The organism is Paenibacillus sp. J2L1-98 (genome assembly GCF_056269405.1).
In genome coordinates, this window is record NZ_JBWDNW010000003.1 from 288,358 (window position 1) to 346,028 (window position 57,671).

Consider the following 57,671-nt stretch of genomic DNA (forward strand, 5'->3'; position numbering starts at 1 on the left):
GAAGCCAATCGAGGTGCGTCCCGTCACTATTGACTTGGAGTGAAAGCCCGGGCTATATTCATGAAATTTCATAGAAAGCGGGAAATAGGATATAAATTGCGTTATGGTTTTCAAAAACATACATCCTTTATAGGAGAAATGTGAAAATTGGATATTTTATGAGAATGATTATCAATTACAGTTTACCAAACAGAGATTTAGAAATATAGTTGTTTTTAAGTTTTGATCTAGATTTGAAAATTTTGTCCATATGAATCGGACAATTTTGTGTATACAAATCGGAAATGCTGATCGGTAGAATAGTAAATGAAAATGATTATCATTCACAGAGGAGGTTGTGGAGCGATTAACTACATACGGTTAATAAGCAAGGCGGGGAATCGGAAAAGAAGCAGTTTGCTTCTGATATGTGCAATGTGCTTAATCGTCATGCTCACCGGTTGCGGAGCTTCGGATAACGGAAGCGATGAAGCCGATAAGGGAAAGAATGCTCAAAGCAGCGAAGCTGCCGTAAAGAGCGGCCCTTTCGCTAACATTGCGCCAGCCGATATCGTGGATACGCAAACAGGCATTTCAGATATGACCGGCTTGATCAAGGTTCTCAAGCAAGCGGTGGAAGCGGATCAGCCGGATGAGGCGAAGGAGCTTGCCTTGCAGATGGCGGGCTTGTGGAATGCGGTCAAGACCGATATTGAAACAGCGAATGCTTCAACACATCAGATGCTGCAAGACGATTTAGGCCGGCTCATACAAGCCGTTCAAGCTAGCAAATGGGACAAGGAGCTGCTCATTCAGCTCGATTACAAGCTTTACCAGAGCTTTCGCGACTTGAAGCAGGAGCTGCTGGAAAAATAAAAAAAGGGATAGGTGATTTTTAAATGTCTTCGGTCAAAGAACGGTTAATAGGCTTATTCTTAACACTCGCGCTAGTTATAACAGTTATACCTGTTACAGCAGTAACGGCAGCGGCTTCTGCGATTAACGTAACGGTAAACGGCAAGAAGGTTGCCTTCAGCGTTGCTCCGCAAAAAATTAACGGACGCACGCTTGTTCCATACAGAACGATTGCCGAGAAACTGGGCGCAAATGTGAAATATGATCAGAAAGCAAAAAAAGCTACGATTACTAAAGGCAGCCAAACTGTAGAGCTTACGCTCGGCAGCAGAACAGCAAAAATTAACGGTAAATCCACAACATTGGATACAGCTCCTGCAATTGTGAAAGGCAGCGTGCTCGTACCGCTTCGTTTTGTAGGCGAATCACTTGGCGTATGGGTAAGCTGGAATAGCAAAACGTCGACGGCAGCACTTGAAACGACAAAAACGATTAAGCATGCACTTGGCAGCACGACGCTAAAAAGCGTTCCAAAACGTGTCGTTGTTCTATTTAACGGCGGCGTGGACATTTCCGTCCTGCTAGGCGTTAAACCGGTTGGCGCAGTTGAATCGTATGTTCAACAGCCTTTCTATGAATATATCCGTCCTAGCTTAATCGGCACAAAAACGCTTGGCGACGAAACGCAGCCAAATGTTGAAGCCATCGTCGGCTTGAAGCCGGATGTTATTATTGCAACAAAAATTCGTCATGAGAAAATTTACGCTCAGCTTAAAGCGATCGCGCCAACGATTGTGACAGAGGACTTGGCTGATTGGCAGGATAATTTGAAAATTACCGCTTCGGTTTTGAACAAAGAAGAAATCGCAACGAACTTTATCGCCGATTGGAAAGTTAGAGTTGCCGATTTCAAGAGCAAGCTGTCGGCAAAGGATAAAGGCGCAGAAATTTCTATCATTCGCATTAACCCGGATGGCAGTGCCCGTGCGTACAATGCAGGCTTTGCATATCAAATTTTCAAAGAGCTGGGCTTTGCAACGCCGAAACAGCAGCTGGCGACGAAGAAAGAATACATTCCTGTCACTTCGAAGGAGCAAGCAAGCTTGCTTGACGGCGATTATATCTTCGACTTCACGACGGACTGGGACGGAGACGGCGCGGTTCTCAAGCTTCAAAAGGAATGGAATAACAGCCCGCTTTGGAAAAATCTAAATGCGGTGAAAAACAATAAGTATTACAAAGTAAATGCAGTAACCTGGAATTTGTCCGGCGGCGCGATGGCGGCGAAGCTGATGCTTGACGATTTGTATTTCTACTTTGACCTTAACTAAACATTAAGGCAACAACCCTATAGGTACGAGCACAAAAGAATGAGCCCATGCGCTCATTCTTTTGTGCGAATATAAGACCGTATAGGAAACAATAGGAGCGTTATACCGAATGAAAAATGGAATGAACAGGGTCTCAGCGAAAATAGCCGGATTAGCCGTATGCGCCGTTCTATTATTATGCTGCTTCGTTGCGAGCGTCAGATTCGGATTTACGACGGTGAGATGGAATGATTTGACCGCTGCTCTAACCGATTATGATGAAAGCTCGATGGAACAGGTCGTCGTGATGACGGCCCGGCTGCCGCGCGCATGCATGGCGGCAGCAATAGGCGCAAGCTTGGCTATGGCGGGCGCTATCATGCAAGCGGTGACTAGAAATCCGCTTGCTTCGCCCAGCGTAATGGGAATTAATGCCGGCGCAAGCGTAGGCATCGTCGCGGCATTAACGATTTTCAAGATAACGAGCATGAGTCAGCTTGTATGGATATCGTTCGCCGGAGCGGCGCTGGCTGCTGCCTCGGTTTATATACTCGGCTCGCTGGGAAGAGACGGATTAACACCTTTGAAAATAATAATGGCAGGCTCGGCGATGACCGCTCTGTTTGCATCCTTCACGCAGGGGATGCTTGTTCTTAATGAGAATGGGCTTCAGGATGTGATGTTCTGGCTGGCCGGATCGATTGCCGGAAGAGAAACGGGTACGCTTCTGGCTGTGCTGCCTTATTTGTGCGCGGGCTGGGCGGCCGCGCTTCTGCTTGCGAGACAATTAAATATTGTCAGCATGGGCGAGGAAGCTGCGAAGGGGCTTGGGCAGCGAACGATGTTGATTAAGCTTGCTGCCGGGATTATCGTTGTCGTGCTTGCGGGAGGCGCGGTGTCGGTAGCCGGTCCAATCGGCTTGATCGGCATCGTTATTCCGCATATCGCGCGCTACATAGCCGGGCTTGACTATCGCTGGCTGCTTCCTTATTGCGCGCTGCTCGGGGCAATTCTGCTTCTTTTGGCAGACGTTGCCGCAAGATTCGTTCTATTGCCTGAAGAGGTGCCTGTCGGCATCATGACAGCGGCGGTAGGTGCGCCATTCTTCATTTATATCGCGCGCAAGGAGCTGATGACAAGATGAAGCATGCATCCTATACGCCGAGAACGGACAGCCGTTTTTACGGGCTCCACCGCAAAACGCTTCGAGCCGCCTTGGTGCTTTCTACAATGGCGGTCATCGTTATTGCAGCGAATCTCGCATTGGGGGAGCAGGTCATTAAGCCGATCCATGTGTGGCAGGCATTGCTTGGCAAAGGCGATCCCGACCATATTCTGATCGTGCAATCGCTGAGGGCGCCGAGGGTCGTCGTCGCATTTCTGGTAGGCGCATCGCTTGCCGTTTCGGGCGCCATCCTGCAAGGCGTCATTCGCAATCCGCTGGCTGCTCCCGATGTGATCGGCATCTCCGGCGGCGCATCCGTTGGCGCGGTTGCATTCATCACTTTTATGCCAAGCGCCGTGAGCATTCATTATTTGCCCGTAGCTTCGATTGTCGGGGCTTTCGGAGCTGCGCTGCTTGTTTATGGGATTGCTTGGAAAAAAGGGGTGAATCCGTTTCGGCTTGTGCTGGTCGGCATCGGCATTGCGTCCCTATTGTCGGCAATGACATCCTTTATGCTCGTATTCAGCCCTGCTTATTCGGCAACCGCCTCCTATATTTGGCTGACGGGAACCGTTTACGGTTCAACCTGGAATTATGTATGGACCCTCCTGCCGTGGACTTGCGTCTTCATGATTTTCGTTTTCATTTATACGAGACAAATGAACATTCAGCTTCTGGGCGATGAGCTGGCTGCAGGCTTAGGCAGCCATGTGCAGCGGCATCGCTTTATTCTTATTCTCATTAGCGTGGGCCTTGCCGGATCGGCCGTGTCCATTGGCGGCGTCATCGGCTTCGTTGGCTTGCTTGCTCCTCATGCGGCACGCCGGATGGTGGGGCCTATCGTGAGCAGGCTTATTCCGATTTCAGCCTTGTTCGGCGGCATTATTGTGGCATTGGCGGATTTGATTGCGAGAACCGCTTTTCAACCGCTTGATATACCGGTCGGCGTATTTACATCCGGCGTCGGGGCGCCTTTCTTTATTTATTTGTTGTACCGTACAAGGAATAAAAGGTAAACGAAATAGCGGCAATAAATGACTTTTACGCTCTGAATGGCTTAAATAGGCCGTCATTCAGCGTGAAAGGTACATTTATTACCGCTATTTTTAATAAATAGGTAAGCATCTTGCTTTTTCGAAATATAAGAATTTATAAGTTTCACCCTTATACCTGCTTATATTTCATCGCGAAACGAGCTATTGCCGCCAGAGGACGGCGATAGCCGTTTACGCTTGTGCATCCGTTATGCGTGAACGAACTCGATCTCGATATGAATAACCTCAGAGCGGCTGCCGATACGCACAGGGGGCCCCCAGGTGCCGAAGCCGGACGAGACGATGGCATGCAGCCCGCCCTTTTTTAAATAACCCCAGTCGAGCTCGAACAGCCTTCTTGTAATGAGATGATTAGGCATCATTTGACCGCGGTGGGTGTGGCCGGATACGGAAATGTCAATGCCGTTCTCGGCTGCTTTCGCGATGTCGGACGGCTGATGGTCGAGCATAATGAGCGGTCGCGACTGGTCGAGCGGTGCGACGAGCTCGTGGATGGGGAGCCTGCCGTCTGCGCCGAAGCCCGCGGACGCTTTGTCCTTGCGGCCGATGACGTAGAAGCTGTCCTCCACGAGCGCAGCCTCGTCCATGAGGACGCGAATGCCGATCGCATCCATTGCGGCAATAAATTCCGGCACTTTTCTGCCGATGTATTCATGATTGCCGGTTACGGCGAATATGCCTAGCGGAGCTTTCAGCTTACCAAGCACCTTTGACATATTTTTGCGAAGAAAAGGCTCAATGTCATCGTCCAAAATGTCGCCGGGAAGCAAAATAAGATCCGGCTTGATTTGCTCCACCTTGTTCACTAAGCGTTTCAAATGCCTGTTGCCGACAATCGTGCCCAGATGAAGGTCGGATGCCATTGCAATTCGCAGCTTTTTCATTTTTCCAGCCGGCTTCGGTACTTGAACGTGATAGGTTCGTATAATCGGACTCCATGCATTCCAGCTGCCTCGGACAAGGAGTATGGCCATTAGAAGAATGGCGATGCATCCTACGGCGATGATATAAACCTGCTTCTCTGCTCCCGCCGCTTTTAAGATGAGCGAAAGGATATTGACAGGAGGCAAAATGAGCACGGCGTATTCAAGTACGGCAAACCAGTAGGAGCCGATCAGCTTCAGCGCCTCAGCTGCCGGTTTAAGCGGAGTGCGGTAGGCGAGCCGGCCGATGATATACGCATAAGCAATGATGCTGGCGAAGATCGTATACCAGCCCGCATTTTCCCAAGTTAATAGAGTAGAAAAGAACAGCCAGCCATTCCAACCGATATAGAAGGAAATACTGCTGTATACGAGTAGAATACAAAAAATAATAGCAACAAAACGCGGCTTCATTATCAACGCTCCTTGGCTCATAATCGCTTTCTCATAAGCTGAACTTACTATATCACACCGGGATTATAGCAGCAAAAAACGCAACACTAGCAGGAATAGATTGCTAACCGCCATAGATTTAATTAGGATAGAAAATATGGGGAATGGATACAAAAGAGTCAGTCAGCCAGCAATTATTTCCGATCATGCGAGGAGGACATAGAAATGGGAAATCCGGTTATGAAGAAGGAGCAGTTGGAGCAAGCGGTTCGATTTTTGAAGGAGTCGGCTAGGCCGCTTGAAAAAACGATGTATGTCTTTGAATTCGAAGGAGGCCCGGCTGAGGATGCAATCAGGGAGCTTTCAGTTTACCGTAATACGGATGGCGGATTTGGCAATGCGTTAGAGCCGGATATACGGGCTGCCGCATCTTCAACGCTTGCTACGACGGTAGCTCTTCAGAATCTGTCGTGCCTCAAAGCAGGTTCCGAATCCCCGCTTGTCCAAGGGGCGATCCGTTATTTAATAGCTGAATACAACACTTCGCAGAAATCCGGCTGGGACATTGTGCCTCCTGAGGTCGACTCGGCGCCGCGCGCTCCCTGGTGGAATTATAATGCGGGTCATAACGGCTGGGGAAATCCGGCAATTGAGATCGTTGGCTACTTTTATCGATACTCGGAGCTTGTACCCGCGAGCCTGCTGGATGAGTTAACGCAGCACGCGATTACTTATATAAATGAAACCTCTTTGCGGCAAGATTTCCATGAGCTGCTTTGCTGCTTGCGCTTTGCTGAGCTCGTGCCGCGTGCGGTACTTAGCGAGGTTAGACCGGCGCTTGACGAAATGCTGGAAAATTGCGTGACAACGAATCCAGGGGAATGGAATGGTTATTGCCTCACTCCGATACAGGCGGCTGAATACCCAAGCTCGATCTATTATAGTCAGCTCAGCGAAAGTGCGAAGCTCTATTTGGGACATTTACTGACGAAGCAGCAGGCGGATGGAGCTTGGTCGCCGCCTTGGAGCTGGGGGCAGTACGAGGACGTATGGCCGCAGGCCGAGCAGGAATGGAAGGGCGTGCTGACGCTTGAGGCGTTGCGCAGGCTGCGAGCCTATGGTATCGTTTCGTCATAGTAAATGATGCGCTTTCTTCTCTGGAAGCAAAAAAAGCATCGAAATGAATGGAGCGAACAACGTACATGAAATCGCTGGTACTGGCGGAGAAGCCGAGCGTGGCGAAGGAAATTGCCCGCGTGCTCGGCTGCGGACAGAAGCATAAAGGCTACATGGAAGGTTCTAACTATGTCGTAACCTGGGCGCTGGGTCATTTGGTGACGCTAGCCGAACCGGAGGAATACGATCCGAAATATAAGACCTGGAATTTGGAGGACCTGCCGCTGCTTCCGCCGAAAATGAACCTGAAGGTCATGAAGGAAACGTCGCAGCAATTCCGCGCGGTAGCTCAGTTATGCAAGCGGCAGGATATTAGCGAGCTTATTGTCGCTACCGATGCCGGACGGGAAGGAGAGCTTGTGGCGCGCTGGATCATGGAGCTTGTCCATTGGCGCAAGCCTTTTAAGCGGCTTTGGATTTCGTCACAGACGGATAAAGCGATTAAGGATGGCTTCAGCAGCCTAAAACCCGGTAAGGACTATAACAATTTGTATGCTTCGGCTGTATGCCGCGCAGAAGCTGACTGGCTGATCGGCTTGAATGTAACAAGAGCATTAACGACGAAATATAATGCACAGCTGGCCGCAGGCCGGGTGCAAACGCCTACGCTCGCGATGTTGATGGAGCGGGAGCAGGAAATACAATCGTTTCAATCGCAGCCTTATTGGAATGTAACAGCCGAGTTTGGATCGTTCACGGCGCTTTGGAGAGAGCAGGAAGCGCATGACGGCCGAGTGTGGAGCAAGGCGGATGCGGATACAATAGCGGCACGCCTGCAAAGAGGAACTGCTAAGGTAGACAAGCTTCGCACGGTGGAGAAATCGGAGCCTCATCCTCAAGCGTACGATCTGACCGAGCTGCAGCGGGATGCGAACAAGCGGCTTGGCTTCTCGGCTAAGCAAACGTCCAACGTTCTTCAGAAGCTGTACGAGCAGCATAAGCTGGTTACCTATCCGCGCACGGATTCAAGATATTTGTCCAGCGACATGGTGCCTACCTTGAAGGGCCGTTTGGAGAGCATCGCAGTCGGACCGTATGCACAGCTGGCACGAAAGCTGGTTCGGATGCAGCTTCCTATTACGAAAAGGATCGTCGATGACAGCAGGGTATCCGATCATCATGCTATTATTCCTACCGAGCAATTTGTTAATTTGGCGGCATTAAGCAATGATGAGCGCAAGCTGTACGATCTTATCGTAAGGCGGTTTATCGCTTTGTTTTATGGTCCTTACCGGTACGACGAGACGAGCGTCGTGCTCGCGGTAGGCAGGGACCTGCTTTATGCGAAGGGGAAAATCGAGAAGGAAAAGGGCTGGAAGGAAATCTATCAATCCGATTCGTATGCTTCAAGCCAAGATGAAGAGGAAGACGATGAGCGAGACGGCAGCGGCTCAGGGCTAGGCAAAGCCGACCGCCAGCCGGTGCAGCTTCTGCCTCCGCTCCAGCTGGGCCAGCCGTTGCCTGTCAAGCAGGAAAAAGTACGGGAGCTGCGAACGATGCCGCCTGCACGGTATACGGAAGCGACGCTGCTTACCCGGATGGAGAAGCATAGCCTGGGAACGCCTGCGACGCGTGCCGATATTATTGAAAAGCTGCTGGGCACGGACACGATTACACGCTCGCAAAACAAGCTGATGCCGACGGGCAAAGGCAAACAGCTTATCGAGCTGGTCGTTACCGAGCTCAGAAGCCCTGATTTGACTGCCAGGTGGGAGCAGGAGCTGGAGCGGATTGCGAAGGGCAAGGGCGATCCGGCAGCCTTTATGAAGAGTGTGCGCGAGCAGGCGAAGAAATGGGTATCCGAGGTCATTGCGGAGACGAAGGAATACAAGCCGCATAATCTGACGCATTCCCGCTGTCCGGAATGCGAGAAGCCTTTGCTCGAAATTAACGGCAAGCGGGGCAAGTCGCTCGTCTGCTCTGACCGCGAATGCGGCTACCGCCGTTCGGCGGAGCCGATGCTTTCCAACAAGCGCTGTCCGCAATGCCATAAGAAAATGGAAATTAAAGACGGCAAAGCAGGCAAGTATGCGCAGTGCAGGCCTTGCAATGTCATCGAAATGCTTGGCGATAAGCAGAGCGGCAAAGTGGGCCGGAAGCAAAACCAGAAGCTTATCGAGCAATACAGCGATAATACGACGATGTCAAACAGCTTGGCGGACAAGCTGAAGGCAGCGCTGGAGAAACAATCCGGCAAGTAAGGACGGGGAAACCGGCAAGCAGTGCCAGTGATGGCGGTTTGCCGTTTTTTTGCTGTGCAGAGGCGGCTGGAAAATTTTTGTTTACAAACCGACCGACGGTCTGTATAGTGAAAATAACAGAAAACCGACCGGCGGTCGGGAGTGTTGCACAGACGCGGACAGCTAAGAGAAGAGGAAGGCGAGGGAGACATCTGATGGTTGATCATACAGCTAATTTGAGCTATAAGCTATTGCTGGAAACGGCGCAGCAGCTTATTGAGGAGAAAGGCTGCCGGAATACAACCTTGCAGCAGATCATGCTAAGCACAGGTTTATCGAAAGGCGCCATTTATCATTACGTAAAGAGCAAGGAGGAGCTGTTCGGGCTCATACTGGCCTCGCAGCTGGAAGTCATTAACACATCCTTCCACCTTGCTGTGGCACAAAGCTGCAATTTGACGGGGCCGCTGCTTGCGATTGCGGAAGGACTGGTTCAGCTTCAACAGAAGGACAGCGTTGCCAATCAAATTTTGACCTATCTGCTCAGCCAGAAGGATAAACCGGGTATCCCGGATGTGCTGCAGCAATTTCACGAGCGCTCTACCGCTGTATCGCTTTATTGGATTGAGACCGGTCAGCGTGAGGGCGTCATCGATCGAACCGTAGATGCGCGCAAGGCAGCGGAGCAGTTTGTCATGCTGTCCTATGGCATGTGCATTCGCAACATCATGCTGGCCGATGCTGGATCGTCGCCGGCGCGTTCCTTCGAGAAAGAAGATTTTTATCAATTTATGCTGCTTATTTTGCAAGGAGGAGGACGTTGATTTATGGAACGTGTTTTCTTGTTTTTGCATGTGCTTGGCGCAGTTTTATTTCTCGGCAACATCGTTACGACCGCCTTTTGGAAAATTAGACAGGACCGCAGCAGCGCGCCGGAGCCGCTGCATTATATGGCGCAAAGCATTATGCGCGCCGATTATATTTTCACCATTCCTGGCATTGTGCTTCTTGTGCTGTTCGGTATATTAACCGCACTTGCTTATGGCTATTCCTTGGCTGAGCTTAACTGGCTAACGCTGTCGATTCTACTATTTGCTCTATCTGGCGTTTTGTGGAGCGCGGTGCTGCTGCCGTGCCAGCTTCATATGATAAGGCTGAGCAAGCAGGGGATACAGACTGGCGTGCTGCCGGAGGCTTACTATCGTTATTCGAAGCGTTGGAACGTATGGGGAACGGTGAATACGGTCATACCGGTCATCGTTTTATATTTAATGGTGGTGAAGCCGGGGTGAACACGGGCATGGGCAAAAAAATTCTCATTATTCAAGGTAATCCGAATCCAGGCAGCTATTGCAGCGCACTTGCAAAAGCATACTATAACGGTGCGATTCAGGGCGGTGCTGAAGCGCGTTTTATTCAGCTGCATGAGCTGAGCTTTAATCCGAATCTCGCATTTGGTTATGCGAAACGCACAGAACTGGAGAAGGATATGATTGAAGCACAGGAGGCTATTAAATGGGCAGAGCATCTTGTTTTTGTGTATCCGACTTGGTGGGGAACGCTTCCAGCGCTGCTCAAAGGCTTTTTGGACCGTGTGCTTCTGCCTGGGTTTGCATTTAAATACCGGGAGGGCTCCGTGCTTTGGGATAAGCTGCTCAAAGGGAAAACCGCTCGATTAATCGTCACGATGGATGCGCCAGTGTGGTATAACCGCTTCGTTATCGGGCAGCCGGGTCATCGCGCGATGAAGATTGCAACGCTGCAATTTTGCGGTATTAAACCGGTGCGGATTACAAATATTGGTCCGGTTAAGTCTTCCACTGATTCCCGTCGGAGCGAGTGGCTAAATCTCGTAACGAAACTAGGTAATAAAGGCTCCTAACCTCTGTCATTCATCCAAGAGACAGATAGCTCTCTGTCATATGCTATGGATGAAGCGGCAGGAAAGGGGGATCGGAATCGATGGGTGAACATTATGGAAGGCGAATTGCGAACAAATGGGTCAAGACGGCGGCTCTGCTGTCGCATCATAGCATTGCTCCGCATATTCCTCCTACCAGCAGATTTACGGCTAACCATCTAAGAAGCATGCTGGATACACATCATATGGTTGTCGTGAAGCCGGTAGTTGGTACGGGCGGTCATGGCGTCATTAAGGTTTGGCGCAGCGGCGGGGGATATGCCTATATGTATTATTCAAAGACGAAACGGTTTGCTAGTTTTGCAGAGCTGCTGGCTGCGCTTCACAAACCATGCAAAGGCCGAGCATATATGATTCAAAAAGGCATTTATTTAGCTGAAGTGAATGGCAGACCGATAGATTACCGCGTAAAATATGTCAAGACGAACTCTGGCTGGGTATACCGTTCAATGGTCGGCCGAATAGCGAGGCCCGGATTATTCGTGACGAATTTATGCCGGGGCGGAACAATGGTAACAGCAGCGCAAGGCATTAGCCGGTCATTGTCAGCATCGCTCGTATCAGCAAAGAAGGACAAGATGCGTAGGCTTACCGTATTATCAACTGCCGTGCTGGAATCGAGATTTCCCGGTATCGGACAGCTTGGGTTTGACTACGGCATCGATAAGCAGGGGAAGATTTGGATATTCGAGGTAAATACGAAGCCGCAATAAATTTGCTGGAAAGGCTGTTCCATAAGGTCAATGACCTTTTCGGAACAGCCTTTCATTTTGCTAATGAAAAAGTCCGATTCTATTGAAAGTAAGCAAAAAGGTTATATATTCCATTAATAGATTCATAGAAATCGATTAAAGTTTTTTATGGATTTGCTGAGAAATGGACCTGTGGATAACTATATCCACAATATCCCCCCTTATTTTGCTTATTGATCATTGTGTATACACATGCTGTTCACACCGTATCCACAACATCTTGTGTATAAGAGGAGCTGTTGTCCTTCTAATAGTGCCATGCTACTATGAGTAAGAATTAACCAAAGGATGGAAGAAAGGATGTGTAGTATGGAGCTACTGTCTGACGAAATGTTAGTAGACACTTATTATGCAGCGATTCATTTTGAATTGGAGCCTGATTTTATTCGAATGTTAACTGTCGAAATGAAGCGAAGACGTCTTAACCCGGAAGCCTTCAAAATTACCGCTTAAATCCTGTCGTAACTTGCAAACTTTACAACATGATTACCATTCCGTAACTGAAACCTCGGTTGTTTCGTTACAGATCGAGCAATATAAAAGATGCTTGCAGGCTGAATTATTTTGCAAATACACATTACTACTTAGGAGCGGCTCGTCTTCGATCTGCGCATAGGGAGCATAAGGACCTGTCAGATCAGATGCACGACCGCAATCAACAATTGCGCCAGCGCAAGAGGAGCAGCGTATATGCAAAGATTGAATTCCGTTACAGACAGGACAAAACATAAGGGTATCCTCCTCGGCACACCTTGCATATGTATGCGATAGGTGCATGAAATGAATGAGCCAAGGTTAGGATACCCTTTTGTTACTATTTTTAAATAATAAAATTTAAAGCTTCATGTTGCTGCTGTGTCCAGGTGACAGTTTTGCGCTTGGATCAACATATACCTTCGCATTGTTAATGGCGGTTGGCGCCTCGCCGAAGCCTACTGCAATAAGCTTAAGCTTGCCAGGATAGGTCGTAACGTCGCCTGCGGCGAAGATGCCCGGAATATTCGTCTCCATCCGGGTGTCCACGATAATAGAGCCGCCTTGAATATCGATGCCCCATTCCGCGATCGGGCCAAGAGAAGAGATGAAGCCAAAATTAACAATTACGGCATCGACATCCAATTCGGCCGTTTCTTTCGTTTTAACATTCGTTAGCGTAACTTTAGTAATGCTCTCATCACCATGGATCGTTGTAAGTTCTACCGGCGTGAGCACGTTCACCTTGGAATTCATCAGGTTCTCCACGCTATGCTCATGCGCCCGGAATTTATCGCGGCGATGAATAAGCGTCACACTCTCGGCAATGGATTCCAGCATAAGCGACCAGTCCACAGCAGAGTCACCTCCACCGCTAATGAGCACCCTTTGCCCCTGAAAGCGCTGCAAATCACCTACAAAATAATGAAGATTTTTTTTCTCGAAACGAGCGGCTTCAGGCAGCTCTAGCCGACGCGGCTCAAATGCGCCAACTCCCGCCGTAATAATTACCGCTTTTGAAAAATGTGTGGCTTTGTCTGTTATAATTTCAAAGAGGCGCTCGTCATGCTTGATGACATTTGTGACCTTCTCCTCCAGACAGATCTCCGGTTTGAAATGATTGAGCTGCTCCGTCAACCGGTCAACCAGCTCTTGAGCCGTCACCTTTGGGAATCCGGCAACGTCGTAAATATATTTTTCTGGATAAAGCGCTGCAAGCTGGCCGCCTAGCTGGGGCATGCTTTCGATCAGTTTGACTGATGCCTGGCGCATACCGCCATAGAAAGCAGCGAACAATCCGGCAGGCCCTCCACCGATGATTGCAATATCGACGGGGTTTACGGCTGTTTTAAGGTTAGACAAGATAGCCACCTCCACATTTTAAGCATTACGTTTTTTATTATAAACTTTCAATGAAGAAGAAGGAAATAATTAATTTGTATACAGCTCTAAACAATTTCGTACAATTTGCCCTTGAACTTTTACTGAAAACTATGTAAAATTTCTGATGTATGTTATGCACGGGACTGGTTGCCAAGGGCGGTGAATGTTGTCGCTCATTAGCAAACGATTCATTGATAAAACCGCTTTAAATAGAACACACTGAACTTATAATTATAAATACTCGGTTTGGTTTGTGTAATTTTTCACAATGTTTAAATACAAAGATAAGAGGAATGGATGGGATTAAGCGATGAGTAACATACCTAAAATCGTTATTCTTGGCGCAGGGTACGGCGGTGTTTTGACCGCGCTTCGTTTACAAAAAGAATTAAATTACAATGAAGCTGACGTCACTTTAGTAAATAAACATGATTACCACTACATTACAACACATCTCCATATGCCGGCAGCAGGAACGGACAATCCGGAAAATGCCCGTGTAAGCATTTCTAAATTGATTGATGAATTTAAAATTGATTTCGTCAAATCGACCGTTGTTCAAATTCGTCCGCAGGATAAAAAAGTTATTCTTGAAGACGGCACGCTGTCATACGATTACTTGGTTATCGGCCTTGGCGGCGAACCGGAAACTTTCGGTATCCCTGGTCTGGGCGAGCATGCTATGAACATCCGCAGCATTAACTCGGTTCGTTTGATCCGTGAACATATTGAGTACCAATTCGCCCGCTACAAACGCGAGCCTCACCGTACCGATTATTTGACATTCGTTGTCGGCGGCGCAGGCTTCACAGGTATTGAGTTCGTCGGCGAGCTTTCCGATCGTATCCCAGAGCTGTGCAAGCAATTCGATGTAGATCCGGCGCTTGTGAAAATTTATAATATCGAAGCGGCTCCTACCGCGCTTCCGGGCTTTGATCCTGAGCTTGTTGAATACGGCATGGACGTATTGACGAAGAAAGGCGTTACGTTCCGCATTGGCACGGCTATCAAGGAATGCTCGCCAGAGGGCGTAATTGTCGGCGAAGGCGAAGAAATCAAATCGGCTACTGTCATTTGGACCGGCGGTATCCGCGGCAACCGTCTTATTGAAGAAGCAGGTTTCGAAACGATGCGCGGCCGCGTGAAGGTTGATGAGTTCCTTCGTGTTCCAGGCAACGATAACATCTATATCGTAGGCGATAACTCGCTGATGTTTAACCCGGAAGGCCGTCCATACCCGCCGACTGCTCAAATCGCGATGCAGCAAGGTGTAGTATGCGCGCATAACCTTGTCGCTTCGATTCGCAATCAGCCGCCTAAGGGCTTCACGTTCAGCAATAAAGGTACAGTAGCATCGCTTGGCAAAGGCGAGGCAATCGGTATCGCATTCGGCAAAAAATATAAAGGCCGCGTTGCGGCTTGGTTGAAAAAAGCGATCGATCTTCGTTACCTGTTCATTATCGGCGGCATTCCGCTCGTTCTGCGTAAAGGGAAATTCCTATAATGAGACACTGCAGCGTACAAGTCCGCGGCTTGCTGACGAGAGACGAACTGGATCGTTACAATGCATTAATGGAGGTCGGTTCCTTCCTGGAATCGCAAACGCGATATGACTTGGCCTATACGGTGCAAAAGGAAGTTGACCTGCTCATACAGCCGGCGATCGAGCGCTTGAAGGACAAAGGCAGGGCGCGTGACCGTGCGACCCAGGAATATTTGGAAGCAAAACGCCTCAGCTTAGATGAAGAGGACGAAGAGGAAGACAACTAAAGTAAAAGGCTTTCGCTAATGGAACAGCATCAATGCTGCCACTGGCGAAGGCCTTTTTTTTTGCAGGATGCCCTGCAATAGAAAAAGACAGTCCGAGCCGATTGAGAGGCTTGGACTGTCTTGTTTACTACAGCTTAAGCAATGCTTCGAATTTCTCGCCGCTTAGCAGGTTGCCGACATAGAAGTCGCCGAATTCCGCGTAGCGCGCGCTTACTTCATCAAAGCGCATTTCGTAAATCAGTTTCTTGAATTGAAGCGCATCGTCTGCGAACAGCGTAACGCCCCATTCCCAGTTGTCGAAGCCGACAGAGCCGGTAATAATTTGCTTCACTTTGCCGGCGTATTGACGGCCGATCATGCCATGGCTGCGCATAAGCGTCTTACGCTCATCCATGCCGAGCATATACCAGTTATCTTGGCCGTCGCGTCGTTTGTTCATCGGATAGAAGCAGATATGGTTCGCTTTCGGCAGGGTTGGCTTCAGTCTGGCAATAATATCCGGATTTTGCATCGGATCAGTGCCTGGCTGCGCCATGTAGTTGCTGAGCTCCACTACGCTTACATAGGAATGCACCGGATAGGTGAAGCTTGCGAACGTCGTTTTGTTGAACGCCGTCTCGATCGCGTTCAACTCTTCCAGCGTCTCGCGCAAATGCATGAATACGAAGTCAGCCTTTTGGCCAACGATTGCATATACAGCAGTGCTGCCTTGTTTATTTTCCTCAACTGCAGCCCATTGCTGCAAAAAGGATTGCAGCTCGTCCAGCGCGCGGCTGCGTTCACTTTCATCGGCTAAGCGCCAAGCGGTCCAGTCGATGCTGCGGAAATCATGCAGCGAGTACCAGCCTTCTAATGTTTGTGCTGCTTCACTCATTGAATAAATGCCCCTTTCAAGTCCCATAATGATGCTGCAATCATTGTATCGTAATCAAGGCAGGGTGAGCAAATGGCGGTCTTGTGACATTTGTCCGCAGCTGATTGACTTCCACCTGGCCATTAATTAAACTATTAAACGAGAGTCTGAAAGGGGAAGTATGGATGCTTCAATTGATCATAGCGACGGTGCTGTTTTTAGTCATGATGTTCGGTATTGGCTTTATTTTGAATATGTTGTTAAAAACAACGTGGTTTCCGATATATTTGTTTATACTCGTACTGATACCGCTAGGCATATGGGCGCCTTGGGACAAGTCAGCGACTGCAACGATAGAAAACTTCGCACATTACACGGTAATTGACTACATACCGGTAATCGGAGCGCTCATTGGCGCTTATGTGAGCGGCTGGGCAATCCAGGCGCTGCGCAAGGGCGGCTATAAAATGTTTTAATATGAAAATCCCTCTATCGGGGGATTTTTCTATTTTTCGACTCGTCCGGAGCAGCTATTTTTATGCTAAAATAATAGAATGAAAGTAAGGGATGGAGCTGATGCAGTGCGCATCAATAATATATTGCAGTTCACGGAACATCATCGCTATTACATATTTCGTGATTTTTCGCTAAGCAGTCTGGATTATAAAATGCTTTCGCTAATCTATCAGCCGATGATTGGCGCTTTTGCTGTCGCATTTTATCAACAGCTGTATCACGGGATTGCAGAAGGGCGCTCCGGCTATTCTTCGCTAGAACCGCAGCGCAAGTTGTTTCTTGGGCTCGGGCTGGAGATGAACGAGCGCGGACGCAAGCATTTGATCGAGCAGGCTTCTAAGCTGGAAGCAGTCGGTCTGCTGCAGACGTCGCGGCTAGGCGTACCCGACAATGCAGATGTTATTTATGAATACGAGCTTTCGGAGCCGTTAACGCCGGCAGAGTTTTTTCGAAACATGCATTTGACGATGCTGCTGCGCGATAAAGTCGGCAAATATGCGGTTATAGCGCTTCGCGAATCGTTTGGCGCAAACGAACCGGATGAGCTCGCAGGCGCGCAATTAACGAAAGAGAACATCTCGGTTCCTTTCTATGAGCTGTTTAAGCTTAATATGCAGTCGGTAGATAATGAGCTTGAACAAGCGCTGACAGAGGTCGCGCCTTCCCGGCAATCCGCCGCGAGACCCGCACAGGCGACGGCTGGCATTCCTTACGGGGAAATTATTTTACGCTTCCCCCGCAATTCAGCGAACCGCCGGTTTGTGGAGCGTCTGCGGAGCGATGAGGAGCAGCTCTCGCAGGTGAATTATGTCGCGTACAAATATAACTTAGCAGTAGTCGATATATGCCGCTTGCTTGATGAAGACGGTATTTTCAGCGAGGGCGGCGTGCTCAATGTCGATGAGCTTCAGCTGCGTGCCAATCAATTATACCGCCAGGATAAGAAGCGGGAGGGAGAGCGGCAGCGGACGCTGTCGCGCACGCAAATGATCGCAAGCGAGGAGCCGGTTGATTCGGATGAATTGACGGAGGAATTCGAGGTACAGGAGCAGCATTATTTGCAGGTGCCGAACCAGCTTGCTGGCCGCTGCGATGTGCAGCAGTATAACATGCTGATGAGGAATGAACCGCATACCCGGTTTTTGCAGCGCTTTTTCCCAGGCGCGGTACCGGATTGGATAGAGCGGGTATTTGAACGGATTGATCTCAATTATAAATTAGCGGCACCGGTAATAAACGTACTCATTCATTATGTTATAGGGGCTAATGATGCACAGCGGGTAACGAAGACGTTTTTGGATGCGGTAGCGTCGAATATGCTCGTTAAACAAATCGATACATTCGAGAAAGCTGTATTATATGTCCGTGAACAAGCGCAGGTGGAACAGGATAAGGAGCGCCGCAAGGAAGCGGCGGCCAGCTATACCGGTGGAGGCTATAACGGCGCCAAGAACGGTGCCCGAAGCGGCGGCAGCAGCCGTGGAACCTCGCGCAAGCCTTCGATTCCGATCGTACAGGAGGGTCAGTCCGCTTCGGCGGTCTCGGCTGACGAGCTTGAGGAGCTGCGCAAGCTGGCGCGTAAGTTAGACGGTAAATCATAGAAACGGGGTGAGCAGATGATGGAGTCAATGGGCGAATTGCTAAAGGCGTGGCCGACAGGTCAGGCTCTTACGGAGCAGGCGGAGCATAAGCTGACCGAGCTGCTCGCAGAACCGCAAGTCGAGAAGCTGCGAATGAAATATCCCGATTTGGATGTGCGGACAATCCGTCTTAATCTGAACCGTGTTTATCAATATGTTACCGAATATCGCAATTGCAGCAATTGTCCGGGATTAGATAAATGTCCGAATGACTTTGAAGGCCACTACACGCTGCTTAGCTCTGATACGATGAACGGAGTTACACAGCTGTATGACCGCAAAGTGGCGTGCAAGAAATTTATCGCCCGCCAGACCGAGGAGCAGATTCGCAGCCGCGTCCGGAGCTTTTATATTGACGAGAAGGCGCTGCAGCGCGGCTATTCATCCGATGAAATTTTGACAAATGATTTGGAGCGGGTGAAGGCAGTCGGTCAGGTGCTCCGTTATATCGACCGCACGAAGGAGCATGGTTTGCAGGAAGAAGGCTTGTATTTGGCCGGCCGCTTCGGAACGGGCAAGACGTTTCTTATGTGCTACCTGCTCCACGAGCTGGCGAAGGCTGGATATTCCGGCGTAATCGTCTATATGCCTGATTTTGTTGAGGACTTAAAGTCGCTGATGCATGAGCCAGGCAAGCTGAAGGAAACGGTCGAGATGATGAAGGAAACCGACCTGCTTATCTTTGATGATATGGGTGCGGAAAATTTGAATCCATGGGTTCGCGACCATGTGCTTGGCGCGATCTTGAATTACCGTATGCAGCGCAAGCCTACGTTCTATACGTCCAACTACGAGCTGGAGGCGCTGGAGCGGCACTTCAGCTTCACAAGCAAGGACGGCGACGAGCTTCATAAGGGGCAGCGGATTATGGACCGCATACGGCCTTATGTCGAGGTAGTTATGGTAACAGGTGAAAACAAGCGCGGGCGGAAATAATGTGCAAAGCTTTGGCGAGCGGAATCCAGCAATAGGACCCGGCCGGCCAAAGCTTTTTTTTGTTTTAGGGGTACAGCCCTGCCCATCAAGATAAGAACCTTCATTTTGGAATCAAGTGAACTGTTACGAAGATCAGAATCCCCTAAGAATTTCCCGTCCCGCGGGCATTAAGGGTCATGTCTAGGTAGAGGAAATCAGCACTACTGTGCAACAAACATTCGATTGCAGTTGACATTAAGGTCTGCTTTCGTATAATTAATAATGAGAATCAATATCATTTACAATATTAGGTAGACAAAGGGAGAGGTTAAAGAAATGTTTAGATCAAAACAGGTACTGTTGACAAGAATAGAGGCTGGATTCATTGTTCCTCTATTTTTGTTGTTCTTTTGAAAAATTCGGTTCTCTCGTGTACTGCTCTTGATCGCAGCAGATACGCTGGCCAGGACGATTTTGCATCCGACTGAAATCCCGGTGGTTATTGTGTGGCGATACTCGCGCACCAGAGGATCAATAAAAAAAGAGAGAAATATAGAGTTGCATTGATAATGATAATCATTTACAATAGGTGGCAATGAGTTATTAGTATATTTTACCAACCCTCTTCAACAGAATTGAGCAAGTCATTTCATGATCATTTTCCCAAAGGAGGAACATTCAATTTATGAAGGGCAATGCGATATATCTTGAAAGTCAGCGGAGGAGGGAATCAAATGCACGAACCTATCCTCGTAAGATTCCGATTGCTATTACAGAAGCCAGCGGTATTCAGGTAAAGGATGCAGATGGCCGAACATATTACGATTGTCTTGCAGGAGCAGGAACACTTGCACTCGGCCACAATCATCCGGTCGTGATCGAGGCGATGAAGGAAGTGTTAACGACAGGCCTGCCGCTGCACACGCTGGATCTGACTACTCCGGTTAAAGAAAATTTTGTTGATGAGCTCTTTGATATACTGCCGGCTGAATTTGCTAAAAACGCCCGTATTCAATTTTGCGGTCCTTCAGGAGCAGATGCCGTGGAGGCAGCGATGAAGCTGGTAAAGACGGCAACGGGAAGAAGCGGGATGATGACCTTCCATGGGGGATATCACGGGATGACCCACGGTGCGCTTAGCTTGACGGGCAACCTGGTTCCGAAACGCCATGTGGGCGGATTGATGCCGGGTACGCAGTTTTTGCCATATCCGTATGATTATCGCTGTCCATTTGGTATCGGCGGAGAGCAAGGCCACCAAATAGGCAGTCGCTATATTGAACATTTGTTAGACGATCCGGAAAGCGGAGTGCTGCCGCCGGCAGGTATGATCATGGAGCTAGTGCAGGGCGAGGGCGGTGTTATTCCAGCGCCTAATGCCTGGACCCGGGAAATTCGAAGAATTACGAAAGAGCGGGAGATTCCATTGATCATTGACGAGGTGCAGACAGGAATCGGCAGAACAGGTCGGATGTTTGCTTTCGAACATGCGGGAATTATTCCTGATGTGATCGTTATCTCCAAAGCTGTAGGTGGGGGTCTCCCTTTGTCGGTGATTGTTTATCGCGAGGAACTGGACAAATGGGAGCCAGGGGCACATGCAGGCACATTCCGTGGAAATCAGTTAGCAATGGCAGCAGGAGCCGCAACACTGCGGTTCATTCGTGATGAACAGCTGGTTGAACATGCCGCAGTAGTTGGTGAACGCCTTTGCAAGCACTTAGAGCAAATCCGGTCCGCTGTGACATGTATCGGTCAAGTAAGGGGCAGAGGGCTAATGGTCGGTGCTGAGATTGTGGATCCCAATCGGGATTCAGACAGACTTGGCAGCTTTCCAGCTAATCCTGAGCTCTCTCGTGAAATTCAACAGCAATGTCTGAAACGCGGACTCATTCTGGAACTTGGTGGACGTCATGGCAGCATTATTCGTTTCCTGCCGCCACTTATTGTAACGGAACAAGAGATTGATCGGATTGCTGAAATTTTCCACGAGGCTGTCGTGGCAGCAGAACGTCAATCGTTAAACCCTCAGGGGGTGCTCGGGTGAACCTGGAATTCGCTTCCGATTTCTTGAACACAACGGTGGAGAGCCAAGCTCTATTCCGTAAACATATGCATGCAGCTGTTGAAGTGCTCATTCGCGATTTCGCAGCATCTGAGCAGCCTTACAGCGGAGCTGCGCCATATGATTTGGCTGCGGCCTTCCGCAATCGGCAGGTTTGTCCCGAGCAGGGCTCCAGCATGGAGGAACTGCTTGATTTCATCGGCTCAGCAGTGGTGAAACATGCAGCGGTTGTGAACCACCCTGCGTGTGTGGCGCACCTTCATTGCCCACCTCTTCAAGCTTCATTGATGGCTGAGATACTGCTCTCCACCTTGAACCAGTCGATGGATTCATGGGATCAAAGCATGTCGGCAACCATGCTGGAGGAAGAAGTCATTGGCTGGTTATGTGAGCTGTTCGGCTTTGAAAAGAACGTCAGCGATGGCGTATTCACCAGCGGGGGAACGCAGTCCAACTTCATGGGGTTATTGCTTGCCCGGGATCATTATTCCTACATACGATGGAACTGGAATGTACAGCAGATGGGCTTACCTCCACAGGCTGACCGCCTGCGGGTGCTTTGTTCGGATCTGGCTCATTTTACTGTCAAGCAATCGGCAACACTGTTAGGTTTGGGACAACAAGCCGTCATCACGATACCTGTAGATTCGTTAGGGCGAATGCGCTGCGATCTTCTGGAGAGTACAATCGACCGTCTGCATCGAGACGGATTACTCCCTTTTGCGTTGGTGGCTACAGCCGGAACAACGGACTTCGGCAGTATCGATCCGCTGCCCGAGCTTGCAGCACTTGCTCGTAAACACGGTATGTGGTTTCACACAGACGCAGCTTATGGGGGCGCGCTCGCTTTGAGCAATAAACACGCCCACTTGCTGGAGGGAGTTGCATTATCGGATTCGATTACCGTCGATTTTCATAAATTGTTTTATCAGCCGATCAGCTGCGGAGCCTTCTTATTGCGGGATTCGGTGAACTATCGTTATTTGCGGTTGAATGCCGACTATTTAAATCCGCAAGAGGACGATCAGGCCGGGGTGCCTAATCTTGTAGGCAAGTCCATACAGACTACGCGCAGGTTTGATGCTTTGAAGCTGTATATGTCACTGCAGCATCTCGGCCGTGAAAGGTTTGCGGCAATGATTGATTACACCTTGCAGCTCGCATTGTACACTGCGGACCAAATACGGCAAGCGGAGTCGCTCGAGCTGCTGGCTGATCCTGCTTTAAACGCCGTAGTTTTCCGTTATGTATCGTCCACGGAGATGGAGAGTACTAGGGTGGATGAGTTAAATCACCGAATTCGAGACCGTCTCCTTGAGAATGGTATTGCGGTTATTGCCCGAACGAGAGTGAATGAGAGGGCATGTCTGAAGTTTACGCTGCTGAATCCCTTAACGACACCACAGGATACCGCTGAGATTTTAAATCATGTCGTACGCGTTGGCATGGAATTGGAACAACAAAATGTGATCGAGCAGTATGCTCTGAAGGGAGTTTAATTATGATCCGGGATGGACAGCTCGAACATACACAAACGATTGGGGAAAAGAGGGGAGACTCGTATCGGGCGGCAGCCAGAGCTACGTTGCAGAGCTTGCTCAACAGCTTTCTCAGGGAGACCGGGCTGGGGGATTGGCGTGAAAATGAAGGTAAATGGGTGCTGGAAGTTCCTTTAGTCAGTCAAAAAGGCCGAATCATCGTCTCAATCAAACATAAATCTCTGACGGGAAGACATTTGTTTCAATTCCCCCTGCAATGGAAGGGAAGTGAGGAGCGTGAAGGAGCCGTGGAAGATGAGCTGGTGCTTGCCCGGCGGTTAGTCCTTGAATTGGGTCAAATCGCCAAAGTGGGAACGCCGGAACGCACAGACGATCTGCTGAAGCAAATTAAAGAAAGCTGTGCCAATATCGAGCAGTTTGTCGCTGCCCGTGATGGAGATCGTGACCAATTATATGGCTTTGACGGAGATTTTATCACATCAGAGCAATCGTTGTTGTTCGGACACCTGCTTCATCCTACACCCAAATGCCGGGATGGGGTTCCTGACAGCTTGCAATCGGTATTTTCCCCTGAGTTGAAAGGACAGCTCCAACTGCACTATTTCCGTGCACATCGGAGCATTGTGCGTGAGGATTCTGCGCTTGAGCATACAACGGCAACGGAATGGATTAAATCGGATCTTCGGCACGCGGGTGTCAACACACCATACACCGAGAGCGATGAGTATACGTTGATTCCGCTGCATCCTTTGCAGGCTGAAGAGGTGTTAGCCAAACCAGCCGTTCAGAAACTGCTCGAAGCGGACTTGCTTCAAGATCTGGGCCCATTAGGGCGTTATTTCTCGGCAACTTCGTCGTTCCGCACGATGTATCACCCGGAGTCGCCATTTATGCCAAAAGGGTCCGTACCTGTGCGAATTACCAATTCGGTACGCGTGAATCTATTCAAGGAATTGGAACGGGGCGTTGAGGTGTCCCGCATGCTGCAAACAAAAGTCGGCGAGGTCTCCAAACTATATCCGGCATTTGCTATTGTAAAGGATCCTGCCTTTGTTTCGATTGGCTTGGAAGGGCAGGAAGAGTCTGGCTTCGAAGTCGTTCTGCGTGAAAATCCGTTTCAAGGGAAACAAGCTCAGCAAGCAACGCTTGTTGCTTCGCTAGTTCAGGATCCGCTGCCTGGCTCTGAATCGCGTCTAAGCACGATCATTCGCCGACTAGCCAAACAGGAGGCTCGCACAACGGAAGCCGTAAGTTTGGATTGGTTCCGCCAATATTTGAACATCTCGCTGAAGCCGATGATTTGGCTGTATGTAACGCATGGCATCGCGCTGGAGGCTCATCAGCAAAACAGTGTTGTCCAGTTGAACAACGGGTACCCCCACCGTTATTACTATCGTGACAACCAGGGGTATTATTTCTGTAATTCCATGAAGGAACACCTGAACAACGAGTTGCCTGGCATTGGAGATAAAAGCCAAACGTTCTGCGATGATGCGATTGCCGATGAACGTTTCCGCTATTATGTTATTTTCAATCATTTATTCGGTTTAATTAATGGTTTCGGTACGGCAGGGCTTGCCGATGAACGTGATCTGCTGCGCGAGCTGCGCGCCGTGCTCGCTGAATTCCTTCCGATGAACAGGGAGCCTTCGATTTTCCTGCAAAGCTTGTTAACGGAAGAGAAAATTCCGTGTAAAGCAAACCTGCTCACTCGACTGTACGATATGGATGAGTTAGTCGGTTCTCTCGAAAACCAGTCGGTCTATGTACTCGTGGATAATCCGCTGGTTCTGGAGGTGTAGCCTGTGTCGGAAGTTATAAATCGTAATTTAAATCAGCTATTTGAAGCTCCTCATCTGGCATCCTTCGAGGATCCAACGATTGGCAGGAAGATTTCGTTTCGTCCTGTCGATCTGGAGCGAGACTTGTTAATGCTGCACAGTTGGCAACAAGAACCTCATGTCGTTCCTTTCTGGCAGCTGAACATTTCTTTGGAGGCCTATCGAAGCCACTTGGAGCGTTTCTTGGCCGATCCGCATCATACGCTTTGCATCGGTGAGCTGGACGGGGTGGCGATGAGCTATTTTGAATCGTATTGGGCGGAGTCTGATGTAATTGGACTCTATTATGAGGCGGCTCCGGATGATCAAGGCGTACATCTGCTGATTGGTCCGCCAAGCTATCTCGGCCGGGGCTATGCGCTTCCGCTGCTGAAAGCTCTCGTGCGTGTGCAGTTTATGCATCCGGGGACCAAGCGGATCGTGGCCGAGCCGGATATTCGCAATGCGAAGATGCAATATATTTTTGAAAAATGCGGCTTTCGTTTTCAACAGGAAGTGCAGCTTCCAGATAAAAAGGCTGCGTTGATGCTGTGTGATCGAGAAGCTTTTGAAGCGATAGATAGAGAAACGAGGGAGATTCCTATTGGTTAGGCAAGCAGTTCCGAATCATTCGGAAGAATTGGATGTGTTGGGAGTCGGAGTCGGTCCGTTTAATCTCGGTCTTGCTGCGCTGCTTACGCGCGTGCCCGAGATGAAAGCCCTGTTTTTGGAACGGAAACCACAGTTCGATTGGCATCCGGGTATGTTGATTGAGGGGACGACTCTTCAAGTTCCTTTTTTTGCGGATTTGGTGACGATGGCCGATCCGACGCATCCGCTCAGTTTTTTAAATTATTTGCATGAGCATGGAAGATTGTATCACTTTTACTTTCTGGAGAAGTTTCAAATTCCGCGAAGGGAATATAACCACTATTGCAAATGGGCGGCGGAACGATTGGCTTCCTGCTGTTTCGGCTACGAAGTGAGCGGAATCCGACTGGAAGAAGGGGAATCCGGTTCCCATTTTGTCGTAGAGGCGAAAGAGCTTCATACAGAGCGAACAACGACATCTATTGCCCGTAACTTGGTACTGGGTGTTGGAAGCAGACCCCATATTCCGAAATGCTTTCAACCGCTGAGGGGACCGAATGTTTTTCACTCGGCGGATTATTTAACTAATCGGGAACGATGCCTGAAAGCCCGGTCGATCACGGTCGTAGGATCCGGACAGAGCGCAGCCGAAGTCGTGCTGGATTTGCTGAAAGCACAGGGGGAAAACGGGTATCGGTTGGATTGGTTTACACGTTCATCAGGCTTTTTCCCGATGGAGTATTCCAAGCTCGGACTTGAGCATTTTTCTCCTGATTATACGAAGTACTTCTATGGACTTGCACCCGACCGCAAAGACAACATCCGGTCAGCGCAAGGCTTGCTGTATAAAGGCATTAGCGCGTACACCATTGCGGATATCTACGATACGCTGTACGAGGCAGGAATAGGCGGGCAGGAAGGGCCGGGCGTTAGGCTTTTGTCACTAACAGAAGTGGAGCAGCTGCTTCCGGCCTCAGACCGAGGGAACGATGGTTATCGATTGCATTGCCGACAGCTGCAGCAGGATGTTTCTTTCGAGCATACCAGCGAAATCGTCATACTGGCGACCGGTTATGAGCATGCCGAACCTGCCTGCCTAAGTCCGTTAGAGCCGTATATTTACCGGGATGCGAAAGGACGGTTTGACATCGCTGAGAATTATTCGCTGAAGCTTCGAACCGGCGGGGAGAACCGTATCTTTATTCAAAATGGGGAGCTGCATACGCATGGTGTCGGCGCTCCCGATCTTGGTCTGGGCGCTCACCGGAACAGCGTGATTATTAAGCAGTTAGCAGGACGTGAGGTCTATCCTCTCAGAAGCCGGAATGTGTTTCAACAGTTCGGAGTTAGACAATGAGGATGCTGAATCCACAGTCGTCTGGACTTAGATCGAGAAGAGGTATGCAGGCTGCACTCCTTGGCTGCATGTTTCTAGGTCTGTTTACAGAAGTGCTGCTGTCACCGTATTATCCTCAATTTTTCCGCCAGGTGTTCGGAATCGAGGACTACAGTTACACGGGTTTTTATTTGTTTGTCTGCAGACTAACGGTCGTTCTCTGCTCTCCTTTATGGGGATGGCTGACCCGCAAGGTGGAAGCCAAACGGCTGCTGCTCGTAGGTCAGTTAGGAACCGCCCTATCGACAGCACTGCTGGCGCAGGCGGATAGTGCGGCACAATTTCTCATTCTGACGGTATGTTTGCTCATTTTTAAAAGCAGTTATATGTTGATTTATCCCATTATTATGGAACTTAGCAATAACGGCGCACAGGCGGGATCGGCGGCAAAGTTTCATGCCGTTCATCATACTGCGGTTCTGATCGCTGCGCTGGCGGGTGCTCATATGCTTCAGATGGAACATCCTTTGACTCTGTTTTATGGGGCGGCAACAGCGGATGTCATTCAACTGATCGTATGCGTCGTGATGCTTTGGGGATGGAAAAGCGCTTCAAAGAGGACGGCTCGACGTGAGCCGGAAGGTTCGAAACGGTTGTTAAGAAACTTGCTCCATGATCGAACGATTTTGACTCTGGGACTGTTATTTCTTACTTTAACGATCGCGAATCAAGTGGTCCGCCCCTTTTTTACCCCGTATGTTGAAAAGGACTTTGGTTTATCTACAGACTTGGCAGGAATGTTGTTTCTTCTGCCTCATGTCTGTGCGTTAATCCTGCTTCCGCTACTTCGCAGCTTCACCAAACCGGACCGGCTGCACATCGCGTACACGGTTGGCGTTGGAGTTATGGCTGTCGGCTTGATCATTCAAGGAATGGCGGAGGGCATTGGTGGATTGATCGCTGGACGTATGCTGTACGGTATGTTTCTGGCCATAACCATGGCAGTTCTCGATGTCATTTTGTTTCAAAGGGAACAAGGGGCTTCAGCAGCAATAGCTTTCAGTGTGATGGTATCATTTCAGACAGCAGGGGAGCTGTTATCTCCGCTGACTGCATCTTTATTATCGATCCAAGTGGGGTTAAATTCACCGCTGTTGGCCGCCGCCTTGCTTTGTCTTGTTAATGGACTGCTGTTTAAGTGGTCCCGCATCTATAGATCACCGAAGGAGGAAACCCAAACCCCATGGAATGTAAGTGGCAGCAAGACCTCATAGCTGTTGAAGCTTTAAAGTCCGATAGCTGCGTACAAGTACGTAGAAGAATTTTCCGGCAATTGGTCGAATCGGTCATTTATGAAGGAATCGTCTCACCGTTATCGGAAGCAGCTGGAGATTCTACGCTATTCAGTCTGCAAGGCCAGGATGCCGAAGGCCGGAAGGTGACGTACCGGTGTCTAGGACATAGAAGGCTCACATTTGGCCGAATTCGATTGCTGGCAGACTCTCCGCTTATTCGGCTTGGAAGTGAGGGTGAGGCAGAGGCGCTATCGCTTCGATTGTTTGTTCAGGAAGTGCTGGATGTCTCTGGTACGGATCGGAACAAGCTGGCCTCGTTCACGGAGGAGCTGGAGCAAACGCTTCTCAAAGATACGATTGCTCAGTATGTTCGTATGCTCGGTGATACGGAACTGCATCAACTGAGTGGTGAAGAGCTGGAATCGGCTGTGATGGATGGGCATCGCTATCACCCAAGCTATAAGTCCCGGATCGGCTTCGATTATGGGGATCATCTCACGTACGGACCTGAATTCGCCCAAGATGTGAAGCCTTTATGGCTGGCAGTAAGTAAAGTAGAAAGCCGGACAGCTGTAATAACGGGTCTCACATTTGACGGCTTGCTGCGTGAGGAGTTGGGGAATGAAGTGGTGGAATCTTTCCGCGGACTTGTACAAAGCGAGGGTTATGACCCAGAGGCCTATGAGTTCGTGCCGGTGCATCCATGGCAGTGGCGCCGGACTATCGCTCCTGCTTATGCAGAAGAGCTTCGTAAGAAACGCATGATTCTGTTGGGGCCTTCACAGGATGCTTATCGCGCTCAACAGTCGATTCGTACACTATACAACCGAACAGCGCCGCACAAAACATATGTAAAACTTTCGATGAATTTATTGAATACATCGAGTTCCCGCCAATTGCTGCCGCACTACACGGTAACGGCTCCGGTCTTGTCTTCCTGGCTTCAAACACTAGTGGACGAAGATCCATATTTAAAGGAAGAAGCCAAGCTAATTTTGCTGCGGGAAGTGGCCGCTCTCACGTATGATCCGCAAGGGAGTACCTCATCCCCGTTGTACGCAGCGGTAGGCTGCATTTGGCGAGAAAGCTTGCACCGTTATTTACAGGCCGGAGAGGAAGCTGTTCCTTTCTATGCGCTTTGCACCTTGGAAAGGGATGGTACTCCCCTCATCGAGCCTTGGCTGCAAATGTATAGTATCGAGGGTTGGCTGAACAGGCTTCTTGAGCGGTGTGTGCTGCCTGTTCTCCATTTGGCCGCAGTTCAGGGCGTTGCTACGGAATCGCATGCGCAAAATATGGTGATGGTACATCGAAATGGCCTGCCCGAGCGATTGGCACTAAAGGATTTCCACGAGGATGTCCTGTATTGCCGTTCTTTCCTGAGCAGACCGGAACTGTGCCCGGACTTAACGCAGGTACATGAACGCTACGCGCTGAAGGAGGAACGGGCTAACTTCGAAGTGGAAGATGTGGTACCGCTGCGCTATTTGACGCTGGGTGCGCTATTCTTCGTTAACCTTGGGGAACTGGCGATGATGCTCGATGATCGTTACGGCTTTGAAGAGACTCAATTTTGGCAGATGACCGCTGCGTGCATCCATCGCCATATCGAACAAGATTCGCGCCTCAAGGAGCGGTTTGAAACTTTGGATTTGTTTGCTCCGACAACTCGTGTCGAGCAGTTAACTTATAAACGGCTTGCCCTGCAAACCAAAGGGTTGTCGCATGAAGTACCTAATCCTTTGTCTGCATTCCTTCATTATTCGCCCAGTACAAACAGAGAGGTGATTCGCCTTTGAACAAGAAATTGTTTGCTTTTAATCAAACGTATTTCGGCCGGGATGATCTGGACGCTCGCTGGAAGGCATGGGGGCTTTTGTCGCACACTCGGGAAGCATGGAAACCGGGAAAACGGATTGCGGTATGCATAGCGAATGCCGCTGAGCTTATTCCGCTTGTGCTTTTTGCGAAGGAGCTAGGGGTATCGGTGCTGCTGCTTCACGGAGAAACACCTCTTGAAACAGCGATGACGCTCAGCAAAGAAGCAGGCTGCATCGGCCTTGTTTATCAATCTGCAGAGGACGGGTTCCTGCCAATTGCTCCAAATGAAACAGACATCGTCTCCTTGCAGGAGCCTTCAATCTGCATGTTCAGTTCAGGCACGACAGGTAAGCCTAAGCTGATTAGCAGAACCTGGTCGGCTGTTGAGGCTGAAATCACAGCATACAATGAAGCAATTGGTTTGGACAGCTCGGTCACACCTGTCGTGATTTCCCCGGTCAGTCATTCCTACGGCCTTATCAGCGGAGTGCTTTCCGCCATGGCGCGTCAAGTTGTGCCTCACGTAGCCGCTTATACGAACCCTAAGCTGACACTCTCTCTTCTGCGGGACACACCGAACCATATCGTTTATGGAGTCCCTTTGACGCTGCATGTTCTAACCTCGTTCCCTTCGGATATCCGTTTCCATCAGTTCATGAGCTCTGGAGCGCCGATGCCGCAAGGACTAATAGATAAACTGACGCCAATGGCGGATCGTTTGCTTCAGCAGTATGGCTGCTCGGAAGCGGGATGCATCAGTGTTAACCGCTCCCTTCGGAGCAGCGAAGATATTGGCAGGCCACTGGGACACATTAAAATTTTGGAAACCGGATCATCATTAGATGCGCCAACAGAGTTAATAATCGCCGTTCAGAATCAGGTGATCCATACGGGTGATCTTGCTTATCAAGATCATGGAAATTTGCATCTTCTATCCAGAGCAGACGATGTCATAAACGTATCGGGTTTAAAAGTATATCCCCTTGAATTGGAAAATGTGATCTCCCAATTGGACGGAATTGGGGAATGTGTAGTCTACCGGGGACGTCACCCCGTGATGGGAGAGGTCGCGTGCTGCTTGGTCGTGGCAGATCCTGAGATAAAGCCTGAGACCGTTCGAGAGTGGTGCATCCGGAGACTGCCTCCCTATAAAGTGCCATCTAAAGTAGCATGTGTGACAAAGATTCCACGAAATGCGACGGGGAAAATTAGCCGTAAATGGCTTGAGGAGGCAGAACTAAACCAATGACAAGGGAACAACGAATTCATAAGCTGGGCTCCATTATGGAAACCAAGCTGCTTCTGACACAGCTTCCTATCCTAGAGGAATCACACAGACTGAACGATGATCTTCGGATCGATTCTGTCATGATGATGCAGTTGCTGGTCTGGATCGAGGTCGAGTTTGGCCTTTGCATACCGGAGGAAGAAGTCGATCCGAGAGTGTTTCACACCGTAGGATCTTTGCTTGATTTCATGGAGAGCTTGGCTCCTGTCGGCATAGCCGGGGAGCAAAGGAAGTGAAGGAAGGAGGAACAGTCATGTTTGGATGGAAAGATCAACGCATCAAGGTCCATTGTGTGTTGAGCTGCATGTGCGAAGTGGTCAAAAGACACAGCGACGTCGATTATCGTCCTTTTTATTTTAACGTGTGGGATGAGCAGTTTGGATGGAATGAAACGGGTTTATCGTATTATTCCAACACTTTTCAACCTGCTCGATTGATCAATTGGTACGAACGAATGTTTGGCGTTCAAGCTGTTCAATGGCATAACCCTCTTCAAGATCCGGCAGCGAATGCGGCCAAATTGGTGGAGCTTGTTGAGCTGGCTCCTAAGCATAGGCACGTTGTCGTGCAGATCGACATGTCGCTTATGCCCGAGCGGGAAAATAAGTTTAATTTGAATCCATTCCCTCATTATGTGATGGTTTCGGCCACCGAACGGGAGGGTGAATGGTTCATGCTGGATGCGGATATGAAATGGGAAGGAACTGTTAGCCGTGAGCAGGTACTCCAAGCCTTTGTTCAAAATGCTTACCCTGACGGATTTTATATCGATGCTCCCTCGATTCAACCGCCGACGCCGGAGAACGTCATCGCTTACTTTTATAACGCATTTCATCTCGATAGAAACGAATTGGTAACCGGACTTAGAACGCTTGTCGCGGATCTGGGCAAGGATCCGGAAAAGGTTTCTCATCTTGGGGATGCCCTCAAGCATCTCTATGTCATTGTGATACGCAAATACGGGTATGATTATGCCCTGATGTTTTTCCATGATGAACTGCGACTGCCGAGAGACAATTATGAGTACTGGGCCCAGCAAATCCGCGATTTGGTTCAAGCCTTTAATACTATACAATTCCTGGCTGTTAAGATGTCACTGATAAAAGATACTAAACAGCTTACTTCCATTCTGGAGACATTGAATAAGGCTGAAGCAATCGAACGAGGCATTAAGTCTGAATTGGAACGGGAGCTTAAACTATGGTCCGCTGCACGGTACGCAAGTGTGAAAGGGGGGACTATTTAATGTCAGAATTATCTAGATTACGATGCTCGCTCTGCACCATTACATTTCGTCACACGTTGATTTCATTCGAGGAACTGGTTGAATTCGCCCGAGTTCAAGGCTTCGACGGACTAGAAGTATGGGGAGTACACGCCCGCCACTTGTATCAGGTACGGGAAGGTTCGGAGAAAGCGCTCCTCGAAGCTGCGGGTTTGACCGTTTCGATGATCAGCGACTATTTGGACGTGGGTACACAAGTGAATTTCGCGGACACGGTTGCCAAGTGCATGGAATTGCTTGTCATCGCAGACTGGCTTGGAACAAGTAAAATTCGTACTTTTGCGGGAACACGCGGAAGCAGAGAGGTGGACGCAGGCGAGTTTGAGGATACGGTCCGCCAGCTGCGAATTCTTGGAGACCTATGTATGTATCAGGGAATTGAATTGCTTGTGGAAACACACCCGGGGACGTTGGCCGATCATAAGGAGGCCGCTCATAGGCTAATGATTGAGGTCAATCATGAAGCCGTTAAGTTGAACATGGACTTTCTTCACATCTGGGAAGCCGGTGACGATCCGTTAGAAAGTTATGAGTTGTTGGCGCCTTGGGTACAATATTTTCATCTGAAAAATGTGATTTCACTGGCCCACTGCAGTGTGTTTCAACCTCATCAAGTGTATGCTGCGAATGGCAATCGGCAAGGAATGGTATCATTGGAAAATGGAGCGGTAAATTATCGTCCGATTATTGATCGAATCAGTCAAAGCGGTAAGTTCGCTTCCCTGGAATGGTTCGGCGCAGATCCCATGTATGTACTGAAAGAGGAAATCAGCTGGCTGCATCAACGGTTAAAACGACTGCACCCGGTGTTAGACTAGGTCGGTATTGAACAAATTTGGAGGATGACTGACCATGAGCAGCGACATTGTAACTTCGCTCAAACACTATCATTTATTAATTGATTCCCCAGAGAGCTCAGAGCCTATAAGGGAATATATGCTGGACGACGAACAGGCGATTACGGAGCTGCTGGAACAGTTCGGTCAGCAAATCGGCGCCCCCAATCGGAAAGTAGCGAGTTCATTGTTCGTTAAGCGGTACAGTCACCTCATTACCGGTGCATGGGACGCTTGGGTCCGCCATCGACGCTGTTTGGATGTATCCCCCAGTAATATTGCGGTTTCGCTCAAAGACAGGCATCTCTATTACCAGCTGATAATTCCATACTCTTTGGAGGATTGGGCAGAAAGTGGACCTTTTGCTGTGGAAAGAGATTCGTATGCTCGCCATCTATTTACGGATCATGCCCTACCCTTTTTGAAGCAAATCGCGGGTTGGAGCGGGATCGATGTGAAAACGCTGTGGGCAACGATCTCTTATAATTTGGTTTATTATAGAGACGAATGGCGCGCAGAAGCTGCAACAAGCACGGAGAAAGCGTACATCGAGGAAAACTTCCGGTATTTATTACACGAAGCCGATTCCCTTCAGGTGTTTGGGTCCTCATTGAACCCATTGACGGCTACATACCGCTGCGTTGATATACCGGGAGCTGAGGAGGACAAGATCATGGTCCGCTCTAAATGCTGTCTGCATTTCCTCATACCGGGAAAAGATAATTATTGTTACACGTGTCCTAGTATTAAAGATGACCGAAGAATAGATAAGTACTTTGCGCACATGTCGTACCATCATTAATAAAAAGGAACCTAACCAACAGGGAGGCCGCTGAAGAAGCCTCTATTAGAAAAACAGGTACTTTCCCTCACTTTATGTGGTTTAATACACCCCCAAAACGAAAAAAGCTATCTTTTATTAACAAAAAGAATAGTTTTTTTTCGGTTTGGGGTATTCAAAGTTTTGAAGTCCCCGCTCATTCATTTTTTTCTAATGGTTTCCAATTAATCCAAGTCTCCACATGGTAAATGAGCGCTTCTTATAAAGCATTTTTATAGGACTTATTAATTTTTTGAAATAAAGTATTGACAGTTAGAGGGAGGCGCTGGTAATATTCTCACATAACCAACTAAACAGGTAGGAATAATGGTTTCGACCGGACGGACCGGAGTAAACACCTATCAAGGAGAAACACCGATTACGTTTATTGATAATGAATACGTGTTTCTGCAAGCCTGTTAAATTCAAAAAGGGGTGTTTGGAATGAAGAAGAAAATTACTCAAGTTCGTTCAGTTTTTATCCTATTGGCATTGGTGCTTGTTTTGGCCGCTTGCGGTCAAGGAGGCAACAACGCAGCAAACAAAGAAACGAATAAACCTGCTAATGAGTCTGCCGCAACGAACGCGGCGAAAGCGGAAGAGCCGGCCAAAGAGGAGCCAAAACCGCCGGTTGAGCTGCTAAACGTATCGTATGATCCGACTCGTGAACTTTATGTAGATTTTAACGAAGCATTCTCGAAGCATTGGAAAGCTGAAACGGGCCAGGACGTGACGATCAAACAATCACACGGCGGCTCCGGTAAACAAGCCCGCGCAGTTATCGACGGCTTGAAAGCAGACGTTGTTACGCTCGCGCTCGGTTACGATATCGACGCTGTCGCAGAGCCAGGCTTGATTAAGGCGGATTGGCAATCTAAATTCGAGCACAACAGCGCGCCGTATACATCAACAATCGTATTCCTAGTCCGCAAAGGAAATCCGAAAGGCATTAAAGACTGGAACGATCTCATCAAGGATAAGGTTGAAGTCATTACACCTAACCCGAAAACATCGGGCGGCGCTCGTTGGAACTACCTTGCCGCATGGGGCTATGCACTGAAGCAAAACGGCAACGACGAAGCAAAAGCACAACAGTTTGTTGCTGAATTGTTTAAACACGTGCCTGTACTCGATTCCGGTGCGCGCGGATCAACGACAACATTCGTAGAACGCGGAATCGGCGATGTACTGCTGGCTTGGGAGAATGAGGCCTTTCTATCGATCAATGAGCTTGGACCAGACAAATTCGAAATCGTATATCCTTCCTTGAGTATTTTGGCTGAGCCTCCGGTAGCCGTTGTTGACAAGGTAGTGGATGAGCATGGTACTCGTGAAGTAGCTGAAGCCTATCTGAAATACCTCTACACAGAAGAAGGCCAAGAAATTGCCGCTAAAAACTACTACCGTCCGATTTCTGAAGCTGTTGCAGCGAAATATGCGGATCAGTTCAAACCGCTTGAGCTGCTTTCAATTGACAAAGACTTTGGCGGCTGGAAAGCAGCACAAACGAAACACTTTGCTGACGGCGGAATATTCGACAAAATTTATACGCCAGGCTCATAATGCGTGATTCGAACAAGACTGGAGCTGACTTCACATGAAAGGTTCCAAGACCCGTAACGTTTTGCCGGGATTTGGTTTATCGCTAGGATTTACTTTGTTCTACTTGAGCGTCATTGTTTTAATCCCGCTGGCTGCCGTTTTCTTCAAAACGGCAGAGCTCAGCTGGTCCGAGTTTTGGAGCACGGTTACGAATGCGCGTGTCGTTGCCTCCTACCGCGTCAGCTTTCTAACAGCTTTTTTCGCAGGACTTGTTAATGCGGTGTTCGGCTTGTTAATTGCTTGGGTGCTTGTGCGCTACCGGTTTCCAGGCAAAAAATTTATCGACAGCTTAGTCGATTTACCTTTTGCTCTCCCAACGGCGGTTGCCGGTATCGCGTTAACGGCAATCTATGCACCGAACGGCTGGATAGGCTCGATCCTGGAGCCGTTAGGGGTTAAGGTCGCTTACACACCGATTGGCATTACAATCGCACTTATATTCATTGGGCTGCCGTTTGTCGTCCGGACGGTGCAGCCGGTGCTGCAGGACATGGAGAAAGAGACGGAAGAAGCGGCAGTAATGCTTGGCGCATATCGCTTGCGAACGTTTTGGAAGGTCGTTTTGCCGGAGCTATTGCCAGCGCTGTTAACAGGGTTCGCGCTCGCATTTGCAAGAGGCATTGGCGAGTATGGCTCGGTTGTCTTCATATCCGGCAATATGCCGCTTAAGACGGAGATAACCCCGCTGCTCATCATGACGAAGCTGGAGCAGTACGATTACGCTGGCGCTACCGCGATTGCACTCGTTATGCTTGTGGTGTCCTTTCTTATGCTGCTGGTTATCAACATACTGCAGTGGCGGATGAATCGCCGCACAGTATCAGATTAAGAAAGGGGGCTCACACATACATGGCTGGAGCAATAACCGTCCATACCGATCAAGAAGCTTCGAAGCGACCTCGGCATATAACAGAATCGGGCCCCGTTAGGTGGCTGCTGATCGGAATTGCAATGCTGTTTCTCGGATTGATCGTTTTACTGCCGCTGGCATCCGTATTCGTCGAAGCGTTTAAGAAGGGTGCAGGTGTATACTTTGAGTCCATAACGGAGCCGGATGCCTTATCCGCGCTTAAGCTGACGCTTACTGTCGCCTTGATCGCGGTTCCCGTCAATACGATCTTCGGCATAGCAGCGGCGTGGGCCATCAGCAAGTTCCGTTTTCGCGGTAAAAATATGTTGATTACTTTAATCGATTTGCCGTTTGCCGTATCGCCCGTCATTTCCGGCATGATCTACGTGCTGCTGTTCGGCACGCAAGGCTTTCTCGGACCGTGGCTGGATGAGCGCGGCATCCAAATAGTGTTCGCTGTGCCGGGCATCGTGCTTGCAACCGTATTCGTCACTGTTCCCTTCGTAGCCCGTGAGCTTATTCCGCTCATGCAGGCGCAGGGCGTTCAAGAGGAGGAAGCGGCCGCTAGTCTAGGGGCTAAAGGCTGGCAAATTTTTTGGAAGGTAACGCTGCCTAACATCAAATGGGGACTGCTATACGGTGTCATTCTATGCAATGCCCGCGCAATGGGCGAGTTCGGAGCGGTATCCGTCGTTTCCGGCCATATTCGCGGGGAAACGAATACGTTGCCGCTGCATATTGAAATTTTGTACAATGAGTATCAATTTTCGGCATCGTTTGCGGTAGCATCCTTGCTCGTCATGCTTGCAGTCATAACCTTAATTGTGAAAAACATCGTGGAATGGAAGTCTGCTCAGCAAAAGCCGGCAGAAAAAAACGAGTAAATCAATTTAATGGAGGGGTTTCGAATGGCAAAACCGTTAGAAGTGGATCAACAGTGGCTGGAGCGAATCGCTGATCAAGTGAGCGGGCTTAATTACGGATCTGTGACGATTACCGTTCATGACGGCAGAATCGTGCAAATCGACCGGACGGAAAGAACGCGTTATGATGGGCCCTCCCAAAGACAGCAGGTTCCGTCCGAGTCGAAGCAGCGGGATAATAAATCGGCAAGCGACGCGCTTCGCATCGTTCAATAGCCCTTTCCGCCGGATAGCCCCAAAAGCTCCTTTTTCATGGCTGCAGCCTGAAAAAGGAGCTTTTTTATACTTTGCGGCATCATAGCGGCTGCCGTTTTTGGCCAATAAAAAAAGGAGCAGCAGACTGCTCCTTTTTTCAAATATAAGAATTTATAAGTTTCACATTTATAAATAAGCTTATATTTCACCGCGAAACGAGCTGTTGCCGCCAAAGGACGGCAGCAGCCGTTTACGCTTGTTATGAAATGATGAATTTTACGATTACAGCTGCAGCGAAAATGACGGTCATAAAACCGAGCATACCGCCAAAGCCGAACATAACATCCATCAAGTCATCGCGAGGCTCTTCATTAAAATGCTCGCGCGGGTCTCTCACGTTTTCCATCGCCTGCGTCCTCCTTGAAAAGACCGATTGCTTCAATCACAACCATAAGCGGTCGTCTTTATGTAGTATCGGTTTATTCAACTTATATTAGTATACCCAAACTGCCAAACAGTTGTAAAGCAAATACCGGTGACAATTGTAAGGCGAAATACGGTCTATTTGTGCTAAAATGTGTACAGAATCATTAGGCAGTCGGAGGCGAGAGCATGGATCATCAGCAAACGGATCGGAAGCAGGCAGAGCAGCAGCTTGCTGAGGCAAAAGAGACGATACGGAACAAACTAGCTTTGCTCCCCGATCAATCAGGCTGTTACCTTATGAAAAACAGCGAAGGCGTCATTATTTATGTAGGTAAAGCGAAGGTGCTCAAAAACAGGGTGCGTTCCTATTTCAACGGCAGCCACAACGGGAAAACCCAGCGGCTCGTATCGGAAATCCGGGATTTTGAATTTATCGTAACCTCGAGCAATATGGAGGCTCTTATTCTGGAATGCAATTTGATTAAACAATACCATCCGAGATATAACGTACTGCTCAAGGATGATAAAACCTTTCCTTATATTAAAATAACGAACGAAAAGCATCCGAAACTTGAGGTCACTAGACGGATCATTAAGGACAAAGGCAAATACTTCGGTCCTTATCCGAATGCATTCGCGGCTCAGCAGACGAAGAAGCTGCTTGACCGGCTTTATCCGCTGCGGAAGTGCAAGACGCTGCCGGATAAGGTGTGCTTGTACTATCATCTTGGACAATGTATTGCGCCATGTGAATTTGATGTGCAGCAAACGGAGTACGACCGGATGATTCAAGAAATATCGCGGTTTCTTAACGGCGGTCAAGATGTAGTGAAGAACGAGCTGCAGCGTAAGATGGAGGAAGCGGCCGAGAAGCTCGAATTCGAACGGGCGAAAGAGCTTCGGGATCAGCTTATCGCCATCGATGCGGTCATGGAGAAGCAGAAGATTACGATGTCGGATGCGCTTGACCGCGATATTTTCGGCTTTGCGGTAGATAAGGGCTGGATGTGCGTACAAATACTGTACATGCGCCAAGGCAAGCTCATCGAACGGCATGGAACGACCTTCCCTTATTACGGAGAAGCCTATGATGATTTTATGACGTTCGTGACGCAGTACTATAGCGACAATCCGGCGCTGCCGAAGCAAATTTTGCTTCCGCTGCCTCCCGAGCAGGAGCAAGAGGAGACTCAGGAAGAGGCGGCGGATGAGACCGCTGCTTCACGCGCTGACGAAGTCATTGCTTCGCTGCACAGCTGGCTGAAAGTTAAGGTGCTTATGCCGCAGCGCGGACGCAAGAGCGAAGTTGTAACGATGGCTGCCGACAACGCGAAGGTGATGCTCGATGAGAAATTCCGGCTTATCGAACGAGACGAGGAGCGGAGCGTCAAGGCGTCCGAGTCGCTCGCCGGCTGGCTTGGTCTTGAGGAAGTACGCCGAATCGAAGCCTTCGATAACTCGAACATACAAGGAACGAATCCGGTTTCGGCCATGGTCGTCTTTACCGACGGCAAGCCGGATCGTAAGGAATACCGCAAGTACAAGGTGAAAACCGTGCAAGGACCGGATGATTACGAAACGATGCGCGAGGTCATACGGCGCCGGTATGAGCGTGTATTGAAGGAGGAGCTGGCAGCTCCCGACCTGATCGTTGTCGATGGCGGCAAGGGGCAAATATCGGCAGCGCTCGATGTGCTTGAGAACGAGCTTGGCTTGTTCATTCCCGTATGCGGCCTTGTGAAGGATGCGAAGCATAAGACGGCGCAGCTCATGACCGGAGACCCTGCCGAGATCGTACCTTTGCCGCGCGACAGCCAGGAGTTTTATTTGCTGCAGCGCATCCAGGATGAGGTGCACCGGTTTGCCATTACGTTCCACCGCGAGCAGCGCGGCAAGTCTATGGTTGAATCGAAGCTCGACTCGATTCCAGGCATCGGAGAGAAGCGCCGCAAGCTCCTGCTCAAACATTTTGGCTCCATCAAAAAAATAAAAGAGGCCTCAGTCGAAGACTTCCGGCCTCTATCGATTGGAGATAAATTAGCTTCGCAAATTATAGCTGCTCTAGGAGAGGAGGAGTCGTCGTAACGGACGGCTTCTTCTCTTTTTTGCGGCTTAAATATTTGAGGACGTAGGCAATCGGCACCGGCAGCACCGCGAAGAAGATCGCAGAAATGATATTTGGCGCCGATCCGATCGTCAACAAGGATAAGCCTACGGCTACGCTGTTGAAGATCGCATGGGTAAACATCGAGGTAATGAGACCGTATCTGACGAAAATAAAGCTGAATACAAGCCCGATAATCATGAGCTCGATCAATCTCGTCGAGGACGGATAAAACGGATACATGACGTGTCCGAGCGCCCAGAAGAAGGTCGGGAGCAGCGCTGCGGCAAACGTATTTTTGAACCATCTGCGGAATAACCCGATGCCGAAGAAGCGGAAGACGGCTTCCTCGGAAATAGCGGCAGCCCAAGCAAGCACCGGCATCAGCCATAGAATGCCCATATTATAAGGAGATTGGGTGGCATCCGACGTATCCCAGGTTCCGATCGTCAGCCGCAATCCGATAAAGATGAGCGACTGCAGCGCAAACAGGATGATCGCGAATAAATAGGCGAGACCAACGCTGCGCCAAACATGATCCCCATAGCCCTTTTGCCCGAAACGCGGCCATAATGCGCGGCCCTGCGCCTTCCAGAGGCCGTCCCCCGCGATCAGCGAAATATAGATGGACCCGGCCATCGGGATGGTCAGCAGCACCGTTACGATTGCGGTTATCGTTGTAGCCGATCCGGCCATTTCATTTTCGCCCAGCTGAGCGCGCATACCATCGAGCATGTTAAGGTTCATGATGATATACGTAATTAAAAATACGATGGTGAGAATGATTCCAAACTTAAAGGAAGTAAATCTCCGGTACAGCACTGCGTAAATAATCGCTAACACAAATAGCACAAAGCTCATGAAAATATAGCCGAAGCCGGTTAGATAGCCAGCTATTTTATCCTGCTTATTTACATATAGGATGTAGTCGTCCGGCGCGGCGAACGCAGGCTTGTATTTGGTAATAACGGTGCGGCCATCGACGTTTAGCGCATTCACATCGATCTTAAGCTGAGCTTTCTTAATAGCAGCGGAAGGCGGCTCGCCATGCCATTCACCGTTAGGCAATAGCTCACTCCCCCGGAAATCAAGCCCGTTGAAGCTTTGTGCCGACAGGAAAGAGATCACTGCCTCCGTCTTAATGGCGTCAGGCAGCGGCTCGCCGTCAATTAGCAGATTCCAAGCCACGACCTTTTCGCTTTGCATATGTACATAAACGAACCCGCTGCCGCCGCCGGCAAATTTCAAATCAACCTGAAACGTATCCGTCGGGAAGCTTGGATCATATTTGTCGGCGTATGTTTTGACCAGCTTATTTTTGGATAAATAACCATTAAGTATTTTATCGGTTTGATGCACGGCTTTAGCCGATTTCACTTTCAGGCCGGTTTGTTTCTCAGCGAAAGCAGCAGCGCGGTTCTCGGCAGCCGACTTTTCAATAACTTTTGTGTTTAATTCACCGGATACGATGGAAGCGATCATGGGCCCGACGTCAACGGCTGCATAAATAATGAAGCAAGCAATCGCCGCCCATAGAAAACGTTTCCATTCATTAGGCCTGATAGAATCGATCATTGGTTCACCTCAACTGTCTATTTAGTGAGTAGCTTATTTCATTACATTACCATATTAATCCCTGAATTATCCAATGAAAAAGAACGTTTGCTTTCAAAAAACTGCGAAATAACGATGTCCGGGAAGCTTGCTGCTTGCTGCTTTGTCCCACTGCCTATATTTGGACTAATATCGTCCTTTTTGTCGTAAAAGCCAGCTTTATATCGAGACTGATTTGGGATTATAATCGTAAACGGCATACAAATAGAATAGAACAGCCGAATTTCCTATGGAAATCGGGGGAACCATAAAGCTGTCAAAATCGATGAACCTGCTGTAAGCAAAGAGGTTCACATTTGGCGGCATGGGGTGAATTTTAGCGCTGGAGCCATTTCTCCAGCCGCCGAATAGGGCTGCCTGTCCAGGCCCGAATCCGTCAGCTAACCTCGTAGGCGTATTGGAACAGGACTCATCGCACAGAGCATCTGAGTATCCAGTGCTTTTTTTTATGCTCAAAAACAGCTTCATCATTATAAGACATAGCGAAGAAGAAGGATAAACAATGAAAATGGATTGGAATGTTTTAAAGTGGTCTCCTCCACGAATACTGGTGTGCGGATTTGCGCTTATTATTTTACTGGGAGCCAGTTTATTATCCATGCCTTTTGCATCAGCGAGCGGCGAGCGGCTGCCTTTTATAGATGCGCTGTTCACTGCAACGTCGGCGACATGCGTAACAGGGCTGGTCGTCGTGGATACAGGAACGTATTTCTCGGTTGCCGGCCAGGTCATATTAATGTGCCTGTTCCAGCTCGGCGGGCTCGGCTTTATGACGATGGCAACGCTGGTAGCGCTCGTGCTGCGCAAGAAGATATCACTGCGTGAGCGGCTTTTGCTGCAAGAGGCTATGAATCAGTCGAGCATGGAAGGGATCGTACGGCTCATCAGACGGGTTATTGTTTATTCGCTTACGATCGAGCTAGTCGGATTTACGCTATTTTCCTCTAGATTTGCATTTGATATGCCGCTGGGCAAAGCGCTGTTTTTCGGAGCGTTCCATGCGGTTTCCATGTTCAACAATGCGGGGTTCGATATTTTCGGCGGATACCGCAGCTTGACGTTGTATGTAGAGGACCCCATCGTCAATATTGCGGCCATGATGCTCATCATAACCGGCGGTTTGGGCTTTGTCGTTATTTCGGATCTGTTGGAGTTCCGCAAAAACCGCAGGCTGTCGCTGCATAGCAAGGTTGTGCTTACGATGACGGGAACGTTAATCGTAGTCGGTGCCATCGTCATTTTCGTATTTGAATTTACTAATCCGAAGACGCTCGGCTCACTGGAATGGGGCGGAAAAATTTGGTCCTCCTTCTTCCAGTCCGTCACGCCGCGGACGGCAGGCGCCAATACGCTCGACTACACAGCTCTGCGGCAAGCGACCGTGTTCTTTACGATCATCTTAATGTTTATCGGCGCATCGCCCGGATCGACGGGAGGCGGGATTAAGACGACCACCTTTACAACGCTGATCGGTGCTGTCATCTCGATGATTCGCGGACGCGACGACATTGTGCTTTTTCGGTACAGACTCGGCAAAGACAGAATTTTCAAAGCGCTGACGATAACCATGATTTCATTAGGACTCGTCATTATCGTAACGATGATCCTGTCAATGACGGAGGATCAGGCTTTCATTAAATTATTGTTTGAAGCAACGTCTGCATTCGGTACGGTCGGACTGTCAGTCGGCGTTACGCCGGAACTGACCTTCGTCGGAAAAATTGTCATTGCATTTACGATGTTTGCCGGACGGCTTGGTCCTTTAACGCTAGCCTACGCGCTTGGGCCGCGCACAGAAAAAGAGCTGTACCGGCATCCTGAAGGCAAAATTACGATTGGATAGGGGTTTTTGCAAGTGGGAATCAAGAAGAAACAGTTTGTTATCGTTGGCTTAGGAAGATTTGGTTCGAGCTTGGGACGGGAGCTGATCGAGCTCGGCAATGAGGTGCTCGGCATCGATAAGGATGAGGAGGCCGTTCAGGAAATGAGCGGCGTACTGACATATGCGGTATCTGCCGACTGTACGGATGAAGAAACACTGCGTTCGCTTGGCGTGCGTAACTTTGATTGCGGCGTCGTAGCAATCGGCGATGACATCCAATCGAGTATTCTCACGACAATATTGCTTAAGGATTTAGGCGTCAAGCAAGTTGTGGCGAAAGCAATGAGTGAACTGCACGGCCGCGTGCTTGAGAAAATCGGCGTTGACCGTGTCGTGTATCCGGAGCGGGATATGGGCATCCGGGTAGCGCATCAGCTCGTTTCTCCGAACCTGCTCGATTACATTGAGCTTTCCAAAGAATATACGATCGCCGAGCTTGCTGTTCCGCAATGCTTGAACGGCAAATCGCTGCATGATCTTAATCCGCGCGCCAGATTCGGCTGCAGTATCGTTGCGATCAATAAGCCGGGCGGCATCATCATTGCGCCTACGGCAACGGATGTGCTTGCTGAACGCGATGTTATGGTTATTATTGGCACAAATGATCAAATCGAGGACTTCGAGGCAGCTGTAATCCGCTAGGCAATTCATCAGATTGGAAGTGAAAAGCAGTTGGAAACCGCCGCGATGCCAATCATCCATCACTTACTTATTTTGCTCATTCTCATCGTATTAGCCGGTATGTTTGCGGGACGTGCAGCCGTTATGCTTCGTATTCCTGATGTAGCTGCTTTTATATTGGTAGGGATGCTGCTTGGACAAGGCTTGCATTGGATTAATGAATCGAGCAGTTCTCTGACTAACCAGCTTGTATTAATCGTCGGCTCGACTGTTATTTTATTCGATGGCGGACGTAATATTAGTTTAATCGGACTGAGCAAAGTCAAGTGGACGGTAGCCTTGCTCAGCGTCCCAGGCGTCCTTATTACGGTAATTGTAACGGGTACAGCTATCCATTTTATTTTCGGCCTGGAATGGCTTTATGCGCTGCTGGCAGCGTCGGTCATCGCTTCTACCGACCCGGCTTCCATTATTCCTGTCTTTCGTCAGGTTGCCATTCGAACGAAGGTGAGGGAGACGGTAGAAAGCGAGTCCGCCTTTAATGATGCGACCGGCTCCATCATCACCTTCGCTTTAATAGCGGCCATTACGGGCAAATCGGCATTAGAGGCTGGTCCGATGCTTTTCCAGTTTGCGTATACGGCAATCGGCGGCATTATTCTTGGGGTATTAATCGGCGTCGTCTCTGTTTACGTTGTAGCCCATTTACGGCTGGGCATCTTAAGGGATTATACGACGATTGCTATGCTGGCAACGGCGTTATCTGCTTATTTGCTCGGTGATTTGCTGCATGTGAGCGGCTTTATGGCGACGTTCGTGGCCGGCCTTATTTGGGGCAATCCCCGTCTGCTCCAGCTTAAGCTGGATGAGAAAGAAACCGAAATTGTACATTTCTCCGACAATGTGACCGTTATGCTGCGCATGCTTATTTTCGTGCTGCTCGGGAGTCAGGTCGATCTGGCGCTGCTGCTGCAATACGGCTGGCAAAGCTTAGCGGTCGTTTTGGTGCTTATGCTGATCGCCCGTCCGCTTACAGTGCTTGCCTGCAGCTTGCCTGACCGCAAGGCGGCTTGGCAGAGAAATGAGCTCGTATTCATGATGTGGGTAAGAGAGACGGGGGTCATTCCTGCCGTATTGTCGGGAATGATTACTAGCGCCGGCATTCAACATGCGGATAAGATTGCCTCTATTACACTAATGGCCATTCTCATAACGGTTCTGCTTCAAGCCAGCACCACCGCTTTTTTTGCAAAGCGGTTGGGGATGGATTCGGAGGCGTAATATTGGAAATGCTGAAGGACAGCGGCCTCTTTAGAGGCTGCTGTCCTTTTTGCTTGGAAAGCGTGCTGCCAGCTCATTGATCCATAGGCGAACCGCAGGGCTAAGCGCTGCCGAATCGGCATGAATAAGTGAAGTTGTGCGTTTCGTTTCCTCCAGCTCGCGGATTTGCACAACGATGAGCTCGTTGTCTTCAAGCAGCTGACTGCGCATATAGGATTGGGGAAGCAGCGTCGCGGCTCTGCATGTATGGAGCAAGCGCAAAATCGCTTCGAACGAATCGATTTCCATACGGACATCCGGCTGCAGATGGTATTTGTCGAAGAGCTCGTCGGTGAGCAGCCGGTACCAGGTTCCTTTTGAAAATAAGATCATAGGCATGCCGGTCAAATCTTGAATGCCGAGCGTTCCTTTATCGGTAATCACTTGATTGCGGGGCAGTACGAGCGAGAGATGGTCCTCAAATAAAGGTATGCACCTAAGCGTCGAATCCTCGATACTGGAGGCGACAATGCCGATATCCGCTTTATGGTCGCGGACGAGCGACACGATTTCATGCGTCTTGCCCGTTATCGCTTTGATGTCGAATTCCGGGTGGGTAGTCGTAAGCCGTTGGATTAGGTCGGGCAGTGTCGTCTGCAGCGTCGTTAAACTCGCGCCTATCGTCAGCGTCGTATGGCCGGTCGAAGTAAACTCGGATACGGTTTGCAAATATTTGCGGTGAAGCCGGCGCAGCTCGAGGGCATATTCGTAAGTCAGCTGCCCGATCCGGGTGAGCTCAAGCCGTTTGCCGATTCGGCGAAATAAGGGGGAGCCTATTTCTTGCTCCAGCTTAGCTATTTTACGAGAGAGTGCAGGTTGGGATAGATTGAGCAGCACGGATGCCTTATTCATGCTTGATTGCTCGACGATAACGGTAAAGACATGCATCTCTTCATTCATGAATGGAACTCCTTATATCATTTTGTTATAAGAAATTATAAAAAATAAGCAATTCCATTATAAGCTGAAAAGGAGTAGGATGGGAAGTGTGGCTAATATGTGTCGACTTTTGTTGACGGAGGTACATGCTGGGGTTACAATGTAGAATGATTTGCCATGCGTAAATAGCTGATGACTGCCTCTGGCAGCGCAGCGTTCTTTTTTTGCGCTGAAATATAAGCAATGTATGAAGATGAACTCGATACATTCTTATATTTTAAAAAAAGCATGCTAGCACTCACAGTATTGAAAGGAGAAGGAATGACATGAAAGGAAACTCGTATTTCTCGCGCAAGCTTCACTCGCTTCTCGGGATCATTCCGCTCGGCGGGTTTATCGTCGTGCACGGTCTGACCAACTACCAGGCGTTTGAACGCGGACCTGAAGGCTTCGACAAAGGCGTACATCTGATCAACAGCTTGCCCGTGCTGCCGCTGCTCGAGATTTTCGGCATTTACCTCCCGCTATTGTTTCATGGTATTTACGGTTTATACGTTGCATACCAATCGAACACGAATACGGGACGTTTTAAGTATGGACGGAACTGGGCGTTTACCGCACAGCGGATTACAGGGGTGATTACCTTTGTATTCGTTTTCTGGCACGTATTCCAGACTCGGATTCAAGTTTACCTCGGCAACATAACGCATGAAGAGCTGGGTTCTACGATGAATCAAATCGCAAGCAGCCCTGCTTTGTTCGTGCTTTACGTTATCGGCGTTCTTGCAGCTGTATTCCACTTCAGTAACGGTCTTTGGGCGTTTCTGATCAGCTGGGGCATTACGATCGGCCCGAAAGCTCAGCGTATCTCTTCTTACATTTGTATGGGCGTTTTTGTTATCGTTTCAGCGTTGTTTATTCTATCGCTTATCGCGTTTAGCGGCGATGAATTTAAGGAAGCTGCGAGTGCCGCATTGGCAATTACGAATATCGGTTAGTTTGTAGACAAGGAGCGAAGCGTTATGGCTAAAAATAAAATTATCATCGTTGGCGGCGGTTTGGCCGGCTTGATGGCTACCATTAAAGCGGCTGAAGCAGGCGTACACGTTGATCTGTTCTCACTTGTACCGGTCAAACGTTCCCACTCAGTATGTGCACAGGGCGGCATTAACGGCGCTGTTAATACAAAAGGGGAAGGCGATTCTCCGTGGGAGCATTTCGACGATACCGTATACGGCGGAGATTTCCTCGCGAATCAGCCACCGGTTAAAGCAATGTGCGACGCCGCACCAGGCATTATTCACCTCATGGACCGGATGGGCGTTATGTTCAGCCGTACGTCCGAGGGTTTGCTCGACTTCCGCCGGTTCGGCGGCACGAAGCATTCCCGCACAGCATTCGCGGGCGCTACGACAGGCCAGCAGCTTCTATACGCACTCGACGAGCAAGTACGCCGCTGGGAAGCAGCGGGGCTAGTCAACAAATACGAGCACTGGGAATTTCTTGGCGCTGTTGTTGACGATGACGGTATTTGCCGCGGTGTATCGGCGCAGGATTTGCGTACGATGGAAGTACACACGGTTCGCGCGGATGCGGTTATTCTTGCATCAGGCGGTCCCGGCATTATTTTCGGAAAAACAACGAACTCCGTTATCAATACAGGTACAGCTGCCAGCGCGGTGTATCAGCAGGGCGTCAACTACGCCAACGGCGAGTTCATTCAAATTCACCCTACAGCGATTCCAGGCGACGACAAGCTCCGCTTGATGTCCGAATCGGCTCGCGGTGAAGGCGGACGAATCTGGACGTACAAAGACGGCAAGCCTTGGTACTTCCTGGAGGAAAAATATCCGGCATACGGAAATCTCGTGCCCCGCGACATCGCTACGCGTGAAATATTCAGCGTGTGCGTCGATCAGAAGCTTGGCATCAACCAAGAAAACATGGTTTACCTTGATCTGTCCCATAAAGATCCGAAGGAGCTTGACGTTAAGCTTGGCGGTATCATCGAAATTTATGAGAAGTTCATGGGCGATGACCCTCGCAAAATTCCGATGAAAATTTTCCCTGCGGTTCACTACTCAATGGGCGGCATGTGGGTCGATTACAATCAAATGACGAACATTCCTGGTCTGTTCGCAGCCGGTGAGTGCGAGTATCAATACCACGGTGCGAACCGTCTGGGCGCGAACTCCTTGCTATCCGCTATTTACGGCGGTATGGTTGCCGGTCCGAAGGCTGTGGAATATATCAAAGGCTTGAAAAAATCAGCTGAAGATGTTGCTTCCTCCGTATTCGACCGCGAGAACAAGCGTCAAACCGATAAATACAACAGCATCATTAAAATGAACGGAAATGAGAACGCGTATGTCATTCATAAAGAGCTTGGCGAATGGATGACGAACAACATGACCGTTGTACGCTTTAACGATAAGCTGGAGCAAACGATTCATAAGATCAAAGAACTCAAGCAGCGTTATAAAAACATCAATATCAACGATTCGGCGCAATGGAACAACGCAGGTGTTGCCTTCACTCGTCAGCTTTGGAACATGCTTGAGCTGTCCGAAGCGATGACGCTTGGCGGATTGCTGCGTAACGAGAGCCGCGGCGCCCACTACAAACCGGAATTCCCGGATCGCGATGACGATCATTTCATGAAATCGACGATTGCGAAATGGACGAAGGAAGGTCCGCAAATTTCGTATGAGGACATCGACGTAAGCCTGATCAAGCCTCGTAAACGCGATTACTCGAGCGATAAGAAGAAAGGAGAATAATGATGGCTGAAACGACTGTTGCTACAAAATCGGTTAAGTTTATCATCACACGTCAAGATACTCCTGACTCAAAGCCATATACGGAAGAGTTCGAAATTCCTTACCGCGCGAATATGAACGTCATTAGCGGTTTGATGGAAATTCAACGTAATCCGAAAAAGGCGGATGGCGCGAGCACTGCACCGGTATGCTGGGATTCCAACTGTTTGGAAGAAGTATGCGGCGCATGTTCGATGGTTATTAACGGCAAGCCGCGTCAAGCGTGCAGCGCGCTGGTCGATAAGCTGGAGCAGCCGATTCGTCTTGAGCCGATGAGCACGTTCCCTGTTGTCCGTGACCTCGTTATTAACCGCGAGCGCATGTTTGGCGCCTTAAAGCGTGTGAAGGCATGGATTCCGATTGATGGAACGTATGATTTGGGTCCAGGACCGCGCATGGCGGAAACGAAGCGCCAATGGGCGTACGAGCTATCCAAATGTATGACATGCGGCGTTTGCCTTGAAGCATGTCCTAACGTTAACGACCGCAACAGCTTTATCGGTCCTGCAGCGATTTCTCAGGTTCGCTTGTTTAACGCACATCCAACAGGTGAGATGAACAAAGAGGAACGTCTGGATGCGCTTATGACCGACGGCGGCATCGAAGGCTGCGGTAACTCGCAAAACTGTGTTCGCGCATGTCCGAAGGGCATTCCGCTTACGACCTCGATCGCAGCGATCAACAAGGATACAACGAAGCACTTGTTCAAGAAATGGCTCGGCATGTAGAGCTATCGGAAAATCGGAAGCCCCTGATTAAATTGGGGCTTTCTTTTCGTTTTGATATTGATTATTATTATCAATGATAGTGGATTGGGAATCCTTTGTCAATTACGGAGGGGAGGAAGTTTGGCGGGATTGAATTCGGCATTAAGCTGGAAATAAAAAAACCGCCTCAGCGGTTTCTCGTCTTACATCCATTGTTCTCCCCATTTTTGAATGGACTCGATAACAGGTTCAAGCTCGCGTCCTTTGCAAGTTAGCTCGTACTCAATGCGTACGGGCATTTCAGGATAAACTTGGCGTTTAATAATCGTTATGGTTTCAAGCTCTTTCATTCGGTCCGTTAGCATTTTGTCGCTCATCTCGGGAATTTGCTCTTTAATCTCTTTGAACCGTTTTGGTCCGCCAAGCAATACCCGAATAATTCTGCCAGTCCACTTCTTACCTAATATGTCGGCTGCGGCTTCATACTTTGGGCACATTGTCGAATAATCCAACCGTATCACCCCGCTTTTTGTATTACCATTGTAGCATATGTACAAACTAAAAGTAAGTTCATTTCAGTGGGAATACGCGAGTGGTTGATATTTATATATTTACTATGTAAAAGTTAGTTTTAAACAATTCAGTTGAGCCTCTTCCTTATAACCGGATAATGATTAATCCAAGAATGGTAAATACAAAGGCAGCCCACTGGACGAACGTAAGCTTTTCTTTATAGACCGCAATCGCGCCAGCCGCTACTACGAGGCTGTTAGTCGCAAATATGGGTGCGGCCAGATTCGCTTGTCCTGTCGCAAGTGCCATCGCATAAAGTTGTAATCCGCCGTATGAGAACAACCCGGCAATAATGCCGAACCATAGTCCGGTGTGACTTGCAGAGCGTGAAACGGTTGCTTTGGAAGGAATAAGAAACCAGCAGAGCGAGAGGAAATAAGCAATGAACAGAATCGGGGCGCTGGGCAGTCCAAGCTCGTCCGTCACCTTTAAGCCGCCATTTCGCAGAGCGAACATAACGATAGCTATTCCGACGAGTATGAACCATCGTTTTTCCTTGATCGTAAGCGGTTCCTTCCGTTTGTGGGCAATAAACACAACAGCGAGCAGCAGCAGCGTGATGCCGATCGCCTCAGAGGCGCTGAGCGGCTCCTTGTACCACCATGTCGCTAGAGCGACAACCAAGATGATGTTCATGTTCGTAAGCGGGGAGGTTAAGCTGGCAGGGCCGTAATGCAGTGCCTTCATAAATAGGGAGTTTCCCCAAGCAGAGCCTGCTCCGATAAGGATTCCGGCAATCCATATATCCGGATCCGCAAGCATAGCGAAAGTTCCTTCCAGCGCTGAATGCACGCCAAAACCGAGCGTCCCGGACGCGTATAATCCGAGCAGCAGCGTTCTAGTCGAGCCGCCGCGCATTTGTGATACTTTCATCCACCAGCCTGCTAGTCCAAATAAGATTGCGCTGCTGATGGCCGTAATGAGCCACATGGATGTTCAACCCCTCAAATTTGTTACACAAATGAAATAGTTCTGTTATCGTCTTATTACATTATTGGGCTAATATAATAAACAAGACCCCCTTTTTATTATATCTTTTGGGACCTGCAGCGTGCAGGTCCCCCTTTTTTTTTCGGCATCATTTTTTAAAGCGTTATAGCGGCACAATGACCTGCTGACGCTTGCGATAAAACACCCACTGCGTAAAACCGATTTCCTTCAGCCGTTTTTGAACGAGCTCCCACTCATCGCCGACTCTGCTTGGCACATGAGCGTCCGAGCCAAAGGTTACGTTCACACCAAAGTGAAGCGCACGCTCCAAAATCGCATCCGACGGATACCAGCCGCCGACATCCTTCGTATTGCCTGATGTGTTGATTTCGATGGATACGCCGCATTCGGCAATCGTCCGCAGCGCGTCGTCGATCCCCTCATTCGCCGGTATGTCGGAGAACGCAGGATAATAGCCCTTCATGGCATCGATGTGTCCCAAAATATTGAACATACCGCTCCGCGCGGATTGCTTAATCAGATCATAATAATTATTTTTCACAGCGGCATGCTGCTCTTCATTCAAGTTTTTCCAGCGATTCCGGTTGAAAATACTGACACCGCCTACTTGATGGACGGATCCAATTAAATAATCGAAGGGAACGCCCTCGAATGCCTTCCGGTAGCTATCCAGATAGTCAGGGAAAAAATCAGACTCCATGCCGAGCAGAACTTCGATTGTACCTGCGTATTTCTCTTTCATGCGCAGTACTTCATCGATATAGTTAGCGAAATCGCTTCTTGCCATTGCAATGCCGGGTGAAGGCTGGTCCTCCTTGTGGTAAAAGTAAGGCGAGTGATCGGAGATGCCGATAACGGAAAGTCCGGCGTCAATACCTGCGAGGATATAGTCTTCGATCGTGCCATTGGCATGGCCGCATCTGACATGATGGGTATGTAAGTCGAATTTCATTATAATCTCTCCTTGAATTTTGTCTGAAGTGTTTAGTTATTCGCTGCTAATGAAATGATGCTCGGGCATACCTTTTAGGTCGCTAAGAAATTGCTGCAGCGCGGTATTAATGTAACGCCCGGATTTATAGACGACGCCTACAGGATGACTCGTTTCAAGCTCATTAACCTTGATCATCTTTAGTGTACCCAACCGCAGCTCATTCGCAATCGAAAGCTTCGATACGACGGCAGCGCCCAGATTAATCTCAACCATACGCTTCACTTCTTCGCTGCTTGAAACTTCCATTACGATATTCGGCTGAATGTTGTATTTGCGGAATATTTGATCGACGAATCTGCGGCCGAGCGTATCGGGAGCGAGCATGATCATTGGAATGTCCTTGAGCGTGTCAACTGTCGTATGATTCAAGCTGCTCATCGGATGAGATGGGGGCACGACGAGCTCAAACGTATCATAATAAAGGACGGAGGAGGTGACGTTCGGATTTTTTTCGGTCAAGTATGTAATACCGATATCGACTGAGCCGTTCTCGACGCTTGTCATGACTTGGGATGAGGGCATGGAATGTATCGTTGTTTTGATTAATGGAAATTGGTTTTGAAAATATGATAGTACACGCGGCAAAATTTGAATAGCGATCGATGAAGTTGTTCCAAGTAAAATGTGACCTTGAGGAGTTTGGTTCAAATCGGACAGCTTTTGCTTTAGTTCTTCCACAATCGTAAGGATTTGCTCCGCATGCTCCAAAAAAACTTGTCCATGATCGGTTAAAGTTACCGGTTGATTACGATCGATAAGAACCGTCTTAAACTCATCCTCCAGACTTTTAATTTGCGCCGATACGGCAGGCTGGGTCAGGTTGAGCAGCTCGCCTGCTTTCCGGAAGCTCATCGTCTTGGATATTGTAAGGAGTGTTTCAAGCTGGTTAATGTTCACGTCAATCCCTCCTTTCAAAGGTACAGAATGCTCGATATGTATTACACTATTATAATAGATTGAAGAGGTTACGGCAAAAAAAGGGCTGTGCCTGCATCAGGCACAGATTGCCCGAGCGAGTACAGCCCTTGTAATCGAATGTAGAGCAGACTTCTAGAGCCACTCCTTCTTGCGGAAAATGAAAAACATGCTTATGCCAAGCAGCAGCATAATGCCGAGTAAAATGTAAGAGCCCATATGGAGATGGAGCCCCGGTATAAAATCGAAATTCATCCCGTAAATGCCGGTTATAAAGGTTAGCGGCATGAATATCGTCGTAATCGCGGTGAACACCCGCATGATTTCATTGGCGCGGTTAGCGACGCTGGACTGGTACGCTTCTCGCAAGTTTCCCATGAGATCGCGGTACGTATCGAACGACTCGGCGATTTTCAATGCGTTTTCGTAAATATCGCTAAAATATTTTTGCAGCTGGTCGTCAATCAGCTTAAGGTCTTTCTTATTAAGTGTAGCAATAACGTCGCGCTGCGGACCGAGCACCTTCTTGAGCCACAATATTTCGCCGCGCAAACCGATGATTTCATTCAAATGCGATTTTTTCGTATGCATCAAAATATCCTCTTCCAGCGCTTCGATACGGTTATCGATTCGGTCGCCGACGAGGAAATAGTTATCAACTACAATGTCGACAAGGTGATACAAGAAATAATCGGGACGGCTAACCTCTTGTTCCCATAGTACGGGCTTTAAAGAGCGCAGCTCGTTAATTTTCTGCTTCGTGACCGTAATGATATAATGACGGCCGAGAAAAATATTCAGCGCCCTCAGAAAAATTTCCTCATCATCGAACCGGATGCTGTTAATAACAATAAAATAATGGCTTTCATAAATTTCTATCTTCGGACGCTGCTCCTCTTCGCTGAGGCAATCCTCTACAGCCAGGTCATGCATGTTGAACATCGGCTGCAGAATAGCAAGGTCCTCCACGTCCGCATCAATCCAGTAAAATCCTTCTGTCGTGGGAATAAGTGTTTCATTAATATCTTCAATAGTAGTAAATACGCCATTGCTAACGAGACGAATCTTCAACCGGAGTCACTCCTTTCTTTCTTTAGAGGAAACTGCCGGCTGAATCGGAATTGGCCGGCAGTAACCGTATTCGATAATCATCAGGCTTCGGTCTGTCGCCTTCCATGTCCGTTTGCACCCCTTTTTAGTGGAATTGACGTAATAATTCTTGTCTAGTATACTCCTGCATCAGCTTTACATTCAAGCATAAAAACGACGCTTTTTCGGCTATATCTTTAGTTTATGCAAAGGACCTTCTTGACGCGATTGACAGAATGCATTAAAGTGAAATTGAAATGAAACCGCGGAAAATTGAATAGACTACTTTCTTATCAAGAGCAGGCGGAGGGACTAGCCCGATGAAGCCCGGCAACCGGCGTGAAATACGCACGGTGCTAATTCTTGCGGAAACCATTAAGTTTCTGAGAGATGAGGGAGGCGGATGGCTTCTTTACTGAGCATACGACCTTTTCTCACAGCAGAAAGGGTCTTTTTCTTGTTCAAGCGGTCATACTGCCTAAAGAGGAGTGAACAACATGCCCATTAAAGTACCAGACAACTTACCGGCAAAAGAAATTTTAAGTAACGAGAACATTTTCGTCATGGATGAGAGTGTCGCCTATCATCAGGATATTAGGCCGCTTCGCATTGCCATCCTAAACTTAATGCCGACTAAGGAAACAACCGAAACGCAGCTGCTGAGGCTTATCGGCAACACACCGCTGCAGGTCGAGGTCGTATTGCTGCACCCAAAAACGCATACTTCGAAAAATACATCGGCCGAACATTTGGAATCCTTTTATAAAACGTTTGACGAGATCTCGCATGAATATTATGACGGGCTCATCATTACGGGCGCGCCAGTAGAGCATATGCCTTTTGAGGAAGTCAACTACTGGGAAGAGCTGAAGGAAATAATGGATTGGAGCGCTAAGCGGGTAACTTCTACGTTCCATATTTGTTGGGCGGCGCAGGCTGGTCTTTACCACCATTACAATGTGCCGAAATATAATTTGGACAGCAAAATGTTCGGGGTATATCCGCACACCGTCGAGAAACGCAATGTTAGCCTGCTGCGCGGCTTTGATGAAATGTTTTACGTGCCGCAATCGCGTCATACCGAGGTGCGCCGCGAGGATATCGAGCCGGTCGAGACACTGGATATTTTATCGGATTCAACGGATTCCGGTGTATATATCGTCGCTTCTAAGGATGGCAGACAAATTTTTGTTACGGGCCATTCCGAATACGATCCGACGTCGCTTAAGTTCGAATATGACCGCGATAAGGCCAAAGGACTCCGCATTGACGTGCCGAAAAACTATTTCCCGGGAGATAATCCGGAAAGCCTGCCGCTTTCGACTTGGCGCGCGCATGCGAACCTGTTATTCTCGAACTGGCTTAACTATTATGTATACCAGCAAACACCGTTTGATTTAGGTGCAGGCATTTAACAATAGACGAGGGAGTGCTCCACAACAATGAAGATTGAAAGTCATTTAGCTCAAATCGGTTCCATTAAAGAGCCTGTAACCGGAGCGGTAAGCTTTCCAGTGTACCAGGCAACCGCATTCCGCCATCCTAAGCTCGGAGAAAGCACAGGATTTGATTATGCGCGTACGAAAAGCCCGACAAGAGCGGTGCTTGAGGAAGCGGCTGCACAGCTGGAATCGGGCGATGCAGCATTTGCCTGCAGCTCCGGCATGGCTGCGCTGCAAACGATATTCGCCTTATTCAGCCAAGGCGATCATTTGATCGTATCGCTTGATTTGTACGGGGGTACTTACCGCCTGCTGGAGCGGATTATGTCAAGATTCGGCGTAACGGCTTCTTATGTGGACACGAACGACATCGATGCGATGTCGGCATTATGGACGCCGAATACGAAAGCGGTTCTGATCGAAACGCCGACTAATCCGCTCATGATGATTACGGACATCGAGCGGGTAGCGGCATGGGCAAAGTCTAAGGGCTTGCTGACGATCGTGGATAATACGCTGCTTACGCCGTTTTTCCAACGTCCAATCGAGCTGGGAGCAGACATTATCATTCATAGCGCAACCAAATATTTGGGCGGCCACAATGACGTTCTGGCCGGCCTTATCGTTACGAAAGGCAAGGAGCTGTCAGACGAGATGGCCTTCCTTCACAACTCCATTGGAGCTGTTCTCGGACCGCAGGATTCATGGCTGCTCATGAGAGGCATGAAGACGCTGGCGCTGCGTATGGAGCGCCACCAATACAACGCGACTGCGATTGCAAATTATTTGCTTGAGCACCCGGCAGTTGAAGATGTTTATTATCCGGCGCTGCCGCATCATCCCGGGCATGATGTTCAGAATAGACAGTCCTCCGGCAATACCGGCATTTTCTCCTTCCGCCTGAAGGATGCCCGTTACGTAGAGCCTGTTTTGCGCCATATTAAGCTGATTGCCTTTGCTGAGAGCCTGGGCGGCGTTGAGTCTCTAATGACATATCCGGCTGTTCAGACGCATGCGGATATCCCGCTTGAAATTCGTCAGGCTATCGGCGTCGACGACCGTCTGCTGCGCTTCTCGGTCGGCATCGAGCATGCTGACGATTTGATCGGGGACTTAGAGCAAGCGCTGGCAGCGGCTAAACGCGAAATTGAGGAGGGTCAATAACTGATGAGCTATGATACCAACAAATCGAAGCCTCAAGATCGGCGTTTTGCAACGAAACTGCTCCATTTCGGCGCAGAGATTGATGAGCATACGGGTGCATCAAGCGTGCCCATCTATCAAGCTTCGACGTTTCATCATCATGATATTTTCAATCCGCCGCAATACGATTACAGCCGCTCAGGCAATCCTACCCGCCAGGCGCTTGAGGATTATATCGCGCTGCTTGAGGGTGGAGCCCGCGGCTTGGCGTTCGCATCAGGCATGGCTGCGATATCGACGACCTTTCTGCTGCTGTCTGCAGGAGAGCATGTTATCGTAACAGAGGACGTATACGGCGGGACGTACCGCCTGCTTACGACGATTCTAGACCGGCTTGGCATCGAGTCTACGTTCGTCGATATGACCGATTTCGAAGCGGTTAAAGCTGCGCATAAGCCAAATACAAAAGCGGTATTTATGGAGACGCCTTCGAATCCGACGCTCAAAATTACGAATATTGCTGAGACGACGGCATGGGCGAAGGAGCATGGGCTGCTCACAATGCTGGATAATACGTTTATGACTCCTTATCACCAGCGTCCGATCGAGCATGGTGTCGATATTGTACTGCACAGCGCGACGAAGTTTCTGAGCGGCCATAGCGATGTGCTGGCAGGTCTTGCAGTTACCGCTGACGAGGGTCTCG

54 protein-coding genes and 2 riboswitches (2 of these 56 only partly in view) are annotated in these 57,671 nt (G+C 49.1%); of the genes, 42 read left to right on the forward strand and 12 right to left on the reverse strand.

Translation table 11 applies throughout. The features are described from left to right. Positions 1-114, reverse strand: partial view of a helix-turn-helix domain-containing protein gene (locus AC0YNZ_RS09625; protein ID WP_475826391.1) — the beginning only. 1,527 nt of this gene lie to the left of the window's left edge; only the first 114 of its 1,641 coding nucleotides appear in the window; it begins with the start codon at positions 112-114; its stop codon lies off the left edge, out of view. A gap of 192 nt (positions 115-306) precedes the next feature. On the opposite strand from AC0YNZ_RS09625, the gene AC0YNZ_RS09630 reads away from it, so the two are divergent. The 4 genes from AC0YNZ_RS09630 to AC0YNZ_RS09645 all read left to right on the forward strand — a co-directional run bounded on the left by AC0YNZ_RS09630 (position 307) and on the right by AC0YNZ_RS09645 (position 4,325). Then, positions 307-855, forward strand: a complete 549-nt coding sequence (locus AC0YNZ_RS09630; RefSeq protein ID WP_475826392.1) for a hypothetical protein — start codon at positions 307-309, stop codon at positions 853-855. Positions 856-878: 23 nt separating this feature from the next. Next, the gene (locus tag AC0YNZ_RS09635; protein ID WP_475826393.1) at positions 879-2,165 is read left to right on the forward strand and encodes a stalk domain-containing protein; all 1,287 of its coding nucleotides are present in this window, start codon (positions 879-881) and stop codon (positions 2,163-2,165) included. A 109-nt stretch (positions 2,166-2,274) separates the two neighbouring features. Further along, a complete protein-coding gene (locus AC0YNZ_RS09640; protein WP_475826394.1) occupies positions 2,275-3,288 on the forward strand; it encodes a FecCD family ABC transporter permease in 1,014 nt (337 codons plus the stop codon). Continuing rightward, positions 3,285-4,325, forward strand: a complete 1,041-nt coding sequence (locus tag AC0YNZ_RS09645; protein WP_475826395.1) for a FecCD family ABC transporter permease — start codon at positions 3,285-3,287, stop codon at positions 4,323-4,325. Before AC0YNZ_RS09640 ends, AC0YNZ_RS09645 begins: the two co-directional genes overlap by 4 nt. Positions 4,326-4,552: 227 nt before the next feature. Here AC0YNZ_RS09645 and AC0YNZ_RS09650 read toward each other — a convergent pair whose 3' ends face one another. After that, positions 4,553-5,701: a metallophosphoesterase gene (locus AC0YNZ_RS09650; protein ID WP_475826396.1), complete on the reverse strand. Its 1,149-nt coding sequence runs from the start codon at positions 5,699-5,701 to the stop codon at positions 4,553-4,555. Positions 5,702-5,905: 204 nt separating this feature from the next. Between AC0YNZ_RS09650 and AC0YNZ_RS09655 the strand changes: the two genes are divergently transcribed. The 7 genes from AC0YNZ_RS09655 (at position 5,906) to sda (ending at position 12,162) form a co-directional block, all read left to right on the forward strand. Further along, the gene (locus AC0YNZ_RS09655) at positions 5,906-6,817 is read left to right on the forward strand and encodes a hypothetical protein (protein WP_475826397.1); all 912 of its coding nucleotides are present in this window, start codon (positions 5,906-5,908) and stop codon (positions 6,815-6,817) included. Positions 6,818-6,882: 65 nt separating this feature from the next. After that, the gene (locus AC0YNZ_RS09660; RefSeq protein WP_475826398.1) at positions 6,883-9,057 is read left to right on the forward strand and encodes a DNA topoisomerase III; all 2,175 of its coding nucleotides are present in this window, start codon (positions 6,883-6,885) and stop codon (positions 9,055-9,057) included. A gap of 194 nt (positions 9,058-9,251) precedes the next feature. Next, positions 9,252-9,860: a TetR/AcrR family transcriptional regulator gene (locus AC0YNZ_RS09665; protein WP_110769837.1), complete on the forward strand. Its 609-nt coding sequence runs from the start codon at positions 9,252-9,254 to the stop codon at positions 9,858-9,860. Between the two features lie 3 nt (positions 9,861-9,863). Beyond that, entirely contained in the window at positions 9,864-10,328 is a 465-nt protein-coding gene (locus tag AC0YNZ_RS09670; RefSeq protein WP_475826399.1) for a DUF2269 family protein, read from the forward strand. 8 nt (positions 10,329-10,336) lie between these two features. After that, positions 10,337-10,918: an NAD(P)H-dependent oxidoreductase gene (locus AC0YNZ_RS09675; protein ID WP_475826400.1), complete on the forward strand. Its 582-nt coding sequence runs from the start codon at positions 10,337-10,339 to the stop codon at positions 10,916-10,918. An 80-nt stretch (positions 10,919-10,998) separates the two neighbouring features. Next, complete coding sequence (locus tag AC0YNZ_RS09680) at positions 10,999-11,670, forward strand: YheC/YheD family protein (protein WP_475826401.1); 672 nt, start codon at positions 10,999-11,001, stop codon at positions 11,668-11,670. Between the two features lie 348 nt (positions 11,671-12,018). Further along, entirely contained in the window at positions 12,019-12,162 is a 144-nt protein-coding gene (sda, locus tag AC0YNZ_RS09685; protein ID WP_475826402.1) for a sporulation histidine kinase inhibitor Sda, read from the forward strand. 381 nt (positions 12,163-12,543) lie between these two features. Here the strand turns inward: sda and AC0YNZ_RS09690 are convergent, their stop codons facing one another. Further along, positions 12,544-13,545: an NAD(P)/FAD-dependent oxidoreductase gene (locus AC0YNZ_RS09690; RefSeq protein ID WP_475826403.1), complete on the reverse strand. Its 1,002-nt coding sequence runs from the start codon at positions 13,543-13,545 to the stop codon at positions 12,544-12,546. A 331-nt stretch (positions 13,546-13,876) separates the two neighbouring features. Here AC0YNZ_RS09690 and AC0YNZ_RS09695 point away from each other — a divergent pair, with 331 nt between their 5' ends. Both AC0YNZ_RS09695 and AC0YNZ_RS09700 read left to right on the forward strand, forming a co-directional pair. Then, a complete protein-coding gene (locus AC0YNZ_RS09695) occupies positions 13,877-15,070 on the forward strand; it encodes an NAD(P)/FAD-dependent oxidoreductase (protein ID WP_056641220.1) in 1,194 nt (397 codons plus the stop codon). Next, positions 15,070-15,336 carry a hypothetical protein gene (locus tag AC0YNZ_RS09700; RefSeq protein WP_475826404.1) on the forward strand — a complete coding sequence of 89 codons (267 nt, stop codon included), beginning with the start codon at positions 15,070-15,072 and terminating at the stop codon, positions 15,334-15,336. Before AC0YNZ_RS09695 ends, AC0YNZ_RS09700 begins: the two co-directional genes overlap by 1 nt. A 127-nt stretch (positions 15,337-15,463) precedes the next feature. Here the strand turns inward: AC0YNZ_RS09700 and hemQ are convergent, their stop codons facing one another. Beyond that, positions 15,464-16,210, reverse strand: coding sequence for a hydrogen peroxide-dependent heme synthase (gene hemQ, locus AC0YNZ_RS09705; protein ID WP_475826405.1), 747 nt, complete (start codon positions 16,208-16,210; stop codon positions 15,464-15,466). Between the two features lie 164 nt (positions 16,211-16,374). Between hemQ and AC0YNZ_RS09710 the strand changes: the two genes are divergently transcribed. From AC0YNZ_RS09710 to AC0YNZ_RS09800, 19 genes are all read left to right on the forward strand, one after another. Then, positions 16,375-16,665: a YuiB family protein gene (locus tag AC0YNZ_RS09710; protein WP_110769846.1), complete on the forward strand. Its 291-nt coding sequence runs from the start codon at positions 16,375-16,377 to the stop codon at positions 16,663-16,665. Positions 16,666-16,770: 105 nt separating this feature from the next. After that, positions 16,771-18,306 (forward strand): replication initiation and membrane attachment family protein, encoded by a 1,536-nt coding sequence (locus AC0YNZ_RS09715; RefSeq protein WP_475826406.1) that lies wholly within the window; start codon positions 16,771-16,773, stop codon positions 18,304-18,306. A gap of 18 nt (positions 18,307-18,324) precedes the next feature. Beyond that, positions 18,325-19,281: a primosomal protein DnaI gene (dnaI, locus tag AC0YNZ_RS09720; protein ID WP_110769848.1), complete on the forward strand. Its 957-nt coding sequence runs from the start codon at positions 18,325-18,327 to the stop codon at positions 19,279-19,281. 664 nt (positions 19,282-19,945) lie between these two features. Next, the gene (locus AC0YNZ_RS09725; RefSeq protein WP_475826407.1) at positions 19,946-21,307 is read left to right on the forward strand and encodes a diaminobutyrate--2-oxoglutarate transaminase; all 1,362 of its coding nucleotides are present in this window, start codon (positions 19,946-19,948) and stop codon (positions 21,305-21,307) included. After that, complete coding sequence (locus tag AC0YNZ_RS09730; protein WP_475826408.1) at positions 21,304-22,824, forward strand: pyridoxal phosphate-dependent decarboxylase family protein; 1,521 nt, start codon at positions 21,304-21,306, stop codon at positions 22,822-22,824. The genes AC0YNZ_RS09725 and AC0YNZ_RS09730 overlap by 4 nt, the downstream gene beginning before the upstream one ends. A 2-nt stretch (positions 22,825-22,826) precedes the next feature. Then, complete coding sequence (locus AC0YNZ_RS09735; RefSeq protein WP_475826409.1) at positions 22,827-24,626, forward strand: IucA/IucC family protein; 1,800 nt, start codon at positions 22,827-22,829, stop codon at positions 24,624-24,626. Positions 24,627-24,704: 78 nt separating this feature from the next. Beyond that, positions 24,705-25,256 carry a GNAT family N-acetyltransferase gene (locus AC0YNZ_RS09740; RefSeq protein ID WP_475826505.1) on the forward strand — a complete coding sequence of 184 codons (552 nt, stop codon included), beginning with the start codon at positions 24,705-24,707 and terminating at the stop codon, positions 25,254-25,256. Beyond that, the gene (locus AC0YNZ_RS09745) at positions 25,249-26,592 is read left to right on the forward strand and encodes a lysine N(6)-hydroxylase/L-ornithine N(5)-oxygenase family protein (RefSeq protein ID WP_475826410.1); all 1,344 of its coding nucleotides are present in this window, start codon (positions 25,249-25,251) and stop codon (positions 26,590-26,592) included. Before AC0YNZ_RS09740 ends, AC0YNZ_RS09745 begins: the two co-directional genes overlap by 8 nt. Further along, entirely contained in the window at positions 26,589-27,845 is a 1,257-nt protein-coding gene (locus AC0YNZ_RS09750; protein ID WP_475826411.1) for an MFS transporter, read from the forward strand. The genes AC0YNZ_RS09745 and AC0YNZ_RS09750 overlap by 4 nt, the downstream gene beginning before the upstream one ends. Continuing rightward, on the forward strand, positions 27,815-29,665 hold the full coding sequence (locus AC0YNZ_RS09755) for an IucA/IucC family protein (protein WP_475826412.1): 1,851 nt from the start codon (positions 27,815-27,817) through the stop codon (positions 29,663-29,665). The genes AC0YNZ_RS09750 and AC0YNZ_RS09755 overlap by 31 nt, the downstream gene beginning before the upstream one ends. After that, on the forward strand, positions 29,662-30,936 hold the full coding sequence (locus AC0YNZ_RS09760) for an AMP-binding protein (protein WP_475826413.1): 1,275 nt from the start codon (positions 29,662-29,664) through the stop codon (positions 30,934-30,936). The genes AC0YNZ_RS09755 and AC0YNZ_RS09760 overlap by 4 nt, the downstream gene beginning before the upstream one ends. Beyond that, complete coding sequence (gene asbD, locus AC0YNZ_RS09765; protein ID WP_475826414.1) at positions 30,933-31,211, forward strand: petrobactin biosynthesis protein AsbD; 279 nt, start codon at positions 30,933-30,935, stop codon at positions 31,209-31,211. Before AC0YNZ_RS09760 ends, asbD begins: the two co-directional genes overlap by 4 nt. A gap of 17 nt (positions 31,212-31,228) precedes the next feature. Continuing rightward, positions 31,229-32,221, forward strand: coding sequence for a DUF6005 family protein (locus AC0YNZ_RS09770; protein ID WP_475826415.1), 993 nt, complete (start codon positions 31,229-31,231; stop codon positions 32,219-32,221). Next, complete coding sequence (locus AC0YNZ_RS09775; RefSeq protein ID WP_475826416.1) at positions 32,221-33,078, forward strand: sugar phosphate isomerase/epimerase family protein; 858 nt, start codon at positions 32,221-32,223, stop codon at positions 33,076-33,078. The genes AC0YNZ_RS09770 and AC0YNZ_RS09775 overlap by 1 nt, the downstream gene beginning before the upstream one ends. Positions 33,079-33,112: 34 nt before the next feature. Further along, positions 33,113-33,898, forward strand: coding sequence for an IucA/IucC family C-terminal-domain containing protein (locus AC0YNZ_RS09780; RefSeq protein WP_475826417.1), 786 nt, complete (start codon positions 33,113-33,115; stop codon positions 33,896-33,898). 462 nt (positions 33,899-34,360) lie between these two features. Then, positions 34,361-35,479 carry a sulfate ABC transporter substrate-binding protein gene (locus AC0YNZ_RS09785; RefSeq protein ID WP_475826418.1) on the forward strand — a complete coding sequence of 373 codons (1,119 nt, stop codon included), beginning with the start codon at positions 34,361-34,363 and terminating at the stop codon, positions 35,477-35,479. A 34-nt stretch (positions 35,480-35,513) separates the two neighbouring features. After that, positions 35,514-36,347, forward strand: coding sequence for a sulfate ABC transporter permease subunit CysT (gene cysT, locus AC0YNZ_RS09790; RefSeq protein WP_475826419.1), 834 nt, complete (start codon positions 35,514-35,516; stop codon positions 36,345-36,347). Positions 36,348-36,367: 20 nt separating this feature from the next. Next, entirely contained in the window at positions 36,368-37,252 is an 885-nt protein-coding gene (cysW, locus tag AC0YNZ_RS09795; protein ID WP_475826420.1) for a sulfate ABC transporter permease subunit CysW, read from the forward strand. Between the two features lie 24 nt (positions 37,253-37,276). Continuing rightward, positions 37,277-37,507 (forward strand): YezD family protein, encoded by a 231-nt coding sequence (locus tag AC0YNZ_RS09800; RefSeq protein ID WP_475826421.1) that lies wholly within the window; start codon positions 37,277-37,279, stop codon positions 37,505-37,507. 238 nt (positions 37,508-37,745) lie between these two features. Here AC0YNZ_RS09800 and AC0YNZ_RS09805 read toward each other — a convergent pair whose 3' ends face one another. Beyond that, positions 37,746-37,892, reverse strand: coding sequence for a YqzM family protein (locus AC0YNZ_RS09805; RefSeq protein WP_110769853.1), 147 nt, complete (start codon positions 37,890-37,892; stop codon positions 37,746-37,748). Between the two features lie 206 nt (positions 37,893-38,098). Between AC0YNZ_RS09805 and uvrC the strand changes: the two genes are divergently transcribed. After that, positions 38,099-39,997: an excinuclease ABC subunit UvrC gene (uvrC, locus tag AC0YNZ_RS09810; protein ID WP_475826422.1), complete on the forward strand. Its 1,899-nt coding sequence runs from the start codon at positions 38,099-38,101 to the stop codon at positions 39,995-39,997. Here the strand turns inward: uvrC and AC0YNZ_RS09815 are convergent. Beyond that, positions 39,963-41,591 (reverse strand): lysostaphin resistance A-like protein, encoded by a 1,629-nt coding sequence (locus tag AC0YNZ_RS09815; RefSeq protein ID WP_475826423.1) that lies wholly within the window; start codon positions 41,589-41,591, stop codon positions 39,963-39,965. The genes uvrC and AC0YNZ_RS09815 overlap by 35 nt on opposite strands. A gap of 245 nt (positions 41,592-41,836) precedes the next feature. Further along, positions 41,837-42,040, forward strand: a riboswitch (cyclic di-AMP (ydaO/yuaA leader). Positions 42,041-42,132: 92 nt separating this feature from the next. Between AC0YNZ_RS09815 and AC0YNZ_RS09820 the strand changes: the two genes are divergently transcribed. Genes AC0YNZ_RS09820 through AC0YNZ_RS09830 form a run of 3 tightly spaced genes read left to right on the forward strand, consistent with a single transcriptional unit; the run spans position 42,133 to position 45,414 of the window. Further along, positions 42,133-43,473: a TrkH family potassium uptake protein gene (locus AC0YNZ_RS09820; protein WP_475826424.1), complete on the forward strand. Its 1,341-nt coding sequence runs from the start codon at positions 42,133-42,135 to the stop codon at positions 43,471-43,473. A gap of 18 nt (positions 43,474-43,491) precedes the next feature. Then, positions 43,492-44,154 carry a potassium channel family protein gene (locus AC0YNZ_RS09825; protein ID WP_110769945.1) on the forward strand — a complete coding sequence of 221 codons (663 nt, stop codon included), beginning with the start codon at positions 43,492-43,494 and terminating at the stop codon, positions 44,152-44,154. 30 nt (positions 44,155-44,184) lie between these two features. Continuing rightward, positions 44,185-45,414: a cation:proton antiporter gene (locus AC0YNZ_RS09830; protein WP_475826425.1), complete on the forward strand. Its 1,230-nt coding sequence runs from the start codon at positions 44,185-44,187 to the stop codon at positions 45,412-45,414. A 30-nt stretch (positions 45,415-45,444) separates the two neighbouring features. Here AC0YNZ_RS09830 and AC0YNZ_RS09835 read toward each other — a convergent pair whose 3' ends face one another. Continuing rightward, positions 45,445-46,353, reverse strand: a complete 909-nt coding sequence (locus tag AC0YNZ_RS09835) for a LysR family transcriptional regulator (RefSeq protein ID WP_475826426.1) — start codon at positions 46,351-46,353, stop codon at positions 45,445-45,447. A 305-nt stretch (positions 46,354-46,658) separates the two neighbouring features. Here AC0YNZ_RS09835 and AC0YNZ_RS09840 point away from each other — a divergent pair, with 305 nt between their 5' ends. Genes AC0YNZ_RS09840 through sdhB form a run of 3 tightly spaced genes read left to right on the forward strand, consistent with a single transcriptional unit; the run spans position 46,659 to position 49,879 of the window. Further along, positions 46,659-47,330 (forward strand): succinate dehydrogenase cytochrome b558 subunit, encoded by a 672-nt coding sequence (locus AC0YNZ_RS09840; protein ID WP_475826427.1) that lies wholly within the window; start codon positions 46,659-46,661, stop codon positions 47,328-47,330. Positions 47,331-47,354: 24 nt separating this feature from the next. Then, positions 47,355-49,112, forward strand: a complete 1,758-nt coding sequence (gene sdhA / locus AC0YNZ_RS09845) for a succinate dehydrogenase flavoprotein subunit (protein ID WP_475826428.1) — start codon at positions 47,355-47,357, stop codon at positions 49,110-49,112. Positions 49,113-49,114: 2 nt separating this feature from the next. Beyond that, entirely contained in the window at positions 49,115-49,879 is a 765-nt protein-coding gene (gene sdhB, locus AC0YNZ_RS09850; protein WP_056641163.1) for a succinate dehydrogenase iron-sulfur subunit, read from the forward strand. A gap of 182 nt (positions 49,880-50,061) precedes the next feature. Here the strand turns inward: sdhB and AC0YNZ_RS09855 are convergent, their stop codons facing one another. The 5 genes from AC0YNZ_RS09855 to corA all read right to left on the reverse strand — a co-directional run bounded on the left by AC0YNZ_RS09855 (position 50,062) and on the right by corA (position 54,362). Next, positions 50,062-50,370, reverse strand: coding sequence for a winged helix-turn-helix transcriptional regulator (locus AC0YNZ_RS09855; protein WP_056641160.1), 309 nt, complete (start codon positions 50,368-50,370; stop codon positions 50,062-50,064). 145 nt (positions 50,371-50,515) lie between these two features. Then, a complete protein-coding gene (locus AC0YNZ_RS09860) occupies positions 50,516-51,361 on the reverse strand; it encodes an EamA family transporter (protein ID WP_475826429.1) in 846 nt (281 codons plus the stop codon). Between the two features lie 163 nt (positions 51,362-51,524). Then, positions 51,525-52,334 (reverse strand): histidinol-phosphatase, encoded by an 810-nt coding sequence (locus AC0YNZ_RS09865; RefSeq protein WP_475826430.1) that lies wholly within the window; start codon positions 52,332-52,334, stop codon positions 51,525-51,527. A gap of 36 nt (positions 52,335-52,370) precedes the next feature. After that, positions 52,371-53,273 (reverse strand): LysR family transcriptional regulator, encoded by a 903-nt coding sequence (locus AC0YNZ_RS09870; RefSeq protein WP_475826431.1) that lies wholly within the window; start codon positions 53,271-53,273, stop codon positions 52,371-52,373. Positions 53,274-53,426: 153 nt separating this feature from the next. Continuing rightward, complete coding sequence (gene corA, locus AC0YNZ_RS09875; RefSeq protein WP_110769864.1) at positions 53,427-54,362, reverse strand: magnesium/cobalt transporter CorA; 936 nt, start codon at positions 54,360-54,362, stop codon at positions 53,427-53,429. A 305-nt stretch (positions 54,363-54,667) separates the two neighbouring features. Then, a riboswitch (SAM riboswitch) is annotated at positions 54,668-54,777 on the forward strand. Positions 54,778-54,877: 100 nt separating this feature from the next. Here corA and metA point away from each other — a divergent pair. The 3 genes in view from metA to AC0YNZ_RS09890 are tightly spaced (at most 27 nt apart) and all read left to right on the forward strand, a layout consistent with a single transcriptional unit that may run on beyond the window. Then, entirely contained in the window at positions 54,878-55,795 is a 918-nt protein-coding gene (gene metA / locus AC0YNZ_RS09880; RefSeq protein ID WP_475826432.1) for a homoserine O-acetyltransferase MetA, read from the forward strand. A 27-nt stretch (positions 55,796-55,822) separates the two neighbouring features. After that, positions 55,823-56,986, forward strand: coding sequence for an aminotransferase class I/II-fold pyridoxal phosphate-dependent enzyme (locus AC0YNZ_RS09885; RefSeq protein WP_475826433.1), 1,164 nt, complete (start codon positions 55,823-55,825; stop codon positions 56,984-56,986). Between the two features lie 3 nt (positions 56,987-56,989). Beyond that, positions 56,990-57,671 carry the 5' portion of a trans-sulfuration enzyme family protein gene (locus AC0YNZ_RS09890; RefSeq protein WP_475826434.1) on the forward strand. 491 nt of this gene lie beyond the right edge of the window, so the window shows 682 of its 1,173 coding nt (coding positions 1-682); its start codon is at positions 56,990-56,992; its stop codon lies beyond the right edge, outside the window.

Excerpts from the sequence above, each read along its gene's own strand:
- AC0YNZ_RS09630 (WP_475826392.1), top strand. The coding sequence starts at position 307 with ATGAAAATGATTATCATTCACAGAGGAGGTTGTGGAGCGATTAACTAC.
- AC0YNZ_RS09635 (WP_475826393.1), top strand. The coding sequence starts at position 879 with ATGTCTTCGGTCAAAGAACGGTTAATAGGCTTATTCTTAACACTCGCG.
- AC0YNZ_RS09640 (WP_475826394.1), top strand. The coding sequence starts at position 2,275 with ATGAAAAATGGAATGAACAGGGTCTCAGCGAAAATAGCCGGATTAGCC.
- AC0YNZ_RS09645 (WP_475826395.1), top strand. The coding sequence starts at position 3,285 with ATGAAGCATGCATCCTATACGCCGAGAACGGACAGCCGTTTTTACGGG.
- AC0YNZ_RS09650 (WP_475826396.1), bottom strand. The coding sequence starts at position 5,701 with ATGAAGCCGCGTTTTGTTGCTATTATTTTTTGTATTCTACTCGTATAC.
- AC0YNZ_RS09655 (WP_475826397.1), top strand. The coding sequence starts at position 5,906 with ATGGGAAATCCGGTTATGAAGAAGGAGCAGTTGGAGCAAGCGGTTCGA.
- AC0YNZ_RS09660 (WP_475826398.1), top strand. The coding sequence starts at position 6,883 with ATGAAATCGCTGGTACTGGCGGAGAAGCCGAGCGTGGCGAAGGAAATT.
- AC0YNZ_RS09665 (WP_110769837.1), top strand. The coding sequence starts at position 9,252 with ATGGTTGATCATACAGCTAATTTGAGCTATAAGCTATTGCTGGAAACG.
- AC0YNZ_RS09670 (WP_475826399.1), top strand. The coding sequence starts at position 9,864 with ATGGAACGTGTTTTCTTGTTTTTGCATGTGCTTGGCGCAGTTTTATTT.
- AC0YNZ_RS09675 (WP_475826400.1), top strand. The coding sequence starts at position 10,337 with ATGGGCAAAAAAATTCTCATTATTCAAGGTAATCCGAATCCAGGCAGC.
- AC0YNZ_RS09680 (WP_475826401.1), top strand. The coding sequence starts at position 10,999 with ATGGGTGAACATTATGGAAGGCGAATTGCGAACAAATGGGTCAAGACG.
- sda (WP_475826402.1), top strand. The coding sequence starts at position 12,019 with ATGGAGCTACTGTCTGACGAAATGTTAGTAGACACTTATTATGCAGCG.
- AC0YNZ_RS09695 (WP_056641220.1), top strand. The coding sequence starts at position 13,877 with ATGAGTAACATACCTAAAATCGTTATTCTTGGCGCAGGGTACGGCGGT.
- AC0YNZ_RS09700 (WP_475826404.1), top strand. The coding sequence starts at position 15,070 with ATGAGACACTGCAGCGTACAAGTCCGCGGCTTGCTGACGAGAGACGAA.
- hemQ (WP_475826405.1), bottom strand. The coding sequence starts at position 16,210 with ATGAGTGAAGCAGCACAAACATTAGAAGGCTGGTACTCGCTGCATGAT.
- AC0YNZ_RS09710 (WP_110769846.1), top strand. The coding sequence starts at position 16,375 with ATGCTTCAATTGATCATAGCGACGGTGCTGTTTTTAGTCATGATGTTC.
- dnaI (WP_110769848.1), top strand. The coding sequence starts at position 18,325 with ATGGAGTCAATGGGCGAATTGCTAAAGGCGTGGCCGACAGGTCAGGCT.
- AC0YNZ_RS09725 (WP_475826407.1), top strand. The coding sequence starts at position 19,946 with ATGAAGGGCAATGCGATATATCTTGAAAGTCAGCGGAGGAGGGAATCA.
- AC0YNZ_RS09735 (WP_475826409.1), top strand. The coding sequence starts at position 22,827 with ATGATCCGGGATGGACAGCTCGAACATACACAAACGATTGGGGAAAAG.
- AC0YNZ_RS09750 (WP_475826411.1), top strand. The coding sequence starts at position 26,589 with ATGAGGATGCTGAATCCACAGTCGTCTGGACTTAGATCGAGAAGAGGT.
- AC0YNZ_RS09755 (WP_475826412.1), top strand. The coding sequence starts at position 27,815 with ATGGAATGTAAGTGGCAGCAAGACCTCATAGCTGTTGAAGCTTTAAAG.
- asbD (WP_475826414.1), top strand. The coding sequence starts at position 30,933 with ATGACAAGGGAACAACGAATTCATAAGCTGGGCTCCATTATGGAAACC.
- AC0YNZ_RS09770 (WP_475826415.1), top strand. The coding sequence starts at position 31,229 with ATGTTTGGATGGAAAGATCAACGCATCAAGGTCCATTGTGTGTTGAGC.
- AC0YNZ_RS09775 (WP_475826416.1), top strand. The coding sequence starts at position 32,221 with ATGTCAGAATTATCTAGATTACGATGCTCGCTCTGCACCATTACATTT.
- AC0YNZ_RS09780 (WP_475826417.1), top strand. The coding sequence starts at position 33,113 with ATGAGCAGCGACATTGTAACTTCGCTCAAACACTATCATTTATTAATT.
- AC0YNZ_RS09785 (WP_475826418.1), top strand. The coding sequence starts at position 34,361 with ATGAAGAAGAAAATTACTCAAGTTCGTTCAGTTTTTATCCTATTGGCA.
- cysT (WP_475826419.1), top strand. The coding sequence starts at position 35,514 with ATGAAAGGTTCCAAGACCCGTAACGTTTTGCCGGGATTTGGTTTATCG.
- cysW (WP_475826420.1), top strand. The coding sequence starts at position 36,368 with ATGGCTGGAGCAATAACCGTCCATACCGATCAAGAAGCTTCGAAGCGA.
- AC0YNZ_RS09800 (WP_475826421.1), top strand. The coding sequence starts at position 37,277 with ATGGCAAAACCGTTAGAAGTGGATCAACAGTGGCTGGAGCGAATCGCT.
- AC0YNZ_RS09805 (WP_110769853.1), bottom strand. The coding sequence starts at position 37,892 with ATGGAAAACGTGAGAGACCCGCGCGAGCATTTTAATGAAGAGCCTCGC.
- uvrC (WP_475826422.1), top strand. The coding sequence starts at position 38,099 with ATGGATCATCAGCAAACGGATCGGAAGCAGGCAGAGCAGCAGCTTGCT.
- AC0YNZ_RS09815 (WP_475826423.1), bottom strand. The coding sequence starts at position 41,591 with ATGATCGATTCTATCAGGCCTAATGAATGGAAACGTTTTCTATGGGCG.
- AC0YNZ_RS09820 (WP_475826424.1), top strand. The coding sequence starts at position 42,133 with ATGAAAATGGATTGGAATGTTTTAAAGTGGTCTCCTCCACGAATACTG.
- AC0YNZ_RS09835 (WP_475826426.1), bottom strand. The coding sequence starts at position 46,353 with ATGAATGAAGAGATGCATGTCTTTACCGTTATCGTCGAGCAATCAAGC.
- AC0YNZ_RS09840 (WP_475826427.1), top strand. The coding sequence starts at position 46,659 with ATGAAAGGAAACTCGTATTTCTCGCGCAAGCTTCACTCGCTTCTCGGG.
- sdhA (WP_475826428.1), top strand. The coding sequence starts at position 47,355 with ATGGCTAAAAATAAAATTATCATCGTTGGCGGCGGTTTGGCCGGCTTG.
- sdhB (WP_056641163.1), top strand. The coding sequence starts at position 49,115 with ATGGCTGAAACGACTGTTGCTACAAAATCGGTTAAGTTTATCATCACA.
- AC0YNZ_RS09860 (WP_475826429.1), bottom strand. The coding sequence starts at position 51,361 with ATGTGGCTCATTACGGCCATCAGCAGCGCAATCTTATTTGGACTAGCA.
- AC0YNZ_RS09865 (WP_475826430.1), bottom strand. The coding sequence starts at position 52,334 with ATGAAATTCGACTTACATACCCATCATGTCAGATGCGGCCATGCCAAT.
- metA (WP_475826432.1), top strand. The coding sequence starts at position 54,878 with ATGCCCATTAAAGTACCAGACAACTTACCGGCAAAAGAAATTTTAAGT.
- AC0YNZ_RS09885 (WP_475826433.1), top strand. The coding sequence starts at position 55,823 with ATGAAGATTGAAAGTCATTTAGCTCAAATCGGTTCCATTAAAGAGCCT.